Below are 57,671 nucleotides of genomic sequence, written 5' to 3' on the forward strand. Positions count from 1 at the left end.
CCGATCCCGTCCCACTCCTGGATCTGCACGTTGACGTCGATGTCGGGGTTGTCCGCCTCGAAGTCGGTGACGAACTCCTCGAGGAAGGCGTCGGTCACGCTGTCGCGCATGAGCCAGACGTCGATGGTCGCGGCCTCGTCGGAGGGTTCCTCTCCGCCGGAGCCGGACGAGCACGCCGAGAGGGCCACAGCCAGCCCGGTCGCCAGGGCGAGGGCGGCGTATCGGTCTTTCCTCACGTTCACCTCACAGGTTGTGGGTATCCAGTGGACCACTGGTAAGTCAACTGGACAGTTTCATGGTGGAACGGGTGGGGTCAATCACCCGATGGTCACGATCCGGCCACGGTCCGGCCCCCGTCAGGAGCGGTCGGGCACCGTGTCGAGGTGGGCGACGTCGTCGGCCCGGTACCGGGCCACCTCGGCCTGGACCTGCGCCGGGGTCAGGCTCTGGCCCTGGGCGAAGTAGACGTAGTCCACCTTCTGGTCGTACGCACGGGGCGTGCTGCTCGCGACCAGGCCCCCCGAGATGATCCAGTGGTTGACGTTGATCGACATCGGCGTCTCCGGCACGTACGGCTGGCCGTGCGTCGCGAAGAGGCGGCCGTCGAGGTAGTACCGGATGAACGACTGGTCCACCGTGATGACGAGGTCGTGCCAGCCGGCGAAGCTCGTGCGCTCCTCGGTGTGGGTGTTGACCGCCTCCCAGGGCTCGGGCCGGTACGTCTCCCACGACGTCGCGTAGAGGATGTTCGCGGGCTCGCCCCAGCCGCCGTTGGGCAGGTACTCGAAGTCGAGCTCGCCGTAGTCCGGGTCCATCGGGGCGTCGAGCGGCGTGATGGTGAAGAAGGTCTGCACCATGTGGTCGCCGTCCGGGCCGGAGCGCGGGGCGTCGCTGAAGTGCACGCGCGCCGCGTACGTCCCGGCCGTGAACTTCTGCTCGTGGTACAGCTCGGACTGGCGCGTCCCGGCCGCCGTCCCGTCGGTGCTCGTCTCGAGGTTGAGCACGGGGTTCCCGTCGACGACGGGGAACGTCAGGTTCTCCGGCGCCCACGTCGCTCCCGGCACCCCCGGTCCACCGGCACCTGACTTCACCGTCCAGCCGCGCTGGGCGAGGCGGGGGTCGGAGTGGCCCGTGTAGGCGAAGTCGTCGAAGAGGACGGGCCCCGGGTCCGGCGGATCCACCGGTCCGCCCGTGTCCTCCTCGCCGGGCGCCGTGCCCCAGACGACCTCTCCGCCCGCACGGGCGGTGATCTTCTCCGACGCGGCGTAGGAGGTGCGGGACGCGTCGAAGGAGTAGTCGTCGCCCTGGGCGATGCGCTGCCAGTCGGCTCGGAAGAACCGCAGCTGGAGGTCGCCCGAGTGCTCTCCCGGGGCGAGGGAACCGGCCCCGGCAGCGAAGCCCACCTCGAGGAACCGGTCGGCAGCGGCCTCGGGATCGGTGATCTCGCCGAACGTCCCGGAGACGTTGGCGCAGCCGCGCACCGCCCAGGAGCAGGCGAAACGGTACTGGCCGACGCCCGGGTCGGCGGTGAAGTAGTAGCGGACCGTGAGGTCGGAGAGCGAGACGGGCGACGAGCCGACGTTGCGGATCCGCAACCAGGGCTCCACCTGGTCCGTGGTCGCCGAGGTGCTGCTCGTGCGGTACTCGACGACGACGTCCGGCGCGTCCTCGGCGACGGCCGGGGGCGCCGCCAGGAGCGTCGCGACGAGCCCGGCGGCCGCGACGGCGACCGCGAGGCGCCGTCCGGCGGAGGGTCTTCTGAGCAAGGTGGGCATGGTGATCTCCCGTTCGTGGTCTTCCGGGTGGACAGGCCGACGCGGGTGCTCGCGGGCTTCCGTGAGCACCGGTGGGCGCCGGTGTGCGTGACGTACGGTGGAGCGTCGTTGCTGGTACCAGTGGTCACTTCAAGTGGTCAACCGTGGCCAACATGGCACAGGGTGGCGGACTCGTCAAGGGCTGGCCTCGGGCGGCCGGGAGATGTCGACCGACGCGGTGTCGGCACGCCGCTCGCCGCGGCATCCCGCCGTTCGTGAGAGCGGTCTCACGGTGGAGGTGGCGCCGCGGCCGTGGCTGGCCCGCCGACGGCGTGCCTAAGATGCCCTGTGCACCACTGGTCAATGGCGGTGCCCCGGCACGAGAAGGAGGCACGGTGGAGGAGATCCGTTCCGGTCCGACGCGCAAGCGCGAGCAGGTGCGCGACCGGATCCTCGAGCTCGTCGAGTCGAGCCCGGTCGGTCATCCGCTGCCCTCGGAGCGCGACCTGAGCAAGCAGCTCGGCGTGTCCCGCCCGACGCTGCGCTCGGCGGTGGACGAGCTCGTCGCGGCCGGTCTCGTCATCCGGGAGCACGGACGCGGCATGTTCGTCGCGCGCGAGAAGGTCACGCAGGAGCTCGTCTCGCACGAGGCCGTCGCGGACGCCCCCCGTGCTCAGGGCGCGTGGTCGAGCCGCGTGCTCGACCTGACGACGATCGCGGCCGGGCCGCGCGTCGGCCGCCGGCTCACCGTCTCCCCGTCCGCGCCGGTGACGCACGTGGCCCGCCTCGCTCTCGTCGACGGCGAGCCGATCGCCATCGAGTACCTCTACTTCCCGGCGCACCTGGTCCCGGGGCTCGCGGCGGGCGACGTCGAGTCCGGTGACCTCTATGACCTCCTGCGCGAGCGCTACGGCGTCCGGGTCAGCAGGGCGACCCAGTCGATGGAGGCGACCGTGACGAGCGAGGAGGAGGCGTCCATCATGGGCGTCGCGCCGTTCTCCGCGGCGCTCGTCTTCGAGCGGCTCACGGTCGACGTCGACGCGCGGCCCGTCGAGTACGTCCACTCGCTCTACCGCGGGGACAGGTACCGGATCGTGTCGCGGCTCGCGCTCGACACGGCGACGCCCGACCCGTCACGTCCGGCCGAGGGGCGCCCGGCGGGCGCCCACTACCCGGGGATGCCGGGGAGCCTCGCGGGCGCACCCGTCGCCTACCGCACGACGGGCGACGTCCAGTCCTCGGGCTGAGCCCGTCGGTCAGAGGCCGCTCGCGAGGAGGAAGACCGCGGTCGCGTGCGCGAGCGTCGCCGGGATCACGCCGTTCCAGGCGCGCAGCCCCGCGCAGACGAGCCCTTCGGCGAGGGTGAACACGAGGATCGGCCAGCCGACGTCGGTGACCGTGGTCGCGAGGTAGGCGTGGCACGCGGCGAACAGCACGCCGAACGCGACGTCCCCGCCTCGGTCGCCGACCGGGTGCGCGGAGCCGAGGAGCAGGAAGGGCGTCGCGACGACGGCGCCCGCGGCCAGTCCCGCGAGGATCATCCTGGCGTCGACGGACCCCCACCGCACGAGGGCACGCAGGTCGGGGGCGCGCCACAGGACGAGCGCTGACAGTACTTCCCGAACAAGGAGGCGCTCGTGGTGGCGCTCGCCGCGCGACACCTCGCCGTGACGTCCTCCGAGCTCCGCGACCTTCTCGCCGATCCGTCCGGGCCTCGGGGAGCCTTCGCGATCTCCTCCGGACGGTCATCGGGGCGACCGCCCGGGCGCACGTCGACGAACCCGCGGCCGACCTTGGACCTGATCACCGGTCTCTGGGAACGCGCGCTCGCGTGACGGTCCGGGACGGCCGGTCGAGGCCGTCCGCCTGGTGCTCGACGGCGGGCGGCGGCTCGGTGACCGTTCTCAGCCCTCCGCGGCGGCGACGAGCTCGGACTGGAACGTCGCGAGGTCGGAGTCCCCTGTCGTGAACGTGCTCGTCGCGTCGGAGATCGCGTTGAGCGTCGCGACGGGCACGGCGGCACCGTGCGCGAGGGAGGGCACGATGGTGTCCTGGCCGAACGACTCGATCGCGGTCTGCTGGTACGCGGAGAACTCCGCCGGGTCGGCGTCGGTGCGGGCCGGGATGGAACCCTTGGCCTTGTTGAAAGCGACCTGGCCCTCCAGCGAGCCGACGGTCTCGAGCCACGCCTTGGCCCCCTCGGGGTTCGGCGCTCCCGCAGGGAGGGTGAACGAGTCGGCGAGGAAGTCGAACACGCCGTCCGTGCCCGGGACGGGAGCAGCGGTGAAGTCGGTACCGAGCACCTTGCCCTGCTCCTCGAACGCCGCGACGGCCCAGTCGCCCATGACGTTGAACGCGGCGGTGCCGTCGACCACCATCTGCGTCGCCTCGGGCCAGTCGAGCCGGTCACGGTCGGTGTTGGTGTAGCTCATGAGCCTCTCGAAGTCCTCGAGGGCGGCCGTGACCTCGGCGCCGGACCAGTCGGTCGAGCCGTCCCAGAGGCCGCTGTACGCCTCCGGGCCGAGGTGGGCGAGGAGGACCGTCTCGAGCAGGTGGACCTGGGTCCACCTCGTGGCGACCGACAGCGGCGTGACGCCTGCGGACCGGAGCTTGTCGAGGTCCGCCATCCAGGCGTCGAGGTCGGCGTACCGCGCCGCCGGGTCGATGCCGTGCGCCGCGAGGACCGTCGGGTTGGCCCACAGCACGTTGGCGCGGTGGACGTTCACGGGGACCGAGTAGATCGCACCGTCGGTGGATCTGAGGCGGTCGACGAGCTCGGCCGGGAAGACGTCCACGAGGCCGAGCTCGTCGTACAGGGAGGAGACGTCCTCGATCTGTGCGGCGTCGACGTAGTCCTGCAGCTCGGCACCGGCGTGCGCCTGGAACGTGTCCGGCGGGTCCTGTGCCCGGAGGCGGGACTGGAGGAGGTCCTTCGCCGCCGATCCGGCGCCACCGGCGACCGCCCCGTTGAAGAACTCGACCTCCGGGTGCTGCTCGTCGAAGACGCCGACCAGCGCGTCGAGGCCCGCCTTCTCGGAGCCCGCGGCCCACCAGGTGAAGACCTCGACGTCGTCGGAGCCGTCGCCCTCGACGGGGCTCACCTCGTCGGGAGCACCGCTGCACGCGGCGAGCGCGAGACCCACGAGAGCGGCCGTCACCGCCGTCGTGCTCCTGCGAGCGATGCGCATCGTCATCTCCCTACGCCTTCTCCGGACGTGCGGACCGGCTCCGCGCCCGTCTCGCGCGCGGTAGGGCGCACCGGCGCGCCCCTCGAACCTGCTGCCCATACAACGGCGTGCGCCACCGCGCTGTCAAAAGGGAGGTGAGCCCTCCGCCGTCGTCCCGATCACGCGTCACCCCAGGTGGTGGAACGCCGACGGTATCCTGACCGTCGTGCGCGCTGACCGGTTGACCCCGGGCTCGCAGACTTCACTGCGTGAGGCCAACCGAGCCAGGATCGTGAGCGCCGTCCAGCAGCGTGGCTCCCTCACGCAGATCGAGCTGGCCGGCGTCACGGGGCTGTCCCCGGCCACGGTCTCCAACATCGTCAAGGAGCTCACGGGGGCGGGCGTCCTCCACACCTCGCCGTCGACGCGCAGCGGCCGGCGAGCGCTGCAGGTCACGCTCGCGCGCAACCTGGGGCTCGTGGCCGGGGTGCACTTCGGGACCCGCTCGCTGCGGGTCGCCCTCGCCGACGCCTCGATGCGGGTGCTCGCCCTCCAACGCATGCCGCTCGCCCCGGACCACCGTGCCGACACGGGCCTCCAGCGCGCCGCGATGCTGGTCGAGGAGATGGTCGCGTCCGTCGACGCGGCTCCCGGCGAGCTCCTCGCCGTCGGCGTCGGGGTCCCGGCGCCCGTGGACGTGCGCACCGGGCGCATCGCGACCGTGGGGATGTTGCGCGGCTGGGACGGCGTCGTCGTGCCGGAGCTGCTCGAGTCCGAGCTCGGTGCCCCGGTGACGGTCGACAACGACGCGAACCTCGGCGCGCTGGCCGAGACCCGGTTCGGCGCCGCCGTCGGGCACGACGCCGTCGCGTACCTGCGCGTGTCGCACGGCGTCGGCGGCGGCCTCGTGCTCGGCGGTCGGGTGGTGCACGGGCGCGCGGGCGTCGCGGGCGAGGTCGGGCACGTGACGATCGACGAGAACGGGCCGGTCTGCCGGTGCGGCAACCGCGGCTGTCTCGAGATGTTCGTCGGGGCGAACGTGCTGCTCGGCATGCTCTCGGAGAGCCGCGGGCACCTCACGCTGCGCGACGTCATCGCGCGCGCCCGCGAGGGCGACCCCGGGTGCCGCCGCGTCCTGTTCGACGCCGGGCAGCACCTCGGTGTCGCCGCCGCGAACCTGTGCAACCTGTTCGACCCCGAGATCGTCGTCGTCGGCGGACAGCTCGCCGAGGCGGGTGAGATCCTCCTCGGACCGCTGCGCACCGTCCTCGAGCAGCGCACCGTGCCCAGCACCGCCGGACCCGTCGAGGTCGTCGCGTCCGCGCTGGGCTCGGCGGCCGAGGTCCGCGGTGCGCTCGCCGTCGCGCTCGACACCGCGCGCGTCCGCGGCGCCCTGGGGGTGGGTGGATGAGTCGCCGCACCGGGACCGCGCGACGCTCGCCGCGTCGTCGGGCCCCCCTGCTCGCCGCGCTCGCCGCGGTGACGCTCGCGCTCGGCGCGGGCTGCGCCGTCGACCAGGGCACGGAGCAGACCGGCCGCTCCGAGGGGACGATCGGGCTCCTGCTGCCCGAGGCCAAGACGGCCCGGTACGAGACCACCGACCGGCCGACGTTCGTGGCCGTGGTGGGGCAGCGGTGCCCCACGTGCGAGGTGCTGTACGCCAACGCCGCGCAGGACGCGGCGAACCAGCAGCTGCAGGCCGAGTCGATGCTCGCACGCGGCGCCGACGTGCTCGTGCTCGACGCGGTCGACTCCGTCGCAGCCGTGAGCATCGTCGCGCAGGCCCGGCGCCTCGAGGTACCGGTCATCGCCTACGATCGCTTCGTCGCCGACGCGGACTACTACGTGTCGTTCGACAACGAGCTCATCGGGTACCTCCAGGGCGTGGCGCTCGTCGACGCGGTCCTCGCGGCCGCGGAGCAGGACCCGCCTCCGGACCGTCGGCGACCGGGCGTCCTGCTCGTCCACGGGTCGCCGACAGACCCGAACGCCGCGGAGTACGCGGCCGGAACCCGCCGTGCCTTCGACGGAGAGGACATCGACGTGCTCGCCGAGTACGAGACCCCCGACTGGAGCCCCGACAAGGCGAACGAGTGGGTCGAGGGCCAGCTCACCCAGTTCGCAGGCCGCGTCGACGGCGTGCTCGCCGCGAGCGACGGCGTCGCGGGCGGGGCGATCGCCGCGATGAAGGCCGCCGGCCTCGACCCCGTCCCGCCCACGACCGGGCAGGACGGCGAGCTCGCCGCCGTCCAGCGCATCCTCTCGGGAGACCAGTACATGACCGTCTACAAGGCGACCGCGCAGCAGGCCCGCACGGCGGCGGAGCTCGCCGTGCGCGTGCTGCGCGGCGAGGACCCGAGCGCGACGGCGGTCATCGACGGGGTGCCGAGCCTCCTGCTCGCGCCGCGCGCCGTCGGCGTCGACGACGTCCAGCGGGTGATCGTCGACGGCGGCGTCTACACCGTGGACGAGATCTGCACGCCGTACTACGTCGACGCGTGCCTCGACGCCGGCCTGCTGGAGGTGTCGTGAGCGCGCGCGAGCCCGTGCTGTCCCTGCGCGGGGTGTCGAAGAGCTTCGGCGGGGTGCGCGCCCTCGTCGACGTGGACGTCGACGTGCACGAGCACGAGGTCCTCGCCGTCGTCGGCGACAACGGCGCGGGAAAGTCGACGCTCGCGGGCGTCGTCGCCGGCGCGTTCCGGCCCGACGCGGGGCAGGTCCTGCTCGACGGCGATCCCGTCGTCCTCGCGTCGCCGGCGACGGCCCGCGCGCACGGCATCGCCGCCGTCTTCCAGCAGCTCGCGCTCGTCGACGACCTCGACGTCGTAGAGAACGTGTTCCTCGGGCAGGAGACGCTGCACGGGCCGTTCCTCGACGAGATCGCGATGGAGCGCGAGGCGTGGGCGCTGCTCGACCAGCTGGCCGCGACCGTGCCGTCGGTGCGCCAGCCGGTGCGCACGCTGTCCGGGGGGCAGCGGCAGGTCGTCGCCGTCGCACGCGCCCTGCTCGGCGCCCCGCGGGTCCTCGTCCTCGACGAGCCGACGGCGGCCCTCGGCATCCGCCAGACGGCCGAGGTCCTCAACCTCATCGAGAAGCTGCGCGAGCGGGGTCACGCGGTCGTGCTCATCAGCCACCAGGCGGGCGAGCTCCAGGCGGTCGCGGACCGCATCGTCGTGCTGCGCCTCGGGCGCGTGCACGGCGAGTTCTCCGGCGACACGTCGTACGAGGACCTGCTCGCGGCGATGACGGGCGCCGTCCGACCCGCCCGCCCGGCCGGCCCCGGCCGGGAGCGCGGCGTCCGGCGGGCCGACGGGACCGGGGCGGTGCAGCGATGAGCGTCCCCGGCCGCACCTCCGGCGCCACCCTCGACCGCCAGGGCGCGCTCTCGGGCAGCGTCGTGCAGCGCGTGCGCGGCGCGCACCTGGGCATGCTCCCCATCGTCGGGGCGCTCGTCCTCATCTGGGTCGTGCTCGGCGCGATCAACCCGGCGTTCCTGTCCGCCGAGAACCTCGTCAACCTCACGCTCCAGAGCGCGCCCACCGGGATCATCGCGCTCGGCGTCGTGCTCGTGCTGCTCGTGGGGCAGATCGACCTGTCGGTCGGCTCGGTGAGCGGGCTCGCGGCGGCCGTGCTCGCGGTCGGGACGGTCGGTCTCGGCTGGCCGGTGGCGCTCGCGATCGTGGCCGCGCTCGCGGTGGGGGTCGTCGTCGGGCTCGGGTACGGGGCTCTCTCGACGCGGCTCGGGCTGCCGTCGTTCGTCTTCACGCTCGCCGGCCTGCTCATCTTCACCGGCGTCCAGCTTCGCGTCCTGGGGCCGAACGGCTCCGTCAACCTCCCGTTCGAGTCGTGGCTCGTGCGGACCGTCCAGCAGGGGTTCCTCGCTCCGGGGGTCGCCTGGGGCCTGGTCGTCGTCGTCGTCCTCGGGTACGCCGGGCTGCGCGTCCTCGACCACGCGCGCCGCGTGCGTGCGGAGCTCCCGAGCCCCGGGCTCGTCCGCATCGCCGTCCGGACCGGGATCCTCGCAGCCGTCCTCGCCGGCACGGTGGCCTACCTGGGCACCGCGCGCGGGATCGGGTACACGGTCGTGCTGTTCCTCGCGCTCGTCGTCGTCGTGGACGTGCTGCTGCGCCGCACGCGCTGGGGCCGCTCGGTGCGCGCCGTCGGCGGGAACCGGCGCTCCGCGGTGCTCGCGGGCGTCGCGGTGCGCCGCACGGTGGTGTCGTGCTTCGTCGCGTGCTCGACCTTCGCCGCGCTCGGCGGCGTCCTCGCCGCCGGCCGCCTGGCGGCCGCGAACCAGGGGACGGGCGGAGCCGACACCTACCTCACGGCGATCGCCGCGGCGGTCATCGGCGGCACGAGCCTGTTCGGCGGGCGCGGCAGCGCCTGGTCCGCGCTCCTCGGCGTCCTCGTCATCCAGTCGATCGCGAACGGGCTCACGCTGCTCAACCTCGACACGGCGACGCGCTACATCGTGACGGGAGCGGTGCTGCTGCTCGCTATCGTCGTCGACATGCTCATCCGTGGTCGTCGGGAGGTCTGAGAATGGTCCAGCAGGGGGAAGACGGCGGGCCGGTGCCGCCGGGCGGGTCCACGACGGCGCTCGCGGACGGCGGGGCGGCGCGCCCGCACGTCGGGCGGGGAGGCCGTCGGCCCACGCTCGCCGCCGTGGCCGAGGCCGCCGGGGTGAGCCTCAAGACGGCGTCGCGCGTCCTCAACGAGGAGCCCAACGTCGCGCCGCCCACGCGCGCGAAGGTGCAGGAGGCGGCGCTGCGGCTCGGGTTCCGGCGCAACGCCGTCGCTGCGGACCTCGCGCGCGGAGGGTCGTCACGCCTCGTCGGTTTCGTCACCGGCGACCTCGCGAACCCGTTCTACTCGGCGCTCGCGAGCGGCATCGAGCGCGAGCTGCGCCACCACGGCCTGCAGCTCATCACGACGAGCTCCGACGAGGAGCCCGAGCGCGAGCACTCGCTCACCGAGGCGCTCGTCGAGCGCCGCGTGGGGGCGCTCGTGGTGACGCCGACCTCGACCGACCACGCGGCGCTGCAGCGCGAGCTCGACGACGGGCTGCCCGTCGTCTTCGTCGACCGCCCCGCGCAGGGGGTCGACGCGGACACGGTCGTCATCGACAACCGCGGCGGCGTGCGCGACGCCGTCACCCACCTGCTCGGGCACGGTCACCGGCGCATCGCCCTCGTGGGCGACGTCTCGCGCCTGTGGACGTTCCAGGAGCGTCGCGACGAGTTCGTCGCGACGCTGCGCGGCGCCGGGATCGAGGACCCTTCCCGCTACGTGCGCGACGGTGCGCACGACGCCGAGCTCGCGCACGCGTTCGTCGCCGAGCTGCTCGCCCTGCCGGAGCCGCCGACGGCGCTCGTCACGGCGAACAACAAGATCACGGTCGGCGCGCTGCACGCGCTCCGGGACCGCTCGACCCGCGGCGGCGCGCCCGAGGTGGCGCTCGTCGGCTTCGACGACTTCGAGCTCGCCGACCTGCTGGACGTGACGGTCGTGGGCTACGACGTCGTGGAGATGGGCCGGCAGGCGGCGGCGCTGGCCGTCTCGCGCGCCGAGAACCCGACCCTCGCCCCGCGGCTGGTCGTCGTCCCGACGCGGCTGGTCGTGCGGGGCACCGGCGAGGTGCGGGGACCGGTGACGTGAGGCGTCCGGGACCTCGGCCGGACCCGCGTCGGGAGGACTCCCGGCCGCGCGACGTTGACAAGCGGCCCGGCGCGGCATAGGTTCGGAGCCGCCCCTGACAGCGCTTCCCCCCTGCGCGCTGTCAGGGGCACCTACGAATCCTGACAGCGCTGTCAGACGATCGAAGGAGATCGCGTCCATGACCAGATCCCTCTCGCCCGCGCGCGCGAGGTCCGCGCGGCCCGGCAACGGCCGAGCACGCCCTGTGGGCGTCCTCCTCGCCGCGGCCCTCGCCGTCCCGCTCGCGGTCCCCGTGGGCGTCCTGGCCGCCGCCCCAGCGGCCGCGGCCGAGCCGGGCGACTTCTCGTCGTCGTTCGAGACGGGCGACCCGGCCGCGCTGCCCACCACGGTCGCGCAGCGCGACGGCGCGCCCTGGCAGTCGAACATCGGGTCGTTCACCAGCGGGCTTCCCGGCAGCGTGCTCGCGAAGCTCAAGACCGTCACGGCGAGCGCCCAGAACCTGCCGAACGAGGGCGCGGCCAACCTCGCCGACGGCAGCTCGGGCACCAAGTGGCTCGCGTTCGCCTCCACCGGCTGGGTGACCTACGAGTTCACCGAGCCCGTCGCGTTCTCCGCCTACGCGCTGACGTCGGCCGACGACGCCGCCGGGCGCGACCCGAAGAGCTGGACGATCGAGGGGTCGAACGACGGCACCACGTGGGCCCCGCTCGACCAGCGCACGGACGAGGACTTCCCCGAGCGCCAGCAGCAGCGCCTCTTCGAGCTCGACGGCCCGACCGAGGCGTACACCTTCCTGCGCCTGAACGTCACCGCGAACTCGGGCGACCCGATCGTCCAGCTCGGCGGGTGGGACCTCTCGGCCGACCTGAGCGCGGGCCCGTCTGCCGCGCCCATGACGACCAAGGTCGGCACCGGCCCGCGCGTGAACTTCACCAACAAGGCCGGCGTCGGGTTCTCGGGCCTCGCCTCGCTGCGCTACGACGGCTCGCACCTCGCCGACGGCGAGGCCTACGCGACGAACGTCCTCTACGACGACCTGGACGTCGTCGTCGGCGAGGACACGCGCCTGAGCTACACGATCTTCCCCGAGCTCCTGGACGACCTGCAGTACCCGTCGACGTACGCCGCGGTGGACGTGCAGTTCACGGACGGCACGTTCCTCTCCGACCTCGGTGCGCGTGACGCGCACGAGACGATGGCGACCGCGCAGGCGCAGGGCGAGGGCAAGATCCTCTACGCCGACCAGTGGAACTCGGTCCGGATCGACCTCGGCGAGTTCGCCGCGGGCAAGACGGTCGACCAGGTGCTGCTCGGCTACGACAACCCGGGCGGCCTCGCCGGGACGCGGTTCGCGGGCTGGCTGGACGACGTCGCCATCGAGGCCCATCCGGAGACGATCGACGGCTCGAGCCTCGTCAACTACGTGGAGCCGCGCCGCGGGACGCTCTCGAGCGGCAGCTTCTCGCGCGGGAACAACATCCCCGCGACGGCCGTGCCGAACGGGTTCAACTTCTGGGTGCCGATGACCAACGGGTCGTCCCAGAACTGGCACTACGAGTACCAGAAGGCGAACAACGCCAACAACAAGCCCGTGCTGCAGGGTCTCGGCATCTCGCACGCGCCCAGCCCGTGGATGGGCGACCGCAACCAGCTGACGTTCCTGCCGGCGATCAGCCCGGCGTCGGGCGCGCCGGACGCGACGATGACCACGCGCGGTCTCGAGTTCGACCACGCGGACGAGACCTCGCGCCCCGACTACTACGGGGTCTCCTTCACCAACGGCAGCGAGATCGAGGTCACGCCGACCGACCACGCCGCGGTGCTGCGCCTGACGTACCCGGGGAACGTGGGGCACGTGCTCGTCGACAAGGTCGACGGGACGTCGAAGCTCACGCTCGACCAGGCCACCGGCACGCTCACCGGCTGGGTCGAGAACGGCAGCGGCCTGTCCGTGGGCCGCACGCGCATGTTCGTCGCCGGCACCTTCGACCGTAGTCCGACGGCGGTCGGGACGGCGGCGGGCAACCGCGCCGACGCGCGCTACGCCACGTTCGACACGTCGTCGGACAAGAGCGTGGAGCTGCGCGTCGCGACGTCGTTCATCAGCCTCGACCAGGCTCGCAGGAACCTCGATCTCGAGGTGACCGGGCGCTCGTTCGACGACGTCCAGCAGGCCGCGGAGCAGCAGTGGAACGACCGGCTCGGGGTCATGGAGGTCGAGGGGGCGAGCGAGGACGAGCTCGTCACGCTGTACTCGAACCTCTACCGCCTCAACCTGTACCCGAACTCGCAGTTCGAGAACACGGGCACGGCCGACGCGCCCGTGTACAAGTACGCGAGCCCGGTCTCGCCGACCACCGGCACGGCGACCGACACCACGACGAACGCGAAGGTCGTCGACGGCAAGATCTACGTGAACAACGGGTTCTGGGACACGTACCGCACGGCGTGGCCGGCGTACTCGTTCCTCTACCCGGAGCTCGCCGACGAGCTGGTCGACGGCTTCGTCCAGCAGTACCGCGACGGCGGCTGGATCGCGCGCTGGTCCTCGCCGGGCTACGCCGACCTCATGACAGGCACGAGCTCCGACGTCGCGTTCGCCGACGCCTACCTCAAGGGCTCGCTCGACACCCGGTCCGCGCTCGACGCGTACGACGCCGCGCTGCGCAACGCGACCGTCGCGCCGCCGAGCAACGCGGTGGGTCGCAAGGGCCTGGAGACGTCGCCGTTCCTCGGGTTCACCCCGGAATCCACGCACGAGTCCCCGTCGTGGGGCCTCGAGGGCCTGATCAACGACTTCGGCATCGGCAACATGGCCGCCGCCCTCGCCGAGGACCCGGCCACCCCGGAGGAGCGCCGTCAGACGCTCCGCGAGGACTCGGCCTACTTCCTCGAGCGCGCGACGCACTACGTCGAGCTGTTCTACCCCGAGGCCGGCTTCTTCGTGCCGCGGCACGAAGACGGCTCGTGGGCCGTCGACGCGGAGACCTACGACCCCATGAGCTGGGGTGGCGGGTACACCGAGACGAACGGCTGGAACTTCGCGTTCCACGCCCCGCAGGACCCGCAGGGTCTGGCCAACCTCTACGGCGGCAAGCAGGGCCTGGAGGACAAGCTCGACGAGTTCTTCTCCACCCCGGAGGTCGGCGCCGGCAGCGGCGGCATCCACGAGCAGCGCGAGCAGCGCGACGTGCGCATGGGGACGTGGGGCATGAGCAACCAGGTTGCCCACCACATCCCGTGGCTGTACGACGCCGCGGGCGCTCCCTCGAAGACCCAGGAGAAGGTGCGTGAGGTCACGCGTCGCCTGTTCGTCGGCAGCGAGATCGGCCAGGGCTACCCGGGTGACGAGGACAACGGCGAGATGTCGTCGTGGTGGATCTTCGCCTCGCTCGGCTTCTACCCGCTGCAGGTCGGCTCCGACCAGTACGTGGTCGGCTCGCCGCTGTTCGACTCCGCGACCGTCCACCTGCCGGGCGGCGACCTCGTGGTCAATGCCGCGAACAACTCCGTGGACAACGTCTACGTGCAGTCCCTCGCGGTGAACGGCGAGGCCCGCACCTCGACCTCGATCTCCCAGGCCGACCTGACGGGCGGCGCGACGCTGGACTTCGTCATGGGCCCGGAGCCGTCGGACTGGGGCACCGGCCCCGACGACGCGCCGCCGTCGCTCACCGAGGGCGACGAGCCCCCGACGCCGGTGAAGGACGCGACGACGGCGGGCCTCGGCACGACGACCGTCGCGGACGGCGACGCGTCGACGAGCGCCGCGGCGCTGACGGACAACACGTCCGGCACGCGCACGACGTTCGCCACCGGCACGCCCACGATCACGTGGGCGGGCAACGGCATCCGGCCGACGGTCGGGTCGTACACGCTCACGTCCGGGGCGAGCGGGACGGCGTCGCCGTCCGCGTGGACCCTGGAGGGCTCGGACGACGGCGAGACCTGGACGACGCTCGACGAGCGGTCCGGCGAGCAGTTCCGCTGGGCGCTCCAGACGCGGCCGTTCACGGTCGGGGAGCCGACGGCGTACGCGCAGTACCGCGTCGTCGTCACCGGCACCGCCGGGGAGGGTGCGCTCTCGCTCGCCGAGGTCGAGCTCCTCGCCGACCCGAGGGAGTCGGGAGCCGACGAGCTCACGCTCACGGCCGCGGCCGAACGCGACACCGTCACGGGCCGCGAGGTCTCGGGCTCGTTCGCGACCCTCACCGGGGTCGAGGGCGACCCGGCCGAGCTCGACGTGCAGGTGTCGTTCGGCGACGGCTCCGAGCCGGTCGCCGGGACGCTCACGGAGGGCTCGTTCGGCGGGTACGCGGTGCACGCCGCGCACACGTGGACGGCGCCGGGCGTCTACCCGGTGACGGTCACCGTCTCGGGTGACGGGGCCGAGCCCGTCTCGGCGAGCTCGTACGCCACCGTCGCGCTCCAGCGCGAGGGCTCGCTCGTGGGCGCCTACGACAACGTGTGCCTCGGCGACGCCGGGACCACGGTCGGCAGCTGCGACGGGCAGGGCGTGTTCTTCGACCGCGCCCAGCTCGCCGCGAAGGGCTTCGTCCAGGGCGAGCGCGGCACGGTGCCCGGCACCGACCTCGCGTTCCGTGTCCCGGCGATCCCCGCCGGGCAACCCGACAACGCGACGGGCGACGGGCAGACCATCGAGCTCGACGTCCCCGCGGACGCCGAGCAGCTCTCGGTGATCGGCACGGGCACGGAGAAGAACCAGGAGGCCGCCGGCACCCTGACCTTCGACGACGGCTCGACGCAGGCGATCGACCTGAGCTTCGGCGACTGGTCGGGCGCGGCCCGCAACCCGGTGTTCGGGAACATCCCGGTGGCCGTGACGGACCACCGCCTGCGTGGTGGCAGCCCGCAGACCGGTACGCCCGCCGCGTTCTTCGCGACGGCGCCGATCGACCTGCCGGCCGGGAAGCGGGCCGTGAGCCTCACGCTCCCCGACCAGCCGGGAGTCCTCGAGCGGGACGGGCGCATCCACGTCGTCGCGGTCGCGCACGACGGCACGTTCGTCGAGCACCCCGCGCTCGAGGTGACGCCGGCGGACGGCGTGAACCTCGCCGTCGGGCAGGCCTCCGACGCCGTGCTCGCCCAGGTGACCGGCGGCCGCGAGGGCGCCGAGCTCCGCGCGGCGGTCACGTGGGGCGACGGCTCCGACGTCACCGCCGGCACGGTGACGGACGGTACCGTGTCCGGGTCGCACGCCTACGCGGCGCCCGGGACGTACACCGCGTACGTCGTGGTCGACGACGGGTGGACGAGCCAGGTGGTGGAGGTCCCCGTGACCGTGGCCGACGGCGAGCCCTCCCTCGCGATCGACGTCACCGCGAGCCCGCGCTGCCTCGCCGGCACGGCGTACGTCGCGGTCCGGGCCACCAACGGCGAGGACGCACCGGTCGCGATCCGGCTCGTCACGCCGTCGGGCACCAAGGAGTTCCCGGCCGTCGCACCGGGGGCCAACGCCTACCAGTCGTTCTCCACGCGGGCGACGTCCGTGGAGGCCGGCACCTCGACGGTCGAGGCCGTGCGCGGGAGCGGCGACGAGGAGGTGTCGGTGTCGATCGAGGCGGACCATGCCGCGCTGAGCTGCGGCTGAAACAGTTTCGCCTGACGGCCCGGACGTCCGGGCCGTGAGGTGAGAGCGCACCATCGGCGGTGCCCCGGGATGATCGCCCCGAGGCACCGCGCCGTCCGGGCACATGCCCGGACGGCACCACGCACCCAGCACGAGAAGGACCAGCAGATGACCGAGCGCCCGACCGACCAGCCCACGAACACCAGCGCCTCCCGGGTCGACCCCACGGCCGATCTCACGACATGGCGGCGCGACCAGCTCGCCGACCTCCTGTACTTCGGCGCGGCCTCCCTGCGGTCGGACGGCGCCGCGCAGTGGCTCGACGACCACGACGTCCCTGACCTCGCGCGACCGGTGCACACCTGGATCACGGCGCGCATGGCGCACGTCTACGCCTTCTCGTCCTTGCTCGGCGTCCCCGGCGCGGGCGAGCTCGCGGACAAGGCGCTGCAGGGCCTGCGGGGCGTGCTCGTCGACGCGGAGTACGGCGGCTGGGTGTCCTCGCGCGGTCCGGGCCCTCGCCCCGGCGACCCCGCCGCGACGGAGGAGGGGCCGGTCGACGGGACCAAGAGCGCGTACGCGCACGCGTTCTTGGTGCTCGCCGCGGCGTCGGGAACGATCGCCGGCCGCGAGGGTGCGCGCGAGCTGCTCGACGCGGCGCTCGCGGTGCTCGACGAGCGGTTCTGGGAGCCCGGGGCCCGGATGCACGCGGACGAGTGGTCGCGCGACTGGTCCGCGCTCGACGAGTACCGCGGGGTCAACGGCAACATGCACGCGGTCGAGGCGCTGCTCGCGGCCCACGACGCGACCGGCGACGCCGAGTGGCTCGGCCGCGCCGCATCCATCGCGGACCGCGTGATCGGCTGGGCGAGCGAGAACGAGTGGCGCATCCCCGAGCACTTCGACGCGGACTGGAACCCGCTGCCGGACTACAACGCCGACCGCCCGCGCGACCCGTTCAAGCCGTACGGGTCGACGCCGGGGCACGGGCTCGAGTGGGCTCGTCTCCTGCTCCAGGTCGACGTCGCGTCCGGCACGCCCGGTGCGCGCACCGAGGCCGCGGTCGCGCTGTTCGACCGCGCCGTCGCCGACGGCTGGGACGGCGAGCACGGCGGCGGGTTCGTGTACACCGTCGACTGGTCAGGGGTGCCCGTCGAACCGCGCCGCTACCACTGGGTCGCGGCCGAGGCCGTGGCCGCGGCCGACGTGCTCGGCCGGGTCACCGGGGAGTCGCGCTTCGCCGAGGCCGCCGCGGGCTGGTGGGCGTGGATCGACCGGTTCCTCGTCGACCCCGAGCGCGGGTCGTGGCACCACGAGCTCGACACGTCCAACCGGCCCGACGGCGTCACGTGGATCGGCAAGCCCGACGTCTACCACGCCGCCCAGGCCGTGATCCTCCCCGACCTCCCGCTCACGGGCTCCCTCGCGGCGTCGGCCAAGGCGGCGGGCAGCATCCTCGGCTGACCCCCGCCGCGCCGAACCCCGGGTTGCGCGTCACCCCAACGCCGCCGTGACGCCCAACCCCGGGTTCGGCGCGTGTCCGCTCGACGAAGACCCTCATGAGGTTTACTATTCTTCGTGAGGGTCTACCGCGGGAGGGTCTCGTGACCGGGTTCGTCGGACGCATGGCCGAGCTGCGCGAGCTCAGGCATCACCTCGATGTGGTGCGGGGTGGCGGCCGGGCCGACGCCGGCGTCGCCGTTCTCCTGCGCGGCCGCCGGCGCGTCGGGAAGTCCCGGCTCGTGACGGAGCTCATCAAGCATGCGGGCGTCCCGTCGGTCTACTTCCAGGCGACACGTCATGCACCGCCCGGAGAGGAGCTGGCGTCGCTCGCCGAGGCGGTCGCGCACTCGGACCTGCCGGGCGCCGCCGTCGCGGAGGGGAACCGACCCGCCTCCCTCACCGCCGCGTTCCGGTTGCTCGCCGCTGCCCTTCCCGCGGACTCCCCGGCGATCGTCGTCCTCGACGAGCTGCCGTGGCTGCTCGAAGCGTTCCCCGGAGGAGCGGGAGAGCTGCAGCGCGTCTGGGACCGCGAGCTCGCCCGACGCCCGGTGCTGCTGCTCCTGCTGGGCAGCGACCTCGCGATGATGGAGGTTCTCGGGCGACCCGACCAGCCGTTCCACGGTCGAGCGACGGAGATGCTGCTGCGCGCGCTGTCGCCTCGCGACGTGGGCCGGATGACCGGCCTCGGCGGGATCGACGCGTTCGACGCCTACCTGATCACCGGTGGGCAGCCGCTCGTCGTGCAGGAGTGGCGGGAGGAGGAGACGCCCGCACACTTCGTGGGCCGCTCGTTCGAGCGCTCGACGAGTGCGCTCGTCGTCTCGGGGACCAGGGTCCTGGACGGCGAGCTGCCGTCGACGTCCCATGCCCGGCTCGTGCTGACAGCCGTCGGCGGCAAGGGCGAGCGGACCCACTCGCGCATCCTCCAGTCGCTGGACGGGGCGATCTCTCCCGCGACCCTCGACCGGTCCCTCGCCCTGCTGGCCGACAAGCGGGTGATCGCCGCCGACGAGCCGCTCTCGACCAGGGCGGCGACGAAGGACCGGCGGTGGCGAGTCGCCGACCCCGCGCTGCGGTTCTGGCTCGCGATGGTCGGGCCCGCGCTCCCGGACGTCGACCGTGGTCGCCCCGACCTCGCGACCGCCCGCTTCGAGGCGCAGTTCAGGTCCTGGCGAGGGCGCGCGATCGAGCCGGTGGTACGGGAGGCGCTCGCGAGGCTGCTCCCCGACGAGACATGGCCGGGCGCTCGCGAGGTCGGAGGGTGGTGGCCGCGGAGCAACACCCCGGAGATCGACCTCGTGGCCGCTGACTCACGTCCCGCGCGCAGCATCGCCTTCGTCGGCAGCATCACGTGGCACGCCCGATCACGCCTCACGACCAGGGAGGTCTCGGCACTCGCTGCGGACGCTGTCGCTGTTCCCGGGGTGGGCGCTGCGACGTCGCTCGTCGCGGTCTGTCCCGCCGGCGCGGACGACGACCCTCGCCTGTCCCGGGTGTGGACGGCCGACGACCTGCTCACGGCGTGGCCGTGACCCGCCGGCGGCGCGCTCCGGATCGCCGACGAGCTCACTGACGCCGGTCCCGCGGGTCGGGCCGCGCCGGGCGTCGTCCAGCGAGTCCAACTTCGCGAGTATACCTGTACGGGTATACTCGTCCCATGGGTGCAGCGAGCCTCATCAGGGCGTGCCGCGAGCGGGCCGGGATGAACCAGTCGGAACTGGCGGCGCGCGCGGGAACGTCGCAGCCTGCTGTCTCGCGGTACGAGGCCGGTGCGAGCTCGCCGTCTGTCACGACCTTGGAGCGATTGCTCGCGGCGGCAGGGGCTCGGCTCGAGCTCACCGCCGTTCCGGCGGAGCGCCGATTCGACGCCCGTACGCCACGCATGGCCCGCATCCGCGCGCACCGGCAGGAGATCCTGGACGCAGCCAGGCGGCACGGCGCAACCGATGTGCGCATCTTCGGGTCCGTGGCGCGAGGTGAGGACGGCCCCGCCTCCGACATCGACGTCCTCGTGGACCTCGATGTGCGCAGGTACGGGTTGTTCCCCGCCGCTCGTCTCGCAGACGAGCTGTCCGCGCTGCTCGACGAGCGTGTCGATGTCGTCCCCGTCGAGGCGATGGCGCCCCATGTCGCCGAGTCCGCGCTCGCCCAGGCGGTGTCGTTGTGAGCCGGAGCGAGACGGAGCGGCTCGACGACGTGCTCGCTGCGGTGTCAGCGATCCGACAGGCGGAACGGCTCGCGGAGGACGTCGGATCTGTCGAGTGCGACGAGGTAGTGGTCGCTGCGATCCAGTACTGGGTGTTCGTCATCGGAGAGGCGGTCAAGGCGCTCTCCGTCGAGACGACGTCCCGTCACCCGCAGGTGCCGTGGTCGGACATCGCGCGCATGCGCGACCTCATTGGGCACCACTACTACAAGCTCGACGCGCAGATCGTCCGGTCGACGATCGGTGCGCCCCTCGCGCAGCTCGAGGACGCTTGCGTCGAGCTGCGCGACGAGTTGGACCGACGGCCGGACGACGGGTCGTGATGGCCTCGCGAGCACGTCACCGGCCCGATGACCGGAACGGCGAGAGCCCCGCACCAGACCGGTGCGGGGCTCTCGATGCGCTGAGCGGGTGACGGGAATCGAACCCGCGCTATCAGCTTGGGAAGCTGAGAGTGGCCGTTTCACAGCCCTGAAGCCTCGTCAGGATCGGCGCGATCCTGCGAGTTTAGGCTACCTGGAGATGCACGGAGTCATACCGAAGGACACACCCGTGTGGCACGTAGTGGCACGATCTCGGGTACTGCGCCGCCGCATCAGGCTCGTCGGGCGACGTGGGTGGCGAACGCGGTCACGACCTCGGTGACGTCTGCCTCTTCGTCACGAAGCAAGAGATCGATGGGTCGCTCGCAGGACTTCACGAGTCTGGCGGCGTTGAACCACTCGACCACTGCAGGATCGTGGCGCGACTGCTTGTCGACGAGTGCTAGAACGTCTCTCAGGCGGCGGGGCGGCCTGCCCGAGCGATCCAACTGCCACAGAGGTACCAAGATCTCCCTGCGTGAGCCGCGGGTCGCAAGGAGTTCACCCCGATCGACCATTCGCCGTACCGTCGAGTGATCCACGCCGGGCGTAGGCGCCATGGCGCCCCGGATCTTTATTGCTGCGCTCGCCGTGGGTACCCCGGCCGTCGCTGCACTCTTCTCGGACGTCGATGACGCAGCACGCTTGTCGAATGACTTCGGTGGACCCGGGCGCTCGAAGTGGAGGGCCGTGAGCAGCTTCGTGAGGTCGCCCTCAAGGGAGAGTGACGGACCTAGCTTGAGCGTCAGTGACCCGTCATCCTGCAGGGTGAGCGTCGTCGCAACTCGTATCGAACTGGGCATGTGCCCTCCTCATTCGGGCGCCCCTCTGGCGTGCAGCAGCGACCTAGGAAGTCCTGGTCGCTGTCAGGTGGGGTCCGCCGCCGGACGCTGCCGCAGTGGGCGCGAAACCGGTACAGAGGCCGCTGGAGCGGCAGGCGGATACTACCCGGCGGCCGGCCACCCATCGAACTTGAGGGGCTTGGTGCAGAGCCGGTACACGGTGAGGTCGGCGAGGTCGAGGAGCCGTGAGAGTCGCTATGGCGTGCGACGCCGACGGCGGGAACTCGGAAGGGGAAGGGTCCCAGCCGCCGTGAGTTTGGCGTACGACGCGAATAACGCAGTGAGCCGCGCTGCCTCGTCGATCGCGCCCTTGAGCGCAAACGCCTTGTCGACAACGGCATCCAGCGTGCGGTGCGCCTTCAGTAATTCGGGCGCCATCGCTAGCGGGTTGTAGTGCTCGGCGAGTGACCGCTCGGGGTGCCGTTCTCGGGCAGCGAGCACAGCGCGGCCCGCCTCGCAGATCGCTTCGCGCGTCTTGGCGTCGACCGTCGGGAGCGGGAACGTGTTCCACGTCAGCGTGTTCGCGAAGTTGGGGTCGGACTTGATCCGGCCACCGACAGCCTTTTGCCAGGTGATGAACATGGACGAGGAAAGCAAGGCGAACGCGAACCCGTCCGGATCCTCGCATTTGTAGACCTTGTTCCCGGCGACGACGTCAGGAGTCAGGTAGGCGACTGTCGCCCAGCGGCGTGACTCGGCGAAAACGGACGGGATTCCGACATAGGGAACGCTCGGCTGGGAACGCTGCCCGAAGAGGTACGGGGTCTGCGCCATCTCTCTCGTCGACGCCGCGGACGAATCCCGACGGACGTCGGCCACTAGTTTCAGTCTGGTGCGAAGTATCTCGGAGTTCGCCACGTCAGCCGGGTCAAAGTCCTCCATCCACAGGCACCAGCGCTTGAGGTCATTGATGAACTCCTTGCCCATCAGGAACGGGCGCAGGTACTTGGCCGCGACTGGATCGGAAGCAACCTCCGCGTACTCGTCGGGCGTGACCAGCAGGTGGCCGCCGTCACGTGGCATGCTGCCCATCGACACAATGGGCAGCCCAGGCGACAACGGTAGGCGGCGCTGTTCGACCAGCACGTTTTGCCCGTCGACGAGGTAGGCGTTGACCTGGTTCGCGACCGCGTGCCGCGTCGGCTCCCCACGCAGGCTCTTGTAGTCGTACAGCCACGCAGCCTTGCGCGGGTGCTTGTCGAAGCCGACGATCACGCAGTGGACGGCCGCAGCACCCGGAGCCTCCGACGTCCACGCGAACGTGCGGTGTGCGAACTTGATGCGCCATCCCTGCTCGAACACCGGGCCGAAGAGCGCCGGGACGGGTTCGCCCTGCGTGATCGAGTTCGTCGAGACGAACGCGAACTCGCCGCGGTACCCGGGCTTGGAGAACAGGTCGAGCGCCTTCGCGTACCAGCCTGTGACGTAGTCGAGGCGGCCGATGTCGTCCCGCTTCCACACGGCGCGCAGTTCGTCGGCCTGTTTCCCTGTGCGCGAGGCGTGCCCGAGGAACGGCGGGTTGCCCATCACGTACATGCGCTCGCTCGGTGCGACGACCGACGTCCAGTCCGTCGTGAGCGCGTTGCCCTGATGGATTGAGTCGATCTTGTTCAGGGGCAGCGTGTCGGGCCCCTGGCCGAGCGCGAGTTCCATCGCCTGGTTGGCCTGGTGCTCGACAAGGTGCAGCGCGGTCGCGGCGATGCGGGCCGGCCACTCCTCGATCTCGATGCCGTGGAAGTTCTCCAGGCGCACCGGCAGGTCCTCGGTCTCGAACATCAGGGTCGGCTCGTGCCCGCGAGCGCCGAGCTGCTGCAGCCGCTCAAGCACCTGCAGGTCGAGGGCACGCATCTCCCGGTAGCCGACGACGAGGAAGTTGCCGCACCCGCACGCCGGGTCGAGGAAGCGCATGGCGCCCATGTCGCGGCGTAGCGCGCGAAGCGCCTTGGCGTCGTGCTGACCGTCGACGAACCGCTGACGCAGCTCGTCGAGGAACATCGGTCCGATGACCTTCATGATGTTCGTCTCGGTCGTGTAGTGCTCGCCGAGCTCGCGACGGGCCTTCTTGTCCTTGACGGCCTGGAACAGTGACCCGAAGATCGCCGGGGAGATCGCCGACCAGTTGAACGTGCATGCCTCCAGCAGTCGCTCGCGCATCGCGGCGTCGAATGACGGGATGGGCAGTGACTCGGAAAACACCCCACCGTTGACGTAGGGGAAGCGTGCGACGATCTCGTCGAGGTTGCGCTGGCGCCGGTCCGGCTCGGTCGCCATGACCTGGTAGAGGAGCGTCAGTTGGCCCCCGAGGTCTGACCCGTCCTCGGCGGTGCGGGTCTGGATGAACTCGTAGAACAGGTCCCGCTCCCACACGCCGGCGTCGTCGGCATACAGCGCGAAGAGCGTGCGCATCAGGAAAACCGACGACCCGTGGTCGCCGTAGCCTGATCCCTCGAGCTCCTCCCATAGCCCGGCCATGAGGCGCGCCGCCTTGATCGACGCCTCTTCCTGCTCGGTGGAGCCAAACTGGCGCACGCCGTACCCGGCGAAAAACGCCATCCGATCCGCGTTCGCAGCGAAGTCGGTGACGTCGAACTCCACGAGGTCCGGTACGTCGCCATCCACGGCGCCGGCGTGCAGGTCGAGGAGACGAACGCGTCGGAAGTCGGACGTGATGATCCACCGCGGCATCTCGGCGTCGGTGAGCGAGTCCAGATAATCCACGGCCTGCTTCTCAGCCTGGGCGAGATCGAGTCCTGCGGACTTCATCTCGATCGCGGCCACACCCGGAACGAGCGCATCGATGTACCCGCGGTTGCCGCTCGACGAGCGCTGTGCTCGGAATTCGTACAGCGCGGCGCGCGTCTCCGTAATGCCGTACACCGCAAGTAGGTCGCGCACGAACGACTGCGCCTCACCGCGCTCGTACCCCTCCGAGTCGCGCCACTCGGTAGCGAACTTGGTGGCCCGGACACGGATCTCGTTCAGCGACGGCGGCTTCGGCATGTGCAGGAGAGTAGCGGTGCGTGCCGACAGTCCTGAGGTTCTCGGCACGTTCGACGTGCCGGTCACCTGCGCTGTCTGGGGTGCCTGGAGTGGTTCACGCCGATGCGGAAGCTGCCCCGCGCAGCGCCGCACCGTGGTCCGTCGCCGCCTTGGGCGAGTGTCCCTGGTGCTGACTACGATGGGCGCATGAAGGACGAGGCGGTGGACCGCGCTGAGAAGACCGCCCTCCTGGCGTTGCTGTACCACCAGGACCGGCGTGTCTCGCAGACAGAACTGCGCGAGGTTGTGCAAGACGGCGGAAGCCTTGGTGACCACCTAGACGGTGCCGACGGCCTCTTCGTGTCCGGGTCCGCGCAGGAGGCGATAGCCGCAGCGGAGGATGACCTGGCCGCGTGGGAGTCAGAGGGCGTGCGTGTGCTGACTCCACTCGACCCCGGCTATCCGGCGCAGCTGCTCACGGTTCATGACTTCCCGCTCGTGCTGTTCGCTCGCGGAGATGTGGTTGATGACTTCCGCTCGGCCGCGATCGTCGGGAGCCGAGAATTCTCGATCGGTGGGCAGCAGTATGCGGATGAGCTCGCCGCGCGTTTGGCGGACGCGAGGGTCACTGTCGTGTCAGGTCTGGCGAAGGGGATCGACATCACCGCGCACCGCGCTGCTCTTCGGAGCGGGGGTCGGACTGTTGCAGTGCTTGGAAACGGTCTAGGTCACGTCTACCCCGCAGCCCATCGCGAGACGCAGGAGGAGATCGGGAGGCGCGGACTGCTCTTGTCCCAGTTCCGACCAGCCGCACGGCCCTCGAAGCAGTCCTTCCCCCAGCGAAACGTCACCATGAGTGCATACAGCTCGGTCACGGTGATCGTTGAGGCCCAGGAGGCGTCCGGCACGCGGATTCAGGCACGCGCCGCCGTGCGCCATGCGCGCCCGCTGGTCCTGACCCAGCAGGTAGTGCTCACCACGACGTGGGGGCGTGAGTTCGCTAGTGGGCCCTACGACGTCGTGGTTTCTCGGACACCGGAGGAGGCGGCCAGTGCGGTCGAGCAGATTCTCTCGCGAGCCACACGCCCGCTGACGCTCGTCCCGTGACTGAGCCTCCCTACGCGAACGTGCCGAACTATTGGGCACAACGCGAGGAAGCGCTACGGCTGCTCCCTGCCCTCTTCCGAAATCCGGTTGCAGGCACTGGCATCACATGCGAGGTGTGTACCACCCCAATCGATCTCGACATGGTCCTCTGCAACAGATGTCTCAACCAGCGTGGGCGTTGGGGGGATCAGCTCGCCGACATCGTCGTGCCGCTGACGTACGCGGGGCCTCGGAACCGTCAGGCTCGGCAGGATCTACGCCAGTACAAGGACGCGTGGGTCGCCGAGGGTCGGCGGCTCGCTCTCTATCGGCTCTCGCACCTCGTCTGGTATGCGGGCGCACACCACACCGTTTGTCTAGAGCGCCTGTATGGCCCGGTCGATGTCATCGCAATTGTCCCCAGTGGTCGTGCCGGTGGCCGCCAGGGAGGACATCCCGTCGAACAACTGGCGATCTACCACCCCCGACCTGTGCCGCGGATCCAGCTCGAGCGGATCAGCGACGCAGAGCCTCGAACGGTTGATCCCGACACCTTACGAGTCAACGGCGATGTGCGCGGGCGACACGTGCTCCTCATTGACGACACCTGGACGACCGGGGCAAGCACTCAGGGTGCGGCCATTGCCTTGCGCCGTGCCGGTGCGGCACGTGTCACGGTGCTAGTGGTGGGTCGATGGCTCAGCGACGACTGGCCACCCACGGAGCGGTTCCTCGACTCGCGGTCCGCGGACGAGCTCTGGCGGCCTGATGTGTGCCCTGTGACCCGTGGCGCATGCCCTTAGGGCCTCATGTGGCTGACATGGCGAATCCGGGAGTTAGGCGGGCTCGCGTGCGCGCGCGTTGGACACCGCACAAAACGCACGTTCCGAGGCGCGACGAATTCCGGTGCGAACTCTCGCGGTGCCGCGTAGCGTGGCTCAAACGGTCAGATCGCGGAGAAGGGAGCCACGGCATGCTGTGCGACTGCGTCGTCGCGCCCGAGTCGGAGGGCTGGCGCGAGACCCGAGGGCCGGTATGTGAGGCTCGCGACCGTGCCGTGTGGCGGGAGTTCGTCGTGGCCTTGGAGGCATTCTCGTTCGACGAGATGCTGGCAGTGGAGAGCCAGACTCACGAGGGTCACGACGCGAGCTCGTAGTCGTCGCGAGCTGCTGGGGTCTCGGATGAGTGGACGAAGCGACCGGCGTCGAGATCGAGCTGTCCCGCCGGTACCTCGCCTAAAGACATGAGATCCGCGGGTGTCAGATCGAACTGATCGGCCAGCGTCCGCGCCTTGCGGAGCGTCGCGGGGGCCATCTCGGTCTTGCAGCGTGCGGGCGAGCGCAAGTACGTCTGCACGAGGCCGCGCTGCTTCCAGTCGAGAGCGTCCTCCATCCGGGCCAGGCGGCTCCCACCAGAGCCCACGGAGTGGTCGAATGCTGACCGCTGCCAGTAGGTCTGCGCGAGCCGCCACAGTTCGTTGTCGCGCAGCGACGAGGGGCGATTCAGGCCGTGATACGAGAGAGACTTCGTTCGCAGCTCTACCTCGAACCGGACGACGCCATCCTCAGCGGCGGCCAGCGACAGCCGTCTCTGGCGATCACTCCCTCTGGCGGTGTCGCGGTACATCTCCCCGCGGTGATAGAGGCGTGACGTCCACCGGGTGTTCCGGCGGTAGACGGTCTGAGCCCCTTGGTGCGCGAGATCTCGATGGAGCTCGGTACGCATCCCGTATCCCGGCGGCTTCCGGCTCAGTTCCTCGAGCAGGCGGGCGGGCTCAGGAACGTCGGCGAAGTCGCGAGCGATGTCCAGACGGCGCAGGCGTACGGCGTCCGCTACGTCATCGAGTCCGAGTAGCCGGCGAAGGTGGTCGACGAAATCGTGCACGACAGCGCGGGTCTCGTCGGCGCTCGCGGCGAACCGGTTGTCACCTCGCAGCCACCCTGGGACGGAGAAGCTGGCGGTCACACATGGCGCACCTTGGACGCGCCTCGCGTTCACGACGACACCGTTGTCGAGGCGCAGTTCGCTCGTCGTGGGTCTCGGATCCGACAACGCCCCGGTCGATCGGTCGAGCACGACTCGGTGACGCTGGAGCGGGAAGGCCGCGAAGACGTGGGGATCGGCCGGGACGATCACGTCTATCGTGTCGATCCCGAACCGCCCCATGTCAAAATCTGACCCCAGTTGCCGCCTGTCAGTAGACGATTCGCCACGCCCGTGCCCGTCGTCGGGCCCGGGCGTGCGGCCGTGACTCACTCGAAGTAGCGGTAGGCGCTGGGGGTGGTGTTCCGAGCGATGACCGCGTCGCCCTCGCTCTTCACGAGGAAGACCCGGCGACCGATGCGAACCACGTCGATCTGGTGCTCGCGGATGAGCTTGCGCACGAACGGTTCGCCGATTCCCCAGAAGGCGCTCCACTCGGGGACGCTCATGAGGTAGTTGGGGTTCTCGCAGGCACACTCGGCGGAGTTGGTCTCGTAGGTCCGGGTAGAGGTGAGAGTCTGAGCGGCCATCGTGGCCCTCCCATGCATGATGAGGTCACCGGCGGTCGGAGCCGGTAGCGCTCGCGGACGCGAGCAGCGGCGGTTGCGCGATATGCCTCCATGCAGGTGGATGGGCGTCGGTACTCGCTCGTGCGCCGACATCGAACACGTTACAGACGCGGGTGCACCCCCCTGGATTCGGTCAGCTCGCCAGTTGCTGGAGGGTCCGGGTGAGCTCAGGTCGGAGGTCTCGAACCACTGTTGGCTTCGACAGGTCGTCGTCCATTCGCGCGGCCAGGCGCTGCTGTGCTCCAGCCGCGACATGCTGGTAGTGCATCGCCGATTTCGAGCTGGCATGGCCCGCGATCGCCATGAGCTCCGGGATAGTCGCACCGATCGCCGCCCACATCTGGAGTGCGGAATGCCGGAGGTCGTGCCACGTGATGTCGTCTCGACCGATACCCGCGCTCGCACGTCGGAACATCTTCGATCTGGATCCTGCCCGGAGGGGCGTCCCGTTGGCCGTGCCGAAGACCAGCCCTTCGCGACCGGACGGCGCGAACTCGTCGAGTTGTTCCCGCAGGGCCGCGAGCGCCTCGCGGGGAAGGTAGACCGTTCGCTTGCTCGATTCCGTCTTCGTCGACGTGAAGGTCGGTGCGTCGCGCTCCTCTCGCCCCAGACTCTGCTCGACGCGCAGCGACCCACCGACAAGATCGACGTGCTTGCGCTGGAGCGCGAACAACTCTCCGGCGCGGAGCCCGGAGAGGACCGCGACGATCACCGCTCGGCGGTACCGCTCCGGCATCGCGGCCGCGATCGTGCGCGCCTCCTCGAGCGTCACGGTCTTCCGTTCTGAACGGTTGCGTGTGTCGCGCTGCCCCGCACCCGGGAGGCTGCACGGGTTCTCCCGGATGAGGCCGTCCTTGACGGCCTGAGTCAGGCCGGCTCTGAGAACGCGGTATGCCTGGGCCGCCTCGGTGTGCCCCGCGTTGGGGTTGCTCGAGCGCGTAGGGCGGCGCCTCGATTCCGATGACCGCTCCCATGCGGCGCGGACGTCAGCTCGGATGCGTCCGGTAGGGGCGATCGGCATTCCCTGTTCGACCGCCCAGCGTCGGATCGCGGCGTTGACTGCCGACGCGCTCGCAGCTGCCCTGGCGTGCCTCTCGTGTGCGCGCCGCTGGGACTCGCGAAGGACAGCGCCGTGCCACTCCCGCACATCGGCAGACGTGACTCCGTTCACGGGCAGGCTTGCCAGCGTGCGAATCGGTGCTCGCGCCGACCCCTGCGGGAGCGGAGCCTCGATCCACGTCTTGAGGAGGCGGAGGTACAGGGAACGGGTTCCGTGCGCGAGGTCGGCTCTCGACTCGATCCAGCGTCGAAGGAAGGGACCCAACGGGATCTGACCCAACTCGGGGCGCCGCCAGTCTCCCTGATGGACCGTGGTCGTCTCACGCGCGATAGCGGCGTCGGCCTCAGCCTTGGTCGGGAAGGTGCCGAGCGGCCGCATTATCCCGTCAGGTCCGGTGTAGCGCGCCTGCCAGCGTCCGGACGGGAGCTTCCGGATCGATCCTGACGATCGCCGATGCTGCTTGCGTGGGGGCACGGTGTCTCTCCTGGAGCCGTAGTGGCACGTAGTGGCACGCGCCGACCTGAGGAGAGACTTTCAGACGAGGTGCACCCCCTCCCGGAGGGGGTCTGACCTGCGAAGATGCTATGGAGCGGGTGACGGGAATCGAACCCGCGCTATCAGCTTGGGAAGCTGAAGTTCTACCATTGAACTACACCCGCGCGGCGCTGGTGGCGCTCGCCCCCGACCCTCTGGGAGGATCCTCGGCGAACCAGCGCGCGCCCCGATCATAGCGGACGACGCCGGGGATGCCAGAACCGACCGTGGCCCGTCCGGGCCCGGCCCACCGCCCGAGGAGACACCGTGTCCGAGAACCCGTACCAGCAGCAGCCCGACGCGCAGCAGGGCGCGCCGTACGGGCAGCAGCCCGCGCAGGGCGACCAGGGGTACGGGAGCCCGGCGACGCCGTCGGGCGGGCAGGGCGGGTACGACCAGCCGTACGGGGCCCAGCCCGGCTACGGCCAGCCTCCGCACGGTCAGCCCATCGTCCAGCCCGGGTACGTTCCGCCGCAGGGGCAGTACGGCTCCGCGCCGCTGCTGGGCCATCAGCAGCAGGGTTACCCGCAGCAGGGTCAGCCGTACGGGCAGCCCGGGTTCGACCCGGCGTACGACCCGCAGGCCAAGTCGCGGCTCGCGGCGGGCCTCCTGGGCATTCTCGTCGGCAGCCTCGGGATCCACCGGTTCTACCTCGGCTACACCGGCATCGGCCTGACGATGCTGCTCGTGTCGGTGCTGTCGTTCGGGTTCGCGGCGCCGATCATCGCGATCTGGGGTCTCGTCGAGGGCATCCTCTACCTGACGTCGAAGCAGGGGTACTACTCCGTCGACTCGACGGGTCGCCCGCTGCGCGCCTGACGCCGCGCCGAACCCTGGACGGCTCCCCACGGCGGGTCGTGCGTGGGGAGCGATCCAGGGTTCGGCACCCCGGTCCGGGCGGGCGCCGGCGTCGGTTAGCGTTGCCCCGTGCTGCTCTCCGACCGTGACATCCGTGCCGAGCTCGACGCCGGTCGCGTCCGGCTCGAACCGTACGACCCGGTGATGCTCCAGCCGTCGAGCATCGACGTGCGGCTCGACCGGTACTTCCGGCTCTTCGACAACCACAAGTACCCGTTCATCGACCCGGCGCAGGACCAGCCGGACCTCACGCGGCTCGTCGAGGTCGACCCGGCGGAGCCGTTCGTGCTGCACCCGGGCGAGTTCGTGCTCGGGTCCACGTTCGAGGCCGTCTCGCTGCCCGACGACGTCGCCGCGCGCCTCGAGGGCAAGTCCAGCCTCGGCCGGCTCGGGCTCCTCACGCACTCCACCGCCGGGTTCGTCGACCCGGGCTTCTCCGGGCACGTGACGCTCGAGCTGAGCAACGTCGCGACGCTGCCGATCACGCTGTGGCCCGGCATGAAGATCGGCCAGATGTGCTTCTTCCGCCTGTCCTCGCCCGCCGAGAACCCCTACGGCTCGAGCGTGTACGGCTCCCGCTACCAGGGCCAGCGCGGCCCGACGGCCTCCCGCTCGTGGCAGAACTTCCACCGCACCGACGTCTGAGCGCGGCGCGCCGCGCGGGACGCCGGACGTCACCGACCCGAGGAAGGACCAGCATGAGCCCGCTCCCGCCCCTGCCGAACCCCGACGGTCCGGGCGCCGCGCAGTCCTACCAGGCGCGGCACCTGCTCGGGCTCCCGGCCGACGTCGTGGTCGACGAGGTCGAGACGCTCGCGCTGTCGCGCTTCGCGGGCGCGCGCTGGGACGTGGCCCCGGAGGGGACGGACCCGCTCGTCGTGCCTGCGCGCACGGCCGGGCCGGGGGAGCCCGGCACGCTGCGCACCTCGCGCCACTCGACGCTCACCGGCCCGTACGCGGCCGCGGGGTCGGGGCTGCCGGGAGCTGCGCTCGTGTTCGACGTCGTGTGCCCGCGCGAGCGGGGCGAGCCGCCCTACCCGGGCGGCGGCGACCGCGACGGTATCGGGCGGGCGTTCTCGGCCGGGCTCCCGGTCCGCGAGGAGGAGCGCGTCGTCGCGTTCCTCGTCGCCGCGGCCCGTCGGCTCGGGGGTTCGCTGCGGACCGACGTGGGCAACCCGGCGTCGCCGGGCGTCGTGCTCACACCGGACCCGGGCGTCGCGATCGACATGACCCTCTACTCGGACGTGTGGCTCGACCCGAACGCCGCGCTCGCGCTCGTCGCGCGGCAGCACCCGCGCACGCGGCTCGCCACCGAGGGCAAGCCCTACGAGGGCCCGCCGAAGGGCATCACCGAGCTCCCGCTCTACCCGGGCGAGAAGATGGACCCGGACCTGCGGCGCAGGCTCCACGCGGCCGCGGACGACGTCGACATCAAGGCGCTCACGACCCGCGCGATCCTCGACGGGTACGGGCTGCTGATCGACCTGGGCCTGGACGGGCTCGTGGCGGTCGAGGTCGGCGGCGAGGAACAGCTGCCGCTCCTGCTGCGCGGGCTGCCGTGGACGGCGGACGGGGCGGTCAGCTACCGGGTGCGGTGGGAGCCGCGCGACCTCGTCGAGTCGCAGCAGGAGCACCCGTCGCTGGACCTCCAGGTCGCGCGCAAGCGTGCCACGGAGGTCGTCACGCAGATCACCCGCACGCTGCACGGTGCCGTCGGCGGGGAGATCGCGGACGAGTCCGAGTTCCTCGTGGACCCGGACGATCTCTGAGCGGGGACGTACGGGCTGAGGAACCGGTCACGGTCCGGGCGGTGGGCAGGGAAGCACTCCTGGGCAGTCGGTAAAATGGGCACCGGTCCGGCAGTGCCGGCGCCGCGAACAGCCGTGCCCGCCGCTCGCCGAGCGGGGACGACGATGACAAGTCAAAGTCAGGTCCAGCAAGACCCGCCCACCCGCCCCCGACCCGGACGGAGCGGCCCGTGCTCTACGTGCTCGTTGCCCATCTCGTGATGGCACTGGGCGCGCCCGCACTCGTCTCGCTCCTCGGCCGCCGCGCGTTCCTCGTCCTCGCGCTCGCGCCGGCGTCGGCCGCGGTGTACGCGCTCGCGTGGACGGACCGCGTCATGGCGGGCACCCACCCGACGCAGGTGGTCGAGTGGGTGCCGGGGCTCGGCCTCGAGCTGGCCTTCCGCATGGACACGCTGTCGTGGCTCATGCTGCTGCTCGTCGGCGGCGTCGGTGCGCTCGTCCTCGTCTACTGCTCCGCCTACTTCTCACCCACCGCGCAGGGCCTGAGCCGGTTCGGGGGCGTGCTCACCGCGTTCGCCGGCGCGATGGTCGGCCTCGTCGTCGCGGACGACATGCTGCTCCTGTTCGTGTTCTGGGAGCTGACGACCGTCTTCTCCTACCTCCTCATCGGGCACTACGCCGACCGCAAGGCGAGCCGGCGCGCGGCCATGCAGGCGATCGTCGTGACGACGGCGGGCGGCCTGGCCATGCTCGTCGGGGTCGTGATCCTCGGCGTTGAGGGCGGGACGTTCCGGCTCTCGGAGATCATCGCGAACCCCCCGACGGGTGGCGCCGTCACCGCGGCGATCGTCTGCGTCCTGATCGGCGCCGCGAGCAAGTCCGCGCTGATCCCGCTGCACTTCTGGCTCCCCGCGGCGATGGCCGCACCGACCCCGGTGAGCGCGTACCTGCACGCCGCGGCGATGGTCAAGGCCGGTGTCTACCTCGTGGCGCGCTTCGCGCCCGCGTACTCCGACACGACGGTGTGGCGGACGCTGGTCATCACCCTCGGCGCGGGGACGCTGCTCGTCGGGGGCTACCGCGCGCTGCGCCAATACGACCTCAAGCTCGTGCTCGCGTTCGGCACCGTGAGCCAGCTCGGGCTCATCATCCTGCTCGTGGGGCTGGGGACGCGCGGGGCCGCGCTCGCGGGTCTCGCGATGATCGGCGCGCACGCGATGTTCAAGGCGTCGCTGTTCCTCGTCGTCGGCGTGGTCGACGCCGCGACGGGCACGCGCGACCTGCGCCGGCTCACGGGCGTGGGCAGGGCCTTGCCGTGGACCGCGGTCGCGGGCGGGCTCGCGACCGCGTCGATGATCGGCCTCCCGCCGTTCGCGGGCTACGTCGCGAAGGAGGCGGCGCTCGAGGCGCTCCTGCACGGCGAGGGCCCGGTGTGGGTCGACACGGTCGTCCTGTGGTCCGTGGTCGTGGGGTCCATGTTCACCGTCGCGTACGGGCTGCGGTTCTGGTGGGGCGCGTTCGTGTCCAAGCCGCACCTCGGCACCCCGCCTGTTCGTGCGAACACGCACGTCGACCTGCGTACGAGCCTGGCCCGGCGCCCGGCCGTCGAGGCCGACGAGCCCCCGATCGACCCGGCGCGGATCCACCGCCAGCCCGCCCTCCTCGTCGCGCCCGCCGTCGTGCTCGCGGTCCTCGGTCTCGCGGCCGCCCTCGTGCCGCACTTCGGCGAGGACCTGCTCGCGCCGTACGCCGACACCTACCCCGTCGGGGAGCCCGGGCACCTCGTCCTCTGGGCCGGCTTCACCCCGGCGCTCGCGCTCACGGTGCTCGTGCTCGTCGTCGGCGTCGTGCTCTTCTGGCAGCGTGCCCGCGTCGAGCGGTTCCAGGCGTCGCTGTGGACGGGGCCCGAGGCGGACAGGACGTACCGCCGCGTCATGCGCAGGCTCGACGACCTGGCCGCCGACGTCACTGCGGTCACCCAGCGAGGCTCGCTGCCGTTCTACCTCGGTGCGATCCTTCTCGTGCTGATCCTCGGGCCCGGCGTCGTGATGATCGCGCAGACGGCGTGGCCGGAGCAGCTCAAGGCCTGGGACCGCCCGGCGCAGCTCGTCGCGGTCGTCGCGATCTGCGTCGCGTCGGTGCTCGCGGCGCGGTCGCGCCGCCGGCTCAAGGCCGTGATCCTCGTCGGCATCGCGGGCTACGGCAACGCCGTGCTGTTCCTCCTGCACGGCGCACCCGACCTCGCGCTCACCCAGGTCCTCGTCGAGACCATCACGCTCGTCGTCATGGTGCTCGTGCTGCGACGCCTGCCCGCGTACTTCTCGAACCGGCCGCTCGCGGCGAGCCGCTGGGTCCGCCTGGGCATCGGTCTCGGCGTGGGCGTCATCATGATGGGCTTCGCGGTCGTCGCGCCGCTCGCGCGCGTCGCGACGCCGATCTCCGTCGACTTCCCGGCAGAGGCGTACGAGTTCGGCCACGGCAAGAACATCGTCAACGTCACGCTCGTCGACATCCGCGCCTGGGACACCATGGGCGAGATCTCCGTGCTCCTGGCCGCGGCGACCGGCGTCGCCTCGCTCGTGTTCCTGCGCACCCGCAGCGGCGAGATCCTGCGCGCCTCGCGCGCGGAGCAGGCGACCCTCTCCGAGGACTCGGGCGTGTGGAGCGAGGGCGACGACCCGGGCGCCGCGCTGCGCCGTCGTGGTGTCACGGAGCAGGACCAGCCGCGCATGCTCGTGTGGCTCAGCGCCGGACGCACGCTCGCACCACAGCGACGCTCGGTGATCTTCGAGGTCGTCACGCGCGTGCTCTTCCACGCGATGGTCGTGTTCGCGCTCTTCCTGCTGTTCTCGGGGCACAACGCGCCGGGCGGCGGCTTCGCGGCCGGGCTCGTCGTGGGCATCGCGCTCATCGTGCGCTACCTCGCGGGCGGCCGGTACGAGCTCGGCGAGGCGGCCCCGATCCACCCGGGCATCCTCCTCGGCACGGGACTGTTCCTCTCCGCGGGCGTCGGCCTCGTCGCGTTCTTCCTCACGGGCAACGTGCTCGGCAGCGAGGCGTACGACATCCGGCTGCCCCTCGTCGGGGAGATCCACCTCGTCACGTCGCTCTTCTTCGACCTCGGCGTGTTCCTCGTCGTCGTCGGGCTGGTGCTCGACATCCTGCGCACCCTCGGCGCCGAGATCGACCGCCAGGCCGAGCGCGCGGCGGCCGGTCGCGAGCCGGGCGAGGACACCGGTCCGCTCGAGGCGATGGAGCCGGACGCGATCGGGGGTGGCCGCCGGTGAACGTGATCGACATGACCCCGAGCGTCGTCCTCGTCCTCGCGATCGGCGTGCTCTTCGCCGCGGGCGTCTACCTCCTGCTGGAGCGCAGCCTCACGCGCGTGCTGCTCGGCTTCATCCTCATGGGCAACGGCGCGAACCTGCTGTTCCTCGTCGCCGGGGGCCGGGCCGGGGGAGCACCGCTCATCGGCACGACGCCGGAGGACGAGATGAGCGACCCCCTCGTCCAGGCGATGGTGCTCACGGCGATCGTCATCACGCTCGGCGTCACGGCGTTCGTGCTCGCGATGGCCTACCGGTCGTGGCAGCTCCACGGCCACGACGAGGTGCAGGACGACCTCGAGGACCGTCGCGTCGCGCGGCACGCCGCGCGCAACGCCCCCGCGTTCGCGGACCTCGACACCGAGGAGAGCGGCGCGAGCCTCGACGACGAGGCCGCCGAGGTCCGCGACGAGACTGACGGCGACGGCGACGGGATCACGGACGTGCGGGGGACGTCATGAACCTCACCGCCACCGCGCTTGTCCCGCTGCCGGTCGTCCTCCCGCTCGTCGCCGCGGGCCTCACGCTCGCGCTGTGGCGCCACCCGCGCGCCCAGCGGATCATCACGGTCGCCACCCTGGCGCTCGTCCTCGCCGCCTCGGTGGGGCTGCTCGTCGCGGCGGACTCGGGGCCGATCGTCGTCGACGTCGGCGGCTGGGCCGCCCCGGTCGGGATCGACCTCGTCGCGGACCGGCTCTCCGCGCTCATGCTCACCGTCTCGGCCTTCGTCATGCTCTGCGTCCTGCTGTACTCGCTCGCGCAGGGCGTGGCCGACGGCGACGAGGAGGCGCCGGTCGCGATCTACCACCCGACGTTCATGGTCCTCGCGGCGGGGGTGTTCAACGCGTTCCTCTCGGGCGACCTGTTCAACCTGTACGTCGGGTTCGAGATCTTCCTCGCGGCGAGCTACGTGCTGCTGACACTCGGCGGGACGGGCGAGCGCATCCGGGCGGGGTCCATCTACGTCGTCGTGGCGCTGCTCTCCTCGATCGTCTTCCTCGTCGCGATCGCGCTCACCTACGCAGCCACGGGCACCGTCAACCTCGCCCAGCTCTCCGAGCGGTTCGGCGAGATCGACCCCGGCATGGCGCTGACGATCCAGCTCCTCCTGCTGCTCGCGTTCGGCATCAAGGCCGCGATCTTCCCGCTCTCCGCGTGGCTCCCGGACTCGTACCCGACCGCTCCCGCGCCGGTCACCGCGGTGTTCGCAGGCCTGCTCACCAAGGTCGGCGTCTACGCGATCATCCGCACCCAGACGCTGCTCTTCCCCGACGACAACGTGGTCGACGACGTCCTCATGTGGCTCGCGCTGCTCACCATGGTCGTCGGGATCCTCGGGGCCGTCGCGCAGAACGACATCAAGCGACTGCTGTCGTTCACGCTCGTGAGCCACATCGGCTTCATGATCTTCGGCATCGCGCTCGCGTCCGAGCCGGGCATGGCGGCCGCGATCTTCTACGTCGTGCACCACATCACCGTGCAGACGACGCTCTTCCTCGTCGTGGGGCTCGTCGAGCGGCGCGGCGGGTCGACGTCGCTCGACCGGCTCGGCGGCCTCGCCAAGCTCGCGCCAGGGCTGGCGATCCTCTTCTTCGTCCCGGCGATGAACCTCGCCGGGATCCCGCCGCTGTCGGGCTTCCTCGGCAAGGTCGGCCTGCTCCAGGAGGGCGTCGCGCAGGGCACCGGGCTCGCCTGGGCGCTCGTCGTCGGGTCGGTCGTCACGTCGCTCCTCACGCTCTACGCCATCGTCAAGGCGTGGAACAAGGCGTTCTGGCAGACGGCGCCCGGCGAGATCCCCACGGACGCGCCCCTCCCGCGCGGCATGGTCGGGCCGGCGACGGCGCTCGTCGCGTTCGGCCTGGCCCTCACCGTGGTCGCGGGCCCGCTCTACGCGTACACCGACCGCGCGGCCTCGACGCTGCTCGACGGCCACACCTACGTCGACGCGGTGTTCCGCGACGACTCGGGCCGTGGCCAGGGCGAGTCGAACGAGGTCGCGACGGGGGGTGAGGACGGATGAGCCTGCACCGCCGCCGCCGCAAGCTCGCGTCCGGGTGGTTCGAGCGCGCCACCACGCAGTGGCGCACCGTCCTGTGGCTCACGATCGTGTGGGTCATGCTCTGGGGCGACCTGTCGTGGGGCAACGTGCTCGCGGGCGCGCTCATCGGGTTCGCCGTCATCACCTTCTTCCCGCTGCCGTCGATCGCCGCGCGCGGACGGTTCCGCCCGTGGCCGTTCCTCGTGCTCGTGGGCCGCTTCGTGGCCGACCTCGTCGTCGCGTCGTTCCAGGTGAGCATGCTGGCGCTCAACCCGCGACACACGCCGCGCGGCGCCGTCGTCGGGGTGAAGCTCCGCAACCCGTCGGACGTGTACCTGACCCTCACGGCCGAGCTGAGCTCGCTCGTGCCGGGGTCGATCGTGGTGGAGGCGCACCGCCTCACAGGGATGCTCTACCTCCATGTGCTCGACCTCGACGCCGCGGGCGGGGTCGACCAGGTGCGCAGCGACACGCTCGCCCTCGAGGCGCGCGTGCTCCAGGCGTTCGCCTCGAACGACGACCTGCGCGCCGCAGGGCTGTACCACGGGCGCTCGACGCAGGAGGCGGTGAAGGCGTGAACGACACCGTCTACCTCGTCGTCGTCATCGCGAGTGCGGTCCTGCTCGCGGCCGCGGCGACGCTCGCGATCGTCCGGGCGGAACGTGGTCCCTCGATGCTCGACCGCACCATCGCCCTCGACGTCTTCACGACGACGCTCGTCGGGGCCATCGCGCTCGAGGCCGCGTTCTCGCGCCGCACCGACACGATCCCCCTCCTCGTCGTCCTCTCGCTCGTGGGGTTCGTGGGCTCGGTGACGATCGCGCGGTTCGCCTCGGTCGAGCCCGAGGACGAGGGCCGCATCCGGAGTGCCGAGGAGATCGCCGCCGAGGACGCCGAGCGCCGCGAGGCCGAGGAGGCCGACCGTGACGCCGCCGTCGACCCCGAGCACCACGGCGGCCCGCCCGAGGGGGAGGTGCGCTGATGGACCCGAGCAGCCCGTGGGACGTCGTGGCGGACGTCCTGTCCGCCGTCTTCCTGCTCTGCGGGGCGTTCCTCGCGTTCGCCGCCGGGGTCGGCGTCGTGCGCTTCCCCGACCTCCTCGCGCGCATGCACGCGGCGACCAAGCCGCAGGTCCTGGGCCTCATCCTCGTGCTCGCGGGCCTCAGCCTGCGCCTGCGGTCGTGGGGCCCGGTCGCGACGCTCTTCCTCGTCGTCGTCTTCCAGCTCCTCACGTCGCCGGTCGCGGCGCACATGGTCGGACGCGCCGGGTACCGGACCGGCAAGGTGCGCACCGACCTGCTCGACGTGGACGAGCTCACGCGCGACCAGGACGCCGCCGAGCGCGAGGACGAGGGCGAGCACGAACCCGGTCGCTGACCGAGGCTTCCCGCGCGCAGCGGACGGCGGGCTGATAGACCGGCACCATGGTCGACGCCACGCCGCCCGGAACCGTCCCCCAGCCGCCGGAGTCGCGCAACCCGCGGGTCGCCCGGCCCAGCGAGAGCGGGGACAGCACGCTCACCGTGGTGATCGCCTTCGTCGCCAACGCGGTCATCGCGGGCGCGAAGACCGTCGCCGCGATGGTCACCGGGTCCGCGTCGATGCTCGCCGAGGCCGTGCACTCCTGGGCGGACACGGGCAACGAGGTGTTCCTGCTCATCGCGGACCGCCGCTCGCGCCGCGCGGCGGACACCGACCACCCGCTCGGTTACGGCCGCGAGGCGTACGTGTGGTCGATGTTCGCGGCGATCGGGCTGTTCGCGGTCGGGGCGGGTGTCTCGATCACGCACGGCATCCAGGAGCTCGTGCACCCCGATCCGGCGGGCGACTTCGTGGTGGCGTACGCGGTGCTGGCGCTCGCGTTCGTGCTCGAGGGCGTGTCGTTCCTGCGCGCGCGCCGCCAGGCCCGCGACGAGGCCCGCGCCGCCGACCGCGACACGCTCCACCACGTGCTCGTCACGTCCGACCCGACCCTGCGGGCGGTCTTCGCGGAGGACGCCGCGGCGCTCGTCGGGCTCGTCGTCGCGTTCGCCGGCGTGCTCGCGCACCAGCTCACGGGCTCGCCGGTACCCGACGCGATCGGCTCGATCGTCGTCGGTCTGGTCCTCGCCGCCGTCTCCGTCGTGCTCATCGACCGCAACCGGCGCTTCCTCGTGGGCGAGGTGGCGCTCCCGGCGACGCGCGCCGCCGTCCTGCAGAAGATCCAGGAGCTCCCCGAGGTCGAGCGCGTGACGTACCTGCGGCTCGAGTTCGTCGGGCCGCGGGCGCTGTACCTCGTCGCGAGCGTCGACCTGCGGGGGAACGAGTCCGAGGAGTCGGTCGCGCGACGCCTGGACGACCTCGAGCGGCGCGTGACGTCGGTCCCGCTCATCGCGGGCGCGGTGTTCACGGTGTCGACGCCGGAGGAACCGTCGATCGCGTGACCCGCCGCCGCCGAACCCGGTGCCGAACCCGGGGTTGTCCCCGGACTCGGCGGGCGATCCGGCAACAACCCGGGGTTCGGCAGCTCAGGGGGATGGGCGAAACCTCCGAATCGGTACACATCGCTGGAGAACGTCGGTAGGGTCGAGCGATGTCCCCGCAGCGCACGCGCCGGCACACGCCCCGGCATAGCGCGGGCGCGCCGGTCCCGCCTCCCGTGGTGCCCGCCCGACGGCGCGGGGGGCCGTTCGCCCGGCACCTGCGGTCCGCGCCGCGCGTCGCGGTGACGTCCGGCGTCGCGACGGCGCTGCTGCTGGGTCCGCCGCTCGGCCTGACCATCGCGACCGCGACGGGGGAGGTGCGGCCCGAGCACGCGGGGCCGTTCGGCCCGGTCGTCGCGGCGATGCCCTGGCAGGGAGCCGATCCTGGTGCGTGGCTCGCAGAGCGGCTCCCGCTCGGGGCGTCGCGCACGCTCGCCGGCGACGGTCGCGACGACGTCGAGCCCGCGGGCGCGGCCGGGACCGACGGCGCGCAGGCACCCGACGGCGGGCCGCGGGACGGCGACGCCGACCCCGGGACGGCGGGCTCGGCCGACGGGACCGCGGCCGACGCCGCCGCTCCGACTCCCGCCGTGAGCCCTGACGCCGCTGCCCCGCCCGCAGGTGCGGCACCCGAGGACGGCACCGGAGGCGCGGGCGCCGACGGCGGCGGGGATCCGGCGTCGTCGGGCGCGGACGCGGGCTCGGGCACCCAGGCCGGTACGGAGACCGGCACGACGCCGGGCGCGCAGGCGCCGACGAACGGGCTCGCCGCGGCGCCGCCCGCAGGGCCGGGCACCCTCACGGCCGAGGGTGCCGCCGTCGTCGAGGCGACCAACGCCGAGCGAGCGGCCGCGGGATGCGCGCCGCTGACCGTGGACGAGCGGCTCACCGCCGCCGCGCAGCTCCACAGCGAGGACATGCTCGCCCAGGACTACTTCGACCACACGAGCCTCGACGGGCGCTCGCCGTGGGAGCGTGCCGAGGCGCAGGGCTACCCGAACCCCGGCGCGGAGAACATCGCCGCGGGCCAGAGTACGGCCGAGGACGTGGTGCGCGCGTGGATGGACTCGCCGGGGCACCGCGCGAACATCCTCAACTGCGACCTGAGGGAGATCGGCGTGGGGCACGCCGACCGCGTGTGGACGCAGCTCTTCGGCCGGGGCTGAGGAGCACGGCCGGGATCAGGCGAATTCTCGTGCCCCGGCCACGAGCCGGGTGCGTGCCGCGAGCCGGTCTCCGGTGTCCTGGATCCGGAGCAGCATCGCGGCCGAAGGCGTGACCTTTCCGCTCATGTAGGTGGAGAGCCGGGACGCCGAGGTGTCGACCTCCTCGGCGAACTCGCGGGCGGTGAGTCCCGAGCCACGTACCGCGCGGCGTACGAGGAGCGCGACACGCGCCGACTCGCCGGCCTGCGCGTCGGCGAGCGTCCGGGCGAGGAGGTCCGCCACGCCGGACGGTTCGACGACCCGGAGGGCTGTCCCGAGGTCCTGCGCCACCCGGCCGTACGGCTCGGCAGCGACGGCCCGTGCGATACGGCCCCAGTGCCGCCGGTAGCCGCGTTCGATCGCGGTGCTGATCCCTTCGACGCCCCAATCCTCGACGGGGTCGTCCGGGGTGGCGTCGATGTTGCGGAACTTCAGCGCCATGTCACCTCACCTCCTCGACCATCGCGCGCGCGACGTCCTGGCAGACCTCGACGACGTCCGACCACTTCCGCCACCGGCGCTCCAGCCCTTTGTACGTCGATAGCCGGCGCGTGATCGACGCGTCCTTCGGCCGGGGGTCCGCGAGCTGGACCACGATCTGGGTGGAGACGGGGCCCTCGTCGTGGACCTGGTCGGCGTAGTAGTCGTCGATCTCGGCAAGGACCCTGGCCGCCCTGCTCACTCCGTGGTGCTCCGACAGGGCGGCGACGTCGAGGTAGTCGCGCACCTGGTTGCGCTTGACGACGAGGAAGGCCTTCACCCGCAGCGTCTCGTCGAACGTCGGGACGGTCAGGTGCCGGCCCGAGGGCAGCTCGAGCCGTTCCGTCTCGAGCGGGCGCGTCCGGATGAGCTGCCGCACGCCCGCCTCGATGTCGCCGAGCTCGCCGAGGATGATCTTGCCCGCGCGCACCCGGTTCGTGACCCAGTCGCTCTCGCGCTCCAGGGCGTCCAGGACGACGTCGAAACGGTCACGCAGGTCGAGGACGACGTGATCGTGGTCGACGGAGAAGCGGTGGCCTGCGTGGAGCGCGGCAGCGCTCCCCCCGACGAGGACCGCGTCGGGGACGAGCTCCTGCAGGCGAGCTGCGGACTCCAGGAGGTCGTCAAAGGCGGGGATGTGCGCGGACTCGTCGACCACGGGTCGCTCCTTCCGTCGATCCGAGGCCTCGAGATTATCAGTTCTGATACGTCGACGCTTCGCGATCGAGCAGGCTCCGCTTGATGTCGAGCCCGTACCGGAACCCGCCGAGGCTCCCGTCCGTGCGGAGCACGCGGTGGCACGGCACGAACAGCGCCGCGGCGTTCATCGCGCACGCGCCGGCGGCGGCTCGCACGGCGGCCGGACGGCCCGAGAGCTCGGCGTACCGCGTGTACGTCACCGGGTCACCCGGCTCGACCGTGCGCAGCACGTCCCACGCGTGCGCGCGGTACGGGCCGGATACCTGGCGCACGGGCACGGCGTCGATCGCGTGGACGTCGCCCGCGTAGTACGCCCGGACCGCGGCGACGGCCGGGCCGACGGCGGGGTCGTCGTCGGGCACTTGTGTCACGTCCGTAGGGCGCAGGTCCGGGTGCACGAGCGCGACGAGCGCGCCGGCGTCGGTGGTCCAGCCCGAGGCGAGGACGGCGCCGTCGGGCGCGACGACGACGGTGAACGGGCCGTCGGGGGTCGCGAGGGTCGTCGTGACGGCGGTCGTGGTCGGCAGGGTCGTGGTCACGGGGTCTCCTCCGGGAGAAACGTCGGTGGGTCGGACGGCTTGGCGGACGGACGGGCAGGTGGCGGGGCGGTCGGACGGGCCGACGGCGCGGCGCGCCACAGGTGCATCGCGGCGTAGGAGCGCCAGGGGGCCCAGCGCTCGGCGCGGTCGACGAGGGCTCGACGGTCGTCGGGGAGCCCGAGCGCAGCGGCTCCGGCGCGGAGCGCGAGGTCGCCGTCGAGGAGGACGTCGGGGTCGTGCAGGACGCGCATCGCGACGTATCCGGACGTCCAGGGCCCGACGCCGGGCAGCGCCTCGAGCGTCGCGCGGAGCGTCGTGGGGTCGTCGGCGTGGGAGAGCCGCAGGTCGCCCTCGGCGACGGCCCGCACGGCCCCGAGGATCGCGGCGGTCCGCCGCGCGGGGCCGCGCACGTGGTCGGCCCCGCCCTCGGCGAGCTGCGCGGCCGTGGGGAACAGGAGCGTCGGACCGAAGCGCGACGCGTACGGGGTGCCGAGCGCGGCCGCGAGTCGCGACAGGTGGGTGCGGGCGGCCGCGACCGAGATCTGCTGGCCGACGAGCGCCCGCACGAGGATCTCCGTCGCGTCGACCGCGCCGGGCACGCGGATGCCCGGGGTCGTCCGGACCGACTTGGCGAGCGCGGGTTCGGCGGCCAGGGCCGCGTCCACCGCCGCGGGGTCGGCGTCGAGGTCGAAGAGGCGCCGGATCCGGGCGATCGCCGCGGGCAGGTCGGCGACCGACGTCAGCTCGAGCTCGACGTGGAACCGCCCTGTCGCGGCGCTCGCGCGCGGGGTGCGACCGCCGTCGGGCAGGGGGCCGTACGTGGCGCGGAACGCCCCGGGGCCGTGCGGCAGGGCGAGGGTGCGCGCGTAGGAGACGTGCGTGCGGCCCAGGTCCGCCACCTCGACGCCCTCGACGGCGCGCGCGGCGAGGAAGCCGAACACGCCGCGCGCGTCGTAGGGCTCGCGCAGCGGGAGGGTCAGGTCCAGGGTCGCCGGTGCGCCGCCGTCGGGCGGGGTCTCCGGCGCCGTCGCGTCCGCGGGGCGCCGGGACCCGGGTCGCGAACCGGCCGGCGACCCGGCGCGGGCGGTCCGCGCCCGGCGGCGCAGCTCGCTCGGAGTCGTGTCGAACACCTCGGTGACGGTGTCGTTGAACTGCCGGATGCTCCCGAACCCCGCCGCGAACGCGACGTCGGCGAGCCTCAGGTCCGTGCCGGTGAGCAGCGCGCGGGCGGTCTGGGCGCGCAGCGCGCGGGCGAGCGCGACCGGTCCGGCACCGAGCTCGGTGACGAGCACGCGGTGCACGTGGCGCGCCGAGTAGCCGAGCCGTGCCGCGAGGCCTTCCACGCCCTCCCGGTCCACGACGCCGTCGGCGACGAGCCGCATGGCCCGCGACGAGAGGTCGTGGGTCAGGTCCCAGCACGGGGTGCCGGGCACCGCCTCGGGCAAGCACCGCTTGCACGCGCGGTACCCGGCCTCGTGCGCGGCGGCAGAGGTGAGGTAGAACGTGACGTTCTCCGGCTTCGGGGTGCGCGCGGGGCACGACGGGCGGCAGTAGATGCCGGTGGTGCTCACGGCCGTGATGAACTGCCCGTCGAAGCGCTTGTCGCGCGAGGCGATCGCGCGGTACCGCTCGGCGAACACCGGGTCGTCCGCGGGCGTCGTCGCGGTGCCGGTCGCGGTGCCGTTCGAGGTGCGGGTCGCGGGTCGCGGTGAGTCGAGGGCCGTGGTCATGGCTCGATCCTCACCCGGCGGCAGGGGCGTTGGCTAGCGGGATTCGGACACGGCGGTCGGGCCGTCGTCGTCGCGGTCCTGGAGCAGGTCCAGGAAGCGCCGGAGGGAGTCGGTGAGCTCGGCGATCGTGTCGTCCCCGAGCCCGGCGACGAGGGCGTCCTCGTGCGCGAGCAGTGCGTCGACGGTGCGTTCGAGGAGCGCGTGGCCCGCGGGTGTGAGCTCGACGTAGACCGCCCTGCGGTCGTGGTCGTCGTCGCTCGTGCGCCGCACGAGCCCGTCCGCGGTGGCCCGGTCGACGCGTTGCGTGATCGCGCCCTTGCTCACGCCGCACCGCTCGGCGAGCTCCGTGACGCGCAGGCGGTACGGCGGGCCTGAGCGCCGCAGCTCCGAGAGGAGGTCCCGGATCGCCGGCTCCATCCCGAGTGCGGCCATGGTGCGACGGCGGTCGTCCTCGAGGATCTTCGCGATGCGACGCACGCGCGTGAGGACGCCGATCGACCGGACGGGCAGGTCGGGTCGCTCGCGCCGCCACGCCGCAGCGATGTCGTCGACGTCGTCGTGCGGGTCGGGTGTTGACACGCTACGAAGTTTAGGCCTAAACAAGATGTCATGACCAGCTCTCAGGGATTACGCCACGTCGTCGTCACGGGCGGGGGGACCGGCATCGGGCGCGCGTGCGCCGAGCGCTTCCTCGCGGCGGGGGACGCCGTCTGGGTCACCGGCCGTCGACCGGGCCCGCTGCACGACGTCGCCCGGCACGCGGGCGCGACGGCGGTCCCGTTCGACGCGACGGACCCGGCCGCGGTGACGGCGGCGCGCGACGCGCTCCCCGGCCGGGTCGACGTGCTCGTCCACTGCGCGGGCGGGCTCGTCGACGTGCCGCCCGCGCCGGAGGGCGCAGGTCTCGTCGACCGGCTCGCGGTCGTGGCGTCGTCGTGGCGGGCAGCCTACGACGCCAACGTCGTCTCCACCGTGCTGGTGACCGACGCCCTGCGGGACCGGCTCGCGGACGGCGCGCGCGTCGTCGCCCTCGGGTCGATCGCCGCGCGCCAGGGGGCGGGGGAGTACGGCGCGGCCAAGGCCGCGCTCGAGGCGTGGGCCGCGTCCGAGGCGCGGCGGCTCGGCCCGCGTGGGGTCACGGTCAACGTCGTGGCACCCGGCTTCACGGAGGCGACGGAGTTCTTCGGCGACGCGATGACCGACGCGCGGCGCGAACGGCTCGTCGGTGCGACACTGACCGGGCGTGCCGGTACGCCCGACGACGTCGCTGCCCTCGTCGCGTTCCTCACCTCGCCCGAGGCCGGGCACGTCACGGGTCAGGTCGTCCCGGTCAACGGCGGGGCGCAGCTCGCGCGCTAGATCCCGCGTCGGGCGGCGAATCCGAGGTTGCGCGTCACCGTCGTGCGCCGAACCCGGGTTTGCGGATGGGCCAGGAGGAAACGTGACACACAACCCCGGGTTCGGCGGGGCGGTGCCGGGGCGTTCGCCGACCCCGGACCCTCGCCGACCCCGGACCCTGGCCGTCAGACGCGTGCGTCGAGCCAGTCGAGCACCTCGCGCAGGTAGGTCGAGCGCGCGGGCTCGGGCGAGAGCGCGAGGTCGTGCGCGCCGCCCTCCACCGTGACGACCGTGACGTCGTCGCCGAGCCGCGCCGCGCGCGAGGTGATGTGCTCGACGTCGAGCACGCTGTCGGTCGTGAGGAGCGCGTCGTGCCACCCCGACGCCGGGCCGCTGCGCGCCGAGGCAAGCACGAGCACCGGGCAGTCGACGCGCAGCCCGCGGGCCACGCGCGCGTGGCCGCGCCGGATCGTGCGCACGAATCCCGCCCGCGCCGGGAAGCCCTCGATCGGCTTCCACGCGAGGTCGAAGTCCCACTCGCCGCCCGTGCTCGCGTGCAGCGCCTGCGCCCAGTGCGGGTCCAGCTTCCCGACGACGACGCGCGGCGCCACCCGCCCGACCACGTCGATCGCCCGCGTGACCGGGACGCGGTAGACCCACGACCTGTTGAGGTCGAACCACGGGCTGTTGAGCACGAGCGCCGCGAGCCGTCCGGGGCGCGCGTCGGCCCACAGGCTCGCGACGAGGCCGCCGGTCGAGTGACCGAGCACGACGAGCCGCTCGTGACCCTCGGCGCGGATCGCGCGCGCGGCGGCGTCGAGGTCCTGGGCGTAGACGGCGAGGTCCATGGCGAAGTTCGGGTCGTCGTCGGGCCGCCACGGCGCGCCCGAGCCGCGGCCGATCGAGCGGCCGTAGCCGCGCAGGTCGAGCGCGTAGAACCGGTACCCGCGCGCCTCTACCGCCTCCGCGACGTGGGTCTGGAAGAAGTAGTCGATGTACCCGTGCACGTACAGGACGGCGGGCCGCGCGTCGTCGGCGTCGTTCTCGGGCACCGGCTCGGGTACCGGGTCCCGGCGCCGCACGAGCGTGGCCACCGCGCCGTCGGGCAGGTCGAGGTTGCGCGCGACCCACGCGTCGCCCAGCACGTCCGGCCGCCACTCCTGCTGCGTGTCCGTCTGGTCCACCGTCGCCTCCTCGCTGCCGGCCCGTCCGACGTGTCAGCGTCCCACCGTGTCCCGGGCACGTCGAGCGCTGACACGTCGTCGCACCGCCAGAGTTGTCAGCGCTCCAGGGACCCAGGAGGCCGTGGGGCGCTGACAGCTCGGGGCGGCGGTACCGTGGCGCGGTGACGAGCGAGATCCTCGCCCGCGTCGACGACGGCGTCGGGCACCTCACCCTGGACCGCCCCCGAGCGCTCAACGCTCTCGGCTACCACCTGCTCGGCGAGATCGCCGACGTCCTCGACACGTGGGGCGCCGACCCCGCTGTCCGGGTCGTGCTGCTCGACGGCGCGGGGGACCGCGGGCACTGCGCGGGCGGCGACATCCGCGAGCTGCACACGTCGATCGTCGCCGGGCGGCAGGCCGACGCGCGGCGCTACTTCCGGCGCGAGTACGCCGTCGACGCGGCGCTCGCCGAGCTGCCCGTGCCCGTCGTGTCGGTCATGGACGGCATCACGATGGGCGGCGGCGTGGGCCTGAGCGCGCACGCGCCCGTACGCATCGTCACCGAGCGCTCGCGTGTCGCGATGCCTGAGACGCGGATCGGGTTCACGCCCGACGTCGGCGGGTCGTGGCTCCTCGCGCGCGCCCCCGGGCGCCTGGGCGAGATGCTCGCGCTCGGTGCGGTCACGATGGACGCCGCCGACGCGATCCACGCCGGGATCGCGGACCACTACGTGCCGAGCCGCCGGCTCCCCGAGCTCCTCCCGCTGCTCGCGGACGCCGCGAGGAGCGGCCCGCTCGGGCCCGACGACGTCCGTGCCCTGGTCCTGACCCTCGCCGGGGAGCCGCCGTCGTCGGTCCTCGCCGCGCGCCAGGAGCAGATCGACGCGGCCTACTCCGCGGACACCGTCCCCGGGATCGTCGCCCGGCTGCGCGCGGCGGCCCGCGACGGGGACGATCGTGCCGCCGCCGAGGCGGACGAGCTCGAACGCCTCTCGCCGACCGCGGTCACCGTGGCGCTCGCGGCGATCCGCAGCGCACGGACCCTGCCGGACCTGCGCTCCGCGCTCGAGCAGGAGTACCGGCTCGTCTCGTGGTTCGTCGACACGCGGCCCGACCTCGTCGAGGGCATCCGGGCGCAGGTCGTCGACAAGGACCGCAACCCCGCCTGGCGGCCGGCGACGCTCGCGGAGGTCGACCCCGACCTCGGAGCGACTGCCCTCGCGTACGTCCCGGCAGAAGCGCTGTGGGGCGACGACGGGTCCTGACGCGCCCGAACGACGACGGCCCGCCACGGGGTTCCGGGGCGGGCCGTCGACCTGTCTCTCGCGAGCGGAGCGCTCGTCAGTCGCGCGGCGGGCGCAGCCTGGTCGCGTCGTCGATCTCGTCGTCGGGACCGCCCTGGTCGTCGGGGCCGGTCGGGCCCTCCGCGCCGGTCGGGCCGTCGGGTCCCGGCTGGGGCGGGAGCGGCTGGGTCGGTGCATGTTGGGCCGGTGCCAGCCCCTGGTACGGCGGCAGCGGCTGGGTGGGCGCCGGCGGAGCGGGCGGGAACGGCGTGGTCGGGGAGGCCTGCGGGTGCCCGCCGGGGGTCGAGGGCTGCGGCGCGCCGGGAGGGGCGAACGGCGCCGCCGCTCCCGGGTAGCCGCTCTGCTGCTGCGGCGGCGCGGGCGGCTGGGCCCCGGGCTGGCCGGGCTGCTGTGCGCCGTACGACTGAGGGCCGCCCGGCTGGCCGTGCTGACCGGGGTACTGCCCCTGCTGACCGGGGTACTGCCCCTGCTGACCGGGATACCCACCCTGCTGACCGGGGTACTGACCCGGCTGGCCCTGCTGACCGGGGTACTGACCCGGCTGACCCTGCTGACCGGGGTACTGGCCCTGCTGGGGCTGGCCCGGAACGCCGTAGGGACCCTGCTGGCCGGGCTGCGCCGGGTAGGCGCCCTGCTGGAACGCGTTCGCCTGATCGTCGTGCGCCGGCTTCGACCGGAGCACGAGCCACAGCACGAGGCCGATGATGCCGAGCAGCAGGATCCCGCCGACGAGGAAGAGGACCCACCAGGGGAAGCCCGACTCGGAGCCGGAACCTGAGTCCGCGCTGTCGGTGGTGCCGGTCGTGCCGTCGTCGGTGCCCTCGTCCGTCGTGCCGTCGGTCGACCCGTCCGTCGACTCGCTCCCCGCGGATCCGTCGGCGATGGCCGAGCCGCGGGCGGAGAGCTCGGTGACCTCGCCGACCGTAGGACGCCAGGTGACCGTGTTCCCGTCGACCTCGCCGTTGGTCTCCGTGATCTCGCCGGGGAAGGTGATCGCGATGACGACCTCGAAGCCCTCCATCATCTGGCGGGTCATCTCGTCGGACTCGGACTCGGGGTCGGCGCCGTCGAGACCCAACTCCGCGTCGGACATGTCCATCGATCCGGAGACGACGAACTCGTCGCCCTCGCGCGCGATCGACAGCTCGTCGGCGCCGCCGGTCGACATCTCGGAGACCGGCTGGTCCGTGTAGGTGAGGCGGGTGCCGGTGTACCCGTCCTCGGCGTACGGCTCCTGCGTCGCCCCCGGGGGCAGCGAGCCCTCCGCCTCGGAACCGAGCTGGTCCCACAGCGCCTGCGGGTCCTGACCGAGCGCCTCCGCGGTCTCGTCGGAGATCGCCATGATGACGCTGCCGTCGGCCGTGTCGTCCTCGTTGAGGGTGAAGCTCATGTCGATCTTCATGCACCCGGCGAGGAACAGTGCGAGGGTGGCGAAGAGGGCGCTGAGGCCGAGTCGTCTGCGCAGGGCGGGAGAGGTCACCCGCCCAGCATGTCGCGGATCAGTGCCCGAAGCGAGGTTCGATGCCGATTTGAGACGGAATGCGGCGGGAGTTCATCCGGTCGGGCGACGCCGTACGCGCCGAACCCGGGGTTGTCCCCGGATCGGACACCGGAACGGCCCACAACCCCAGGTTCGGCAGCACGTCTCGTCGACGCGTCCGAGGCTGACGGATCGAAGTTGAGCGGAATACACTCAACTTCGGAGTCGTTCCACTGGTCAGACCAGACTTTCGAGCACCCGGAGCACTGATGGAGACGAAGTTCACGACGATGTCGCAGCAGGCGATCGGCGAGGCGATCCAGACCGCGTCGGCCGCCGGCAACCCCCAGCTCGAGCCCACCCACCTCCTCGCCGCGCTGCTCACGCAGGACGGCGGGGTCGCCGTCGGCCTGCTCGACGCGGTCGGTGCGGACAAGCAGGCGATCGGGCAGAAGGTCCGCGCGGCGCTCGTCGCGCTGCCCACGGCGAGCGGGTCCGCCGTCGCGCAGCCGACGCCGTCGCGCGCCCTGTCCGTCGTCCTCGAGAACGCGTCCAAGGAGGCGCAGGGCCTCGGTGACGAGTACGTGTCGACGGAGCACCTGCTCCTCGGCATCGCCGCCGGGTCGTCGCAGGCGGCGACGATCCTCCAGCAGGCCGGCGCGACCGCCGACGCGCTGCGGTCGGCGCTGCCCGCCGTCCGCGGGAGCGCGCGCGTGACGAGCCCGAACCCCGAGGGCACGTACAAGGCGCTCGAGCAGTACGGCACCGACCTCACGGCCGTGGCCGCCGAGGGCAAGCTCGACCCGGTCATCGGGCGCGACTCGGAGATCCGGCGCGTGGTGCAGGTGCTGAGCCGCCGCACGAAGAACAACCCCGTCCTCATCGGCGAGCCGGGCGTCGGCAAGACGGCTGTCGTCGAGGGTCTCGCGCAGCGCATCGTCGCGGGCGACGTGCCGACGTCGCTGCAGGGCAAGCGCCTCGTGTCGCTCGACCTCGCGAGCATGGTCGCGGGCGCGAAGTACCGCGGTGAGTTCGAGGAGCGGCTCAAGGCCGTCCTGGAGGAGATCCGGTCCTCCGACGGCGAGGTCGTCACGTTCATCGACGAGCTGCACACGGTGGTGGGGGCCGGTGCCGGCGGAGAAGGCGCGATGGACGCCGGCAACATGCTCAAGCCCATGCTGGCCCGCGGCGAGCTGCGCCTCGTCGGCGCGACGACGCTCGACGAGTACCGCGAGCACGTCGAGAAGGACCCGGCGCTCGAGCGGCGCTTCCAGCAGGTCTTCGTGGGCGAGCCGTCGGTCGAGGACACCGTCGCGATCCTGCGCGGCCTCAAGGAGCGGTACGAGGCGCACCACAAGGTGACGATCGCCGACTCCGCGCTCGTCGCCGCGGCGTCGCTCTCCGACCGGTACATCACCGGCCGCCAGCTCCCCGACAAGGCGATCGACCTCGTCGACGAGGCGGCGTCGCGCCTGCGCATGGAGCTGGACTCGTCGCCGATCGAGATCGACGAGCTCCAGCGCGCCGTCACGCGCCTCGAGATGGAGGAGGTCGTGCTCTCCGAGTCCACCGACCCCGCGTCGCTCGAGCGCCTGGAGAAGCTGCGCGCCGACCTCGCCGACCGCCGCGAGGAGCTCTCCGCGCTCACCGCGCGGTGGGAGGCCGAGAAGGCGGGGCACAACCGCGTCGGCGACCTGCGCGCGAAGCTCGACGAGCTGCGCGTCCAGGTCGAGCGCGCGATCCGCGAGGGCGACCTCGAGACCGCGGGACGCCTGCAGTACGGCGAGATCCCCCAGGTCCAGCGCGAGCTCGACGAGGCCGAGCGCGAGGAGGCCGCGGAGGGCGCCGCGGACGCCCTCGCCGACCCGTCGCAGGCGCCGATGATCGCGGACAAGGTGGGCGCGGACGAGATCGCCGAGGTCGTGTCCGCGTGGACCGGCATCCCGGCGGGCCGCATGCTCCAGGGCGAGAGCGAGAAGCTCCTGCACATGGAGGGCGTCATCGGCGAGCGCCTCATCGGCCAGCAGGCCGCCGTGCGCTCGGTGTCCGACGCCGTCCGCCGCTCGCGCGCGGGCGTCGCCGACCCGGACCGCCCCACGGGCTCGTTCCTCTTCCTCGGCCCCACGGGCGTCGGCAAGACCGAGCTCGCCAAGTCGCTCGCAGACTTCCTCTTCGACGACGAGCGCGCCATGGTGCGCATCGACATGTCGGAGTACTCCGAGAAGCACTCGGTGGCCCGGCTCGTCGGGGCGCCCCCGGGGTACGTCGGGTACGAGGAGGGCGGCCAGCTCACGGAGGCCGTGCGGCGTCGGCCGTACTCGGTCGTGCTGCTCGACGAGGTCGAGAAGGCCCACCCCGAGGTCTTCGACATCCTCCTGCAGGTGCTCGACGACGGCCGTCTCACCGACGGCCAGGGTCGCACCGTCGACTTCCGCAACGTCATCCTCGTGCTCACGTCGAACCTCGGCTCGCAGTTCCTCGTCGACCCGATGCTCGACGACGCCGCGAAGCGCGAGGCCGTGATGGGCACCGTCCGGGCGAGCTTCAAGCCCGAGTTCCTCAACCGCCTCGACGACGTCATCGTCTTCGACCCGCTGACGCTCGACGAGCTCGGCCGGATCGTCGACATCAGCGTCGCGCAGCTCGCGCGTCGCCTCGCCGACCGTCGCATCACGCTCGACGTCACCCCGGCCGCGCGCGAGTGGCTCGCACTCGAGGGCTTCGACCCCGCCTACGGCGCGCGCCCGCTGCGCCGGCTCGTGCAGCGCGAGATCGGTGACCGGCTGGCCCGGATGCTGCTCGCGGGCGACGTCGCCGACGGCGACGTCGTGGTCGTGGACCGCGAGCCGGACACCCAAGGCCTGACCCTCGCGACGGAGGTCCTCACCGCCTGACACCGCACGAGGGTGGTGCGGGTCGAGCACCGGTGAGCGACCGCCCGCCCGCCACGACATACTCGGGGACGTGCCGACCGACGAGACCCCCGAGCCCACCACCCGCCCGCGCGCCGACGACGCGCCGCGGCGCTCCGCCGTCATCGTCAACCCGAACCGCGTGGACGGCCTCGACGAGCTGCGCGCGACGATCGTCGCCCGGCTCGCCGAGGCCGGCTGGCCGGAGCCCGCGTGGCTCGAGACGACGGCCGAGGACCCGGGGACCGGCCAGGCGCGCCAGGCCGTGGACGACGGCGCGGAGGTCGTGTTCGTGAGCGGCGGCGACGGGACCGTCCGGGCCGTCGTCGAGGGGCTCGCGGGGACCGAGGCCGCCCTGGCGATCCTGCCGGGCGGGACGGGGAACCTGCTCGCCACGAACCTCGGGATCCCCACGGATGCCGAGGAGGGGATCCGGCTCGTCCTGGGCGGTGGGCGCCGCACCATCGACGTCGGGGACGCGGAGGGCCAGATCTTCGCCATCATGGCCGGGATGGGGCTCGACGCCTCGATGATGGACGACGCGCCGACGGCGCTCAAGGCGAAGGCCGGGTCGATCGCCTACGTGTTCTCCGCGATCAAGCACCTCGCCGACGACGAGATGCACCTCGAGGTGACGGTGGACGGGCGGACGCGCCGCCGTCGGGCGCGGACCGTCGTCGTCGGGAACGTCGGACGACTCCAGGGCGGGACGAACCTTCTGCCGGACGCGGAGCCCGACAACGGGCAGCTCGAGGTGGCGATCATCGCGCCCCAGAACCTCAAGCACTGGGTCCAGCTCCTGTGGGGCGTGGCGCGCGGCAAGAGCCGGGTGCCGAGCCGCGAGGTCGTGCGCGGACGGGAGGTCTCCGTCGTCTCCGACCGGCCGCAGCCGCGCCAGCTCGACGGCGACGTCATCGAGCCCGCCGAGCGGCTCGACGTGTCCGTGCGGCCCGCGGCGCTGCACGTGTGCGTGTACCAGCCCGAGGAGTCGGAGGACCTCGCCGAGGGCGCACCCACCAAGAGCTGACGCGCGGGGCCGGGGCGGACGGCCCGGCCCTGCACCCGGAGGTCCGGCAGGATGAGCGCATGAGCGCTCCCGAGTCCTGGCCCTCGCCCGGCACGCCCTCGTCGGGCACGTCCGCGTACGGCACCCCCTCGCCCGGCCCGTCCCCGTACGGCCCGCAGACGCCCGCCCCGGCCGCGCGACGGTCGCCGCTCGCCGTCGTGGCGTTCGTCGCGGGCGTCGCGACGGTCCTCGTCGGCTCAGCGTTCACGCTGGCCTTCCCGCTCTTCCTGTCGTCGTCCGGGTACTCGGCGACGTCCGTCGGGGTGCTGCAGCTGGTCAACGGAGTCCTCACGGCCGTCGTCGGCCTCGTCGCGGTGATCGCGGGCGGGATCGCGCTCGTGCGTCGCGCACCGGGCACGGCGCTCGCCGCCGCCGGGACCGCGCTCGGCGCGGCGGCGCTCCTCGGCGTCGTCCTCGCCCTCGTGCAGGGCCTCCTGTACCAGGTGGTCTGACGCGCCCGTGCGGGGCTTCGACGCGCTCGGTAGGTTGCCCTGGGGAGTTCGCCGCACGGGGGAACGCAACGACCGGGGGAGCCGACATGGCGGGTGAGGCGACGACGTCCCTCGGGTACGTCTCGTGATCGAGCTGGAGCACGTCACGAAGCGGTACGGCGACAAGGTCGCGGTCGAGGACCTCAGCCTCACCGTCCGCACCGGGCGCGTCACGGGGCTGCTCGGCCCCAACGGCGCGGGCAAGTCGACGACCATGCGCATGATCCTGGGCCTGCACCGGCCGACCAGCGGCACGGTCCGGGTCGACGGTCGCCCGTTCGCCGACGACCCGGCGCCGCTGACGGCGATCGGGGCCATGCTCGATGCGCACGCCGTCCATCCGGGGCGAACCGCGCGCGCCCACCTGCGGTCGATCGCGCTGACGCACCGGCTGCCTGCGCGGCGTGTCGACGAGGTGCTCGAGCTCACGGGGCTGAGCGGCGTGGCGAACCGGCGGATCGGCACCTACTCCCTCGGGATGGGCCAGCGCCTGGGGATCGCCGGGGCGCTGCTCGGCCGGCCGCGCACGCTCGTGCTCGACGAGCCCGCGAACGGGCTGGACCCGGACGGGGTGCACTGGGTGCGCGAGCTCGTGCGCTCGCTGGCGGCGGGCGGCACGACGGTGCTCGTCTCGAGCCACCTGATGAGCGAGATGGCGCAGACCGCGGACGACCTCGTCGTCCTGGGGCGTGGACGGCTCGTCGCGGCCGGGCCGCTGGACCAGGTCGTGGCGAACGCGACGACGGGCAGCGTGCGCGTCCGCGTCGCGGACGATCCGGGCCCCCTGACCGCTGCCCTCGCCGAGGCGGGCGCGCGCGTCGACCGAGCCGGCGACGGCGTGCTCACCGTGACCGGCCTGGCGAGCGAGGACGTCGGCGCCCTCGCGCTGCGCACGGGCACCGTGCTCGCCGAGCTCGTCCCGCAGCAGGCGTCGCTGGAGGAGGCGTTCTTCGCCCTGACCAAGGATGCCGTCGAGTACACCGCACCGGAGGCGTCATGACCGTCCCGGCCGATCCCTCCGCCCCCGAGATCGCCCGCCCCCGGCTCGTGTTCGGCGGCCTCCTGGCGTCCGAGGCCCTCAAGGCGTGGAGCCTGCGCTCGACCCGGTGGCTCGTCGTTCTCGCGCTCCTGCTGCCGATCGGCATCGCGGTCGTCACCGTGCTCAGCGGGCGCTCCGACGTCACGAGCCACGCCGCGGCGCTGGGTGTGGTGCTCGGTGCGGTGGCGGACACCAACTACGTGCCGCTGCTCCTGCTCGTGTCGCTCGGCACGCTCGTCGGCACCGCCGAGTTCGAGCGCGGCGCGGCGACCACGACCTTCGCCGTCGTGCCGCGCCGGACGCTGGTCGTGCTGGCGAAGGTCGTCGTGGTCGTCGTGACGGCGTTCCTCGTCTCGCTCGTCTCGGGACTGGTCTCGTTCCTGCTCGGCTCGGTCCTGGTGGCCGGTGACCCGCCCGTCGGGCTGTCCGACCCCGACGTGGCGCGGGTGCTCGCCGGGACCGCGCTGTTCCAGGCGGCGGCCGCCACGATCGCACTTTCCGCGGGGCTCCTGCTGCGCTCGAGCATCGCGGGGGTCGCGGCGACCCTCGGGTTCGTCTTCGTGGTCCCCGCGGTGCTGCAGGCGATCCCTGTGGAAGCCGTCGCGTGGTTCGCACGCACGCTGCCGGGGCCCGAGTCCGCCGTGCTGGAGGTGCCCGACGCCGCGAGCGGTCCGGGAGCGCTCGTGTGGAGCGTGGTCGCCGTCCTGGCCTGGACCGCAGCGACGGTCGCCCTCGCGTGCGCCGTCGTGCGGCGCCGCGACGTCTGACGCGACCGACGGGACCGACGGCGCTCCCGTGACCGGCGTGCGAGGACTCCGACGGCGGCGCACGGTGGTCCTGTGAGCCCTCGAGGTGGTGCGTCCGCACCGGAGCGTCCTGGCGCGCAGGAGTGGGTGCCCGACGGCGCCGCCGCGCGCGACGTCGACGCGTTCGCCCGGGCCGCCCACGAGTGCCACGGGTGCGAGCTGTGGGTCGACGCGACGCAGGTCGTGTTCTCGCGGGGGCCCAGCGACGCGCGCCTGGCGCTCGTCGGCGAGCAGCCGGGGGACCGCGAGGACCGTGACGGCGAGCCGTTCGTCGGTCCTGCCGGGCGTGTGCTCGACGACGCGCTCGAGGCCGCAGGGCTCTCGCCGGACGAGGTCTACCTGACGAACGCCGTCAAGCACTTCCGGTTCGAGCAGCGCGGCAAGCGGCGGCTGCACAAGTCGCCGGACGTCGCGCACGTCCGCGCGTGCCTGCCGTGGCTGGAGGCGGAGGTCGCCGCCGTCGGGCCGCGCGTCGTCGTCGCGCTCGGCGCCACGGCTGGGCGCGCGGTCCTCGGGCGGGCCGTGCGGGTCACGGCCGAGCGCGGCACCGTCCTCGATCCGGGCGAGGAACCGGCGGGCGCGTCACCGCTCGTGCCCGACGACGCTCGCTCGCAGGGGCCGCGACCGTCGCCCCTCGTCGTGCTCACGACGCACCCGTCGGCGCTCCTGCGGCTGCGCGACCGGTCCGGCCGGGACGAGGCGTTCGCCGCGCTCGTCGCCGACCTCAGCGTCGCGGCCGACGCCGCGACCGGCAACCCGGCCGGCTCGTCGCGCGGCGCTCGCTGACGGTGTCGGCCCGCGAGCCCTCGGGCGGTCCGCCGGACCGACCCCCGCGACCCGCCGTCAGCGCGCAGCGCTGGGAGTCGCTGACGTTCCTGCACTGGCGCGTCGATCCGGGTGTGGTCCAGGGCTGGCTGCCGCCCGGGCTGACGGTCGACACCCTCGACGGCAGGACCTGGCTCGGCGTCGTCCCGTTCGTCATGGCCGACGTCCGCGTCCCGCCGCTGCCCGCGCTGGGCGCCTGGTCGACCTTCCCCGAGCTCAACGTCCGCGTCTACGTCCGAGACAGGTCGGGTCGGGTGGGGATCTGGTTCTGCGGCCTGTGGGCGACCCCTCGGGCGTTCGTCGCCGCCACGCGTGCCGCGGGACTGCCGTACCACCACGCGCACGCGGACGTCTCGACCGGCGGGCCGGCCGGGCACGGCGTCACGTCGGACGCCACGTCGGCGGTCCCGTCCGTCGTCCGGTACACCTTCGTGGCCGACGGCGGCGCGGGGCCGTTCCGGGTCCGGCACGAGCACCCGGGCCTACGGTCCGGGCGCTTCGCCGCCGTCGTGCGCACGCGCCCGGACGCCGACGCCGGGACGCCGGGCGCGCCGTCGGACCTCGAGCCGTGGCTCACCGCACGGTGGAACGCGTACGGCGTGCGCGCGGGCGCGCTCTGGCGGTTCCCCGTCCACCACGAGCCCTGGTCGCTGCGTCGCGGCACGCTCGACGCGTTCGACACCGACCTGCCCGCGCGCCTCGGTATACCCGCTCCGACCGACCCGCCGCTCGTGCACTTCGCCGCGCCGGTGCACGCCCGCTTCGGGGTCCCGCGCCGGGTGCCCCGCGCTCTCGCCGTCGGGGTTGAGGTTGCCTCGTGTGAACCCGACGAAGTCCACCAGCCTCGGAGCCGGACTGCTCCTCGT

The 57,671-nt window shown here is 72.6% G+C and carries 49 protein-coding genes, 1 tRNA gene and 1 pseudogene (2 of these 51 cut by a window edge); 33 read left to right on the top strand and 18 right to left on the bottom strand.

The genetic code is table 11. The annotated features are described in order from the left end of the window. Together AC4H2H_RS04435 and AC4H2H_RS04440 are read right to left on the bottom strand one after the other, a co-directional pair. A protein-coding gene (locus AC4H2H_RS04435) for an extracellular solute-binding protein (protein ID WP_494369608.1) crosses the window boundary here: on the bottom strand, window positions 1-236 show its 5' end (the start). The gene continues 1,027 nt to the left of window position 1, outside the view; only the first 236 of its 1,263 coding nucleotides appear in the window; it begins with the start codon at window positions 234-236; its stop codon lies beyond the left edge, outside the window. 120 nt (window positions 237-356) lie between these two features. Next, complete coding sequence (locus AC4H2H_RS04440; protein WP_494369609.1) at window positions 357-1,775, bottom strand: cellulose binding domain-containing protein; 1,419 nt, start codon at window positions 1,773-1,775, stop codon at window positions 357-359. Between the two features lie 374 nt (window positions 1,776-2,149). On the opposite strand from AC4H2H_RS04440, the gene AC4H2H_RS04445 reads away from it, so the two are divergent. Further along, on the top strand, window positions 2,150-3,001 hold the full coding sequence (locus AC4H2H_RS04445; RefSeq protein WP_494369610.1) for a GntR family transcriptional regulator: 852 nt from the start codon (window positions 2,150-2,152) through the stop codon (window positions 2,999-3,001). A 9-nt stretch (window positions 3,002-3,010) separates the two neighbouring features. Here the strand turns inward: AC4H2H_RS04445 and AC4H2H_RS04450 are convergent, their stop codons facing one another. Both AC4H2H_RS04450 and AC4H2H_RS04455 read right to left on the bottom strand, forming a co-directional pair. Beyond that, the gene (locus AC4H2H_RS04450; RefSeq protein WP_494369611.1) at window positions 3,011-3,415 is read right to left on the bottom strand and encodes a hypothetical protein; all 405 of its coding nucleotides are present in this window, start codon (window positions 3,413-3,415) and stop codon (window positions 3,011-3,013) included. Window positions 3,416-3,658: 243 nt separating this feature from the next. Then, the gene (locus AC4H2H_RS04455) at window positions 3,659-4,942 is read right to left on the bottom strand and encodes an ABC transporter substrate-binding protein (RefSeq protein ID WP_494369764.1); all 1,284 of its coding nucleotides are present in this window, start codon (window positions 4,940-4,942) and stop codon (window positions 3,659-3,661) included. 271 nt (window positions 4,943-5,213) lie between these two features. Here AC4H2H_RS04455 and AC4H2H_RS04460 point away from each other — a divergent pair, with 271 nt between their 5' ends. From AC4H2H_RS04460 to AC4H2H_RS04505, 10 genes are all read left to right on the top strand, one after another. Continuing rightward, window positions 5,214-6,332, top strand: coding sequence for an ROK family transcriptional regulator (locus AC4H2H_RS04460; RefSeq protein ID WP_494369612.1), 1,119 nt, complete (start codon window positions 5,214-5,216; stop codon window positions 6,330-6,332). After that, window positions 6,329-7,453 (top strand): substrate-binding domain-containing protein, encoded by a 1,125-nt coding sequence (locus AC4H2H_RS04465; RefSeq protein WP_494369613.1) that lies wholly within the window; start codon window positions 6,329-6,331, stop codon window positions 7,451-7,453. Before AC4H2H_RS04460 ends, AC4H2H_RS04465 begins: the two co-directional genes overlap by 4 nt. Then, complete coding sequence (locus tag AC4H2H_RS04470; RefSeq protein ID WP_494369614.1) at window positions 7,450-8,256, top strand: ATP-binding cassette domain-containing protein; 807 nt, start codon at window positions 7,450-7,452, stop codon at window positions 8,254-8,256. The genes AC4H2H_RS04465 and AC4H2H_RS04470 overlap by 4 nt, the downstream gene beginning before the upstream one ends. Next, window positions 8,253-9,461 carry a sugar ABC transporter permease gene (locus tag AC4H2H_RS04475; RefSeq protein WP_494369615.1) on the top strand — a complete coding sequence of 403 codons (1,209 nt, stop codon included), beginning with the start codon at window positions 8,253-8,255 and terminating at the stop codon, window positions 9,459-9,461. Before AC4H2H_RS04470 ends, AC4H2H_RS04475 begins: the two co-directional genes overlap by 4 nt. 2 nt (window positions 9,462-9,463) lie before the next feature. After that, window positions 9,464-10,579, top strand: coding sequence for a LacI family DNA-binding transcriptional regulator (locus tag AC4H2H_RS04480; protein WP_494369616.1), 1,116 nt, complete (start codon window positions 9,464-9,466; stop codon window positions 10,577-10,579). Between the two features lie 178 nt (window positions 10,580-10,757). Continuing rightward, a complete protein-coding gene (locus AC4H2H_RS04485) occupies window positions 10,758-16,190 on the top strand; it encodes a GH92 family glycosyl hydrolase (protein WP_494369617.1) in 5,433 nt (1,810 codons plus the stop codon). Window positions 16,191-16,337: 147 nt separating this feature from the next. Further along, window positions 16,338-17,633, top strand: a complete 1,296-nt coding sequence (locus tag AC4H2H_RS04490) for an AGE family epimerase/isomerase (RefSeq protein WP_494369618.1) — start codon at window positions 16,338-16,340, stop codon at window positions 17,631-17,633. Between the two features lie 140 nt (window positions 17,634-17,773). Further along, entirely contained in the window at window positions 17,774-19,204 is a 1,431-nt protein-coding gene (locus AC4H2H_RS04495; protein WP_494369619.1) for an ATP-binding protein, read from the top strand. Between the two features lie 125 nt (window positions 19,205-19,329). Continuing rightward, window positions 19,330-19,839 carry a helix-turn-helix domain-containing protein gene (locus AC4H2H_RS04500; RefSeq protein ID WP_494369620.1) on the top strand — a complete coding sequence of 170 codons (510 nt, stop codon included), beginning with the start codon at window positions 19,330-19,332 and terminating at the stop codon, window positions 19,837-19,839. Beyond that, on the top strand, window positions 19,836-20,201 hold the full coding sequence (locus AC4H2H_RS04505) for a HepT-like ribonuclease domain-containing protein (protein ID WP_494369621.1): 366 nt from the start codon (window positions 19,836-19,838) through the stop codon (window positions 20,199-20,201). Before AC4H2H_RS04500 ends, AC4H2H_RS04505 begins: the two co-directional genes overlap by 4 nt. A 272-nt stretch (window positions 20,202-20,473) precedes the next feature. Here AC4H2H_RS04505 and AC4H2H_RS04510 read toward each other — a convergent pair whose 3' ends face one another. Both AC4H2H_RS04510 and AC4H2H_RS04515 read right to left on the bottom strand, forming a co-directional pair. Continuing rightward, window positions 20,474-21,043 carry a hypothetical protein gene (locus AC4H2H_RS04510; RefSeq protein WP_494369622.1) on the bottom strand — a complete coding sequence of 190 codons (570 nt, stop codon included), beginning with the start codon at window positions 21,041-21,043 and terminating at the stop codon, window positions 20,474-20,476. Window positions 21,044-21,277: 234 nt separating this feature from the next. Beyond that, entirely contained in the window at window positions 21,278-24,082 is a 2,805-nt protein-coding gene (locus AC4H2H_RS04515; RefSeq protein WP_494369623.1) for a DNA methyltransferase, read from the bottom strand. 186 nt (window positions 24,083-24,268) lie between these two features. Here AC4H2H_RS04515 and AC4H2H_RS04520 point away from each other — a divergent pair, with 186 nt between their 5' ends. Both AC4H2H_RS04520 and AC4H2H_RS04525 read left to right on the top strand, forming a co-directional pair. Beyond that, window positions 24,269-25,168, top strand: a complete 900-nt coding sequence (locus tag AC4H2H_RS04520) for a DNA-processing protein DprA (protein ID WP_494369624.1) — start codon at window positions 24,269-24,271, stop codon at window positions 25,166-25,168. Continuing rightward, window positions 25,165-25,950, top strand: coding sequence for a ComF family protein (locus tag AC4H2H_RS04525; protein ID WP_494369625.1), 786 nt, complete (start codon window positions 25,165-25,167; stop codon window positions 25,948-25,950). The genes AC4H2H_RS04520 and AC4H2H_RS04525 overlap by 4 nt, the downstream gene beginning before the upstream one ends. 334 nt (window positions 25,951-26,284) lie before the next feature. On the opposite strand, the gene AC4H2H_RS04530 is transcribed toward AC4H2H_RS04525, so the two are convergent. The 5 genes and pseudogenes from AC4H2H_RS04530 to AC4H2H_RS04550 form a co-directional block, all read right to left on the bottom strand. Then, window positions 26,285-27,313 (bottom strand): hypothetical protein, encoded by a 1,029-nt coding sequence (locus AC4H2H_RS04530; protein WP_494181473.1) that lies wholly within the window; start codon window positions 27,311-27,313, stop codon window positions 26,285-26,287. Between the two features lie 86 nt (window positions 27,314-27,399). Next, window positions 27,400-27,660 (bottom strand): helix-turn-helix domain-containing protein, encoded by a 261-nt coding sequence (locus AC4H2H_RS04535; protein ID WP_494369626.1) that lies wholly within the window; start codon window positions 27,658-27,660, stop codon window positions 27,400-27,402. 172 nt (window positions 27,661-27,832) lie between these two features. After that, window positions 27,833-28,471, bottom strand: coding sequence for a tyrosine-type recombinase/integrase (locus AC4H2H_RS04540; RefSeq protein WP_494369765.1), 639 nt, complete (start codon window positions 28,469-28,471; stop codon window positions 27,833-27,835). Window positions 28,472-28,678: 207 nt separating this feature from the next. Next, a pseudogene (locus AC4H2H_RS04545) lies at window positions 28,679-29,233 on the bottom strand (Lsr2 family DNA-binding protein); the annotation flags it as partial. A 111-nt stretch (window positions 29,234-29,344) separates the two neighbouring features. Beyond that, window positions 29,345-29,418: transfer RNA gene (locus AC4H2H_RS04550), tRNA-Gly, on the bottom strand. A gap of 142 nt (window positions 29,419-29,560) precedes the next feature. Between AC4H2H_RS04550 and AC4H2H_RS04555 the strand changes: the two genes are divergently transcribed. The 11 genes from AC4H2H_RS04555 (at window position 29,561) to AC4H2H_RS04605 (ending at window position 40,891) form a co-directional block, all read left to right on the top strand. After that, window positions 29,561-30,112, top strand: coding sequence for a TM2 domain-containing protein (locus AC4H2H_RS04555; protein ID WP_494369627.1), 552 nt, complete (start codon window positions 29,561-29,563; stop codon window positions 30,110-30,112). A 108-nt stretch (window positions 30,113-30,220) separates the two neighbouring features. Beyond that, the gene (gene dcd, locus AC4H2H_RS04560; RefSeq protein ID WP_494369628.1) at window positions 30,221-30,796 is read left to right on the top strand and encodes a dCTP deaminase; all 576 of its coding nucleotides are present in this window, start codon (window positions 30,221-30,223) and stop codon (window positions 30,794-30,796) included. Between the two features lie 53 nt (window positions 30,797-30,849). Beyond that, the gene (locus tag AC4H2H_RS04565) at window positions 30,850-31,920 is read left to right on the top strand and encodes a hypothetical protein (protein ID WP_494369629.1); all 1,071 of its coding nucleotides are present in this window, start codon (window positions 30,850-30,852) and stop codon (window positions 31,918-31,920) included. A 209-nt stretch (window positions 31,921-32,129) separates the two neighbouring features. Next, window positions 32,130-35,186, top strand: coding sequence for a Na+/H+ antiporter subunit A (locus tag AC4H2H_RS04570; protein ID WP_494369630.1), 3,057 nt, complete (start codon window positions 32,130-32,132; stop codon window positions 35,184-35,186). Window positions 35,187-35,197: 11 nt separating this feature from the next. Further along, entirely contained in the window at window positions 35,198-35,686 is a 489-nt protein-coding gene (locus tag AC4H2H_RS04575; RefSeq protein ID WP_494369631.1) for a Na(+)/H(+) antiporter subunit C, read from the top strand. Beyond that, the gene (locus tag AC4H2H_RS04580) at window positions 35,683-37,245 is read left to right on the top strand and encodes a Na+/H+ antiporter subunit D (protein ID WP_494369632.1); all 1,563 of its coding nucleotides are present in this window, start codon (window positions 35,683-35,685) and stop codon (window positions 37,243-37,245) included. Before AC4H2H_RS04575 ends, AC4H2H_RS04580 begins: the two co-directional genes overlap by 4 nt. Beyond that, window positions 37,242-37,841, top strand: a complete 600-nt coding sequence (locus tag AC4H2H_RS04585; RefSeq protein WP_494369633.1) for a Na+/H+ antiporter subunit E — start codon at window positions 37,242-37,244, stop codon at window positions 37,839-37,841. Before AC4H2H_RS04580 ends, AC4H2H_RS04585 begins: the two co-directional genes overlap by 4 nt. Next, window positions 37,838-38,245, top strand: a complete 408-nt coding sequence (locus tag AC4H2H_RS04590) for an MrpF/PhaF family protein (protein WP_494369634.1) — start codon at window positions 37,838-37,840, stop codon at window positions 38,243-38,245. The genes AC4H2H_RS04585 and AC4H2H_RS04590 overlap by 4 nt, the downstream gene beginning before the upstream one ends. Further along, window positions 38,245-38,640, top strand: coding sequence for a monovalent cation/H(+) antiporter subunit G (gene mnhG / locus AC4H2H_RS04595; protein WP_494369635.1), 396 nt, complete (start codon window positions 38,245-38,247; stop codon window positions 38,638-38,640). Before AC4H2H_RS04590 ends, mnhG begins: the two co-directional genes overlap by 1 nt. A gap of 47 nt (window positions 38,641-38,687) precedes the next feature. After that, entirely contained in the window at window positions 38,688-39,686 is a 999-nt protein-coding gene (locus tag AC4H2H_RS04600) for a cation diffusion facilitator family transporter (RefSeq protein ID WP_494369636.1), read from the top strand. Window positions 39,687-39,835: 149 nt separating this feature from the next. Next, window positions 39,836-40,891: a CAP domain-containing protein gene (locus AC4H2H_RS04605; protein ID WP_494369637.1), complete on the top strand. Its 1,056-nt coding sequence runs from the start codon at window positions 39,836-39,838 to the stop codon at window positions 40,889-40,891. 15 nt (window positions 40,892-40,906) lie between these two features. On the opposite strand, the gene AC4H2H_RS04610 is transcribed toward AC4H2H_RS04605, so the two are convergent. From AC4H2H_RS04610 to AC4H2H_RS04630, 5 genes are read right to left on the bottom strand one after another with little or no spacing between them, the layout of a single operon-like run. Continuing rightward, the gene (locus AC4H2H_RS04610) at window positions 40,907-41,371 is read right to left on the bottom strand and encodes a helix-turn-helix domain-containing protein (protein WP_494369638.1); all 465 of its coding nucleotides are present in this window, start codon (window positions 41,369-41,371) and stop codon (window positions 40,907-40,909) included. 1 nt (window position 41,372) lies between these two features. Next, entirely contained in the window at window positions 41,373-42,068 is a 696-nt protein-coding gene (locus AC4H2H_RS04615) for a nucleotidyl transferase AbiEii/AbiGii toxin family protein (protein WP_494369639.1), read from the bottom strand. A gap of 37 nt (window positions 42,069-42,105) precedes the next feature. Next, window positions 42,106-42,648 (bottom strand): methylated-DNA--[protein]-cysteine S-methyltransferase, encoded by a 543-nt coding sequence (locus AC4H2H_RS04620; protein ID WP_494369640.1) that lies wholly within the window; start codon window positions 42,646-42,648, stop codon window positions 42,106-42,108. Next, window positions 42,645-44,378, bottom strand: a complete 1,734-nt coding sequence (locus AC4H2H_RS04625) for an AlkA N-terminal domain-containing protein (RefSeq protein WP_494369641.1) — start codon at window positions 44,376-44,378, stop codon at window positions 42,645-42,647. Before AC4H2H_RS04625 ends, AC4H2H_RS04620 begins: the two co-directional genes overlap by 4 nt. A gap of 33 nt (window positions 44,379-44,411) precedes the next feature. Further along, complete coding sequence (locus AC4H2H_RS04630; RefSeq protein WP_494369642.1) at window positions 44,412-44,957, bottom strand: MarR family winged helix-turn-helix transcriptional regulator; 546 nt, start codon at window positions 44,955-44,957, stop codon at window positions 44,412-44,414. Window positions 44,958-44,987: 30 nt separating this feature from the next. On the opposite strand from AC4H2H_RS04630, the gene AC4H2H_RS04635 reads away from it, so the two are divergent. Beyond that, window positions 44,988-45,737: an SDR family NAD(P)-dependent oxidoreductase gene (locus AC4H2H_RS04635; protein ID WP_494369643.1), complete on the top strand. Its 750-nt coding sequence runs from the start codon at window positions 44,988-44,990 to the stop codon at window positions 45,735-45,737. A gap of 164 nt (window positions 45,738-45,901) precedes the next feature. Here AC4H2H_RS04635 and AC4H2H_RS04640 read toward each other — a convergent pair whose 3' ends face one another. After that, entirely contained in the window at window positions 45,902-46,900 is a 999-nt protein-coding gene (locus AC4H2H_RS04640) for an alpha/beta hydrolase (protein ID WP_494369644.1), read from the bottom strand. A 161-nt stretch (window positions 46,901-47,061) separates the two neighbouring features. Between AC4H2H_RS04640 and AC4H2H_RS04645 the strand changes: the two genes are divergently transcribed. Then, a complete protein-coding gene (locus AC4H2H_RS04645) occupies window positions 47,062-48,147 on the top strand; it encodes an enoyl-CoA hydratase/isomerase family protein (protein ID WP_494369645.1) in 1,086 nt (361 codons plus the stop codon). 76 nt (window positions 48,148-48,223) lie between these two features. Here the strand turns inward: AC4H2H_RS04645 and AC4H2H_RS04650 are convergent, their stop codons facing one another. Continuing rightward, window positions 48,224-49,666, bottom strand: coding sequence for an LppM family (lipo)protein (locus AC4H2H_RS04650; RefSeq protein WP_494369646.1), 1,443 nt, complete (start codon window positions 49,664-49,666; stop codon window positions 48,224-48,226). Between the two features lie 269 nt (window positions 49,667-49,935). Between AC4H2H_RS04650 and clpB the strand changes: the two genes are divergently transcribed. From clpB to AC4H2H_RS04685, 7 genes are all read left to right on the top strand, one after another. Then, window positions 49,936-52,560: an ATP-dependent chaperone ClpB gene (gene clpB / locus AC4H2H_RS04655; RefSeq protein WP_494369647.1), complete on the top strand. Its 2,625-nt coding sequence runs from the start codon at window positions 49,936-49,938 to the stop codon at window positions 52,558-52,560. 70 nt (window positions 52,561-52,630) lie between these two features. Beyond that, window positions 52,631-53,605 (top strand): diacylglycerol/lipid kinase family protein, encoded by a 975-nt coding sequence (locus AC4H2H_RS04660; protein ID WP_494369648.1) that lies wholly within the window; start codon window positions 52,631-52,633, stop codon window positions 53,603-53,605. Window positions 53,606-53,664: 59 nt separating this feature from the next. Beyond that, window positions 53,665-54,096, top strand: coding sequence for a hypothetical protein (locus AC4H2H_RS04665; RefSeq protein WP_494369649.1), 432 nt, complete (start codon window positions 53,665-53,667; stop codon window positions 54,094-54,096). Window positions 54,097-54,220: 124 nt separating this feature from the next. Continuing rightward, complete coding sequence (locus AC4H2H_RS04670) at window positions 54,221-55,135, top strand: ABC transporter ATP-binding protein (protein ID WP_494369650.1); 915 nt, start codon at window positions 54,221-54,223, stop codon at window positions 55,133-55,135. Continuing rightward, complete coding sequence (locus AC4H2H_RS04675; RefSeq protein ID WP_494369651.1) at window positions 55,132-55,941, top strand: hypothetical protein; 810 nt, start codon at window positions 55,132-55,134, stop codon at window positions 55,939-55,941. Before AC4H2H_RS04670 ends, AC4H2H_RS04675 begins: the two co-directional genes overlap by 4 nt. 72 nt (window positions 55,942-56,013) lie before the next feature. Then, entirely contained in the window at window positions 56,014-56,766 is a 753-nt protein-coding gene (locus AC4H2H_RS04680) for a UdgX family uracil-DNA binding protein (protein WP_494369652.1), read from the top strand. A gap of 2 nt (window positions 56,767-56,768) precedes the next feature. Then, on the top strand, window positions 56,769-57,671 hold the 5' portion of the coding sequence (locus AC4H2H_RS04685) for a YqjF family protein (RefSeq protein ID WP_494369653.1). 66 nt of this gene lie beyond the right edge of the window; the window shows 903 of its 969 coding nt (coding positions 1-903); its start codon is at window positions 56,769-56,771; the stop codon falls past the right edge of the window.

The organism is Cellulosimicrobium sp. BMG9.22, assembly GCF_059159975.1.

What these genes read in the sequence shown, in the direction of transcription:
- AC4H2H_RS04520 (WP_494369624.1), top strand. Translation starts at nt 24,269, where the DNA reads ATGAAGGACGAGGCGGTGGACCGCGCTGAGAAGACCGCCCTCCTGGCG.
- AC4H2H_RS04490 (WP_494369618.1), top strand. Translation starts at nt 16,338, where the DNA reads ATGACCGAGCGCCCGACCGACCAGCCCACGAACACCAGCGCCTCCCGG.
- AC4H2H_RS04610 (WP_494369638.1), bottom strand. Translation starts at nt 41,371, where the DNA reads ATGGCGCTGAAGTTCCGCAACATCGACGCCACCCCGGACGACCCCGTC.
- AC4H2H_RS04465 (WP_494369613.1), top strand. Translation starts at nt 6,329, where the DNA reads ATGAGTCGCCGCACCGGGACCGCGCGACGCTCGCCGCGTCGTCGGGCC.
- clpB (WP_494369647.1), top strand. Translation starts at nt 49,936, where the DNA reads ATGGAGACGAAGTTCACGACGATGTCGCAGCAGGCGATCGGCGAGGCG.
- AC4H2H_RS04565 (WP_494369629.1), top strand. Translation starts at nt 30,850, where the DNA reads ATGAGCCCGCTCCCGCCCCTGCCGAACCCCGACGGTCCGGGCGCCGCG.
- AC4H2H_RS04665 (WP_494369649.1), top strand. Translation starts at nt 53,665, where the DNA reads ATGAGCGCTCCCGAGTCCTGGCCCTCGCCCGGCACGCCCTCGTCGGGC.
- AC4H2H_RS04455 (WP_494369764.1), bottom strand. Translation starts at nt 4,942, where the DNA reads ATGCGCATCGCTCGCAGGAGCACGACGGCGGTGACGGCCGCTCTCGTG.
- AC4H2H_RS04475 (WP_494369615.1), top strand. Translation starts at nt 8,253, where the DNA reads ATGAGCGTCCCCGGCCGCACCTCCGGCGCCACCCTCGACCGCCAGGGC.
- AC4H2H_RS04515 (WP_494369623.1), bottom strand. Translation starts at nt 24,082, where the DNA reads ATGCCGAAGCCGCCGTCGCTGAACGAGATCCGTGTCCGGGCCACCAAG.
- AC4H2H_RS04600 (WP_494369636.1), top strand. Translation starts at nt 38,688, where the DNA reads ATGGTCGACGCCACGCCGCCCGGAACCGTCCCCCAGCCGCCGGAGTCG.
- mnhG (WP_494369635.1), top strand. Translation starts at nt 38,245, where the DNA reads ATGGACCCGAGCAGCCCGTGGGACGTCGTGGCGGACGTCCTGTCCGCC.
- AC4H2H_RS04635 (WP_494369643.1), top strand. Translation starts at nt 44,988, where the DNA reads ATGACCAGCTCTCAGGGATTACGCCACGTCGTCGTCACGGGCGGGGGG.
- AC4H2H_RS04575 (WP_494369631.1), top strand. Translation starts at nt 35,198, where the DNA reads ATGACCCCGAGCGTCGTCCTCGTCCTCGCGATCGGCGTGCTCTTCGCC.
- AC4H2H_RS04675 (WP_494369651.1), top strand. Translation starts at nt 55,132, where the DNA reads ATGACCGTCCCGGCCGATCCCTCCGCCCCCGAGATCGCCCGCCCCCGG.
- AC4H2H_RS04480 (WP_494369616.1), top strand. Translation starts at nt 9,464, where the DNA reads ATGGTCCAGCAGGGGGAAGACGGCGGGCCGGTGCCGCCGGGCGGGTCC.
- AC4H2H_RS04605 (WP_494369637.1), top strand. Translation starts at nt 39,836, where the DNA reads ATGTCCCCGCAGCGCACGCGCCGGCACACGCCCCGGCATAGCGCGGGC.
- AC4H2H_RS04500 (WP_494369620.1), top strand. Translation starts at nt 19,330, where the DNA reads ATGGGTGCAGCGAGCCTCATCAGGGCGTGCCGCGAGCGGGCCGGGATG.
- AC4H2H_RS04510 (WP_494369622.1), bottom strand. Translation starts at nt 21,043, where the DNA reads ATGCCCAGTTCGATACGAGTTGCGACGACGCTCACCCTGCAGGATGAC.
- AC4H2H_RS04580 (WP_494369632.1), top strand. Translation starts at nt 35,683, where the DNA reads ATGAACCTCACCGCCACCGCGCTTGTCCCGCTGCCGGTCGTCCTCCCG.
- AC4H2H_RS04485 (WP_494369617.1), top strand. Translation starts at nt 10,758, where the DNA reads ATGACCAGATCCCTCTCGCCCGCGCGCGCGAGGTCCGCGCGGCCCGGC.
- AC4H2H_RS04440 (WP_494369609.1), bottom strand. Translation starts at nt 1,775, where the DNA reads ATGCCCACCTTGCTCAGAAGACCCTCCGCCGGACGGCGCCTCGCGGTC.
- AC4H2H_RS04585 (WP_494369633.1), top strand. Translation starts at nt 37,242, where the DNA reads ATGAGCCTGCACCGCCGCCGCCGCAAGCTCGCGTCCGGGTGGTTCGAG.
- AC4H2H_RS04535 (WP_494369626.1), bottom strand. Translation starts at nt 27,660, where the DNA reads ATGGCCGCTCAGACTCTCACCTCTACCCGGACCTACGAGACCAACTCC.
- AC4H2H_RS04530 (WP_494181473.1), bottom strand. Translation starts at nt 27,313, where the DNA reads ATGGGGCGGTTCGGGATCGACACGATAGACGTGATCGTCCCGGCCGAT.
- AC4H2H_RS04625 (WP_494369641.1), bottom strand. Translation starts at nt 44,378, where the DNA reads ATGACCACGGCCCTCGACTCACCGCGACCCGCGACCCGCACCTCGAAC.